The 57671-nt window shown below is 40.5% G+C and carries 54 protein-coding genes and 1 other annotated feature (2 of these 55 running past the window's edge); of the genes, 14 read left to right on the forward strand and 40 right to left on the reverse strand.

Annotation, left to right across the window (positions count from 1 at the left end; genetic code table 11):
* Positions 1-1549, reverse strand: partial view of an acetate--CoA ligase gene (gene acsA, locus NSQ54_14650; GenBank protein ID WYP25550.1) — the 5' portion only. The gene continues 167 nt to the left of window position 1, outside the view; the window shows 1549 of its 1716 coding nt (coding positions 1-1549); its start codon is at positions 1547-1549; its stop codon lies beyond the left edge, outside the window.
* A 182-nt stretch (positions 1550-1731) separates the two neighbouring features.
* Between acsA and NSQ54_14655 the strand changes: the two genes are divergently transcribed.
* From NSQ54_14655 to NSQ54_14665, 3 genes are read left to right on the forward strand one after another with little or no spacing between them, the layout of a single operon-like run.
* A complete protein-coding gene (locus tag NSQ54_14655; protein WYP25551.1) occupies positions 1732-2364 on the forward strand; it encodes a GNAT family N-acetyltransferase in 633 nt (210 codons plus the stop codon).
* Positions 2365-2392: 28 nt separating this feature from the next.
* A complete protein-coding gene (locus tag NSQ54_14660; GenBank protein ID WYP25552.1) occupies positions 2393-3046 on the forward strand; it encodes a CBS and ACT domain-containing protein in 654 nt (217 codons plus the stop codon).
* A complete protein-coding gene (locus NSQ54_14665; protein ID WYP25553.1) occupies positions 3033-4211 on the forward strand; it encodes an acetoin utilization protein AcuC in 1179 nt (392 codons plus the stop codon). Before NSQ54_14660 ends, NSQ54_14665 begins: the two co-directional genes overlap by 14 nt.
* A gap of 56 nt (positions 4212-4267) precedes the next feature.
* Here NSQ54_14665 and NSQ54_14670 read toward each other — a convergent pair whose 3' ends face one another.
* From NSQ54_14670 to NSQ54_14680, 3 genes are all read right to left on the reverse strand, one after another.
* On the reverse strand, positions 4268-4975 hold the full coding sequence (locus NSQ54_14670) for a 5'-methylthioadenosine/adenosylhomocysteine nucleosidase (GenBank protein WYP25554.1): 708 nt from the start codon (positions 4973-4975) through the stop codon (positions 4268-4270).
* A gap of 14 nt (positions 4976-4989) precedes the next feature.
* A complete protein-coding gene (gene ccpA / locus NSQ54_14675) occupies positions 4990-5994 on the reverse strand; it encodes a catabolite control protein A (protein ID WYP25555.1) in 1005 nt (334 codons plus the stop codon).
* Positions 5995-6270: 276 nt separating this feature from the next.
* Positions 6271-7347: a bifunctional 3-deoxy-7-phosphoheptulonate synthase/chorismate mutase gene (locus NSQ54_14680; protein WYP25556.1), complete on the reverse strand. Its 1077-nt coding sequence runs from the start codon at positions 7345-7347 to the stop codon at positions 6271-6273.
* A gap of 198 nt (positions 7348-7545) precedes the next feature.
* Between NSQ54_14680 and NSQ54_14685 the strand changes: the two genes are divergently transcribed.
* Positions 7546-9699, forward strand: coding sequence for a cell division FtsA domain-containing protein (locus NSQ54_14685; protein ID WYP25557.1), 2154 nt, complete (start codon positions 7546-7548; stop codon positions 9697-9699).
* 59 nt (positions 9700-9758) lie between these two features.
* Here the strand turns inward: NSQ54_14685 and NSQ54_14690 are convergent, their stop codons facing one another.
* The 8 genes from NSQ54_14690 to NSQ54_14725 form a co-directional block, all read right to left on the reverse strand.
* On the reverse strand, positions 9759-10208 hold the full coding sequence (locus NSQ54_14690; GenBank protein WYP25558.1) for a YtxH domain-containing protein: 450 nt from the start codon (positions 10206-10208) through the stop codon (positions 9759-9761).
* Positions 10189-10665, reverse strand: coding sequence for a DUF948 domain-containing protein (locus NSQ54_14695; protein WYP25559.1), 477 nt, complete (start codon positions 10663-10665; stop codon positions 10189-10191). Before NSQ54_14695 ends, NSQ54_14690 begins: the two co-directional genes overlap by 20 nt.
* Before the next feature lie 248 nt (positions 10666-10913).
* The gene (murC, locus tag NSQ54_14700; protein ID WYP25560.1) at positions 10914-12215 is read right to left on the reverse strand and encodes a UDP-N-acetylmuramate--L-alanine ligase; all 1302 of its coding nucleotides are present in this window, start codon (positions 12213-12215) and stop codon (positions 10914-10916) included.
* Positions 12216-12430: 215 nt separating this feature from the next.
* A complete protein-coding gene (locus tag NSQ54_14705) occupies positions 12431-15034 on the reverse strand; it encodes a DNA translocase FtsK (protein WYP25561.1) in 2604 nt (867 codons plus the stop codon).
* Positions 15035-15180: 146 nt separating this feature from the next.
* Positions 15181-15786, reverse strand: a complete 606-nt coding sequence (gene ytpR, locus NSQ54_14710; GenBank protein WYP25562.1) for a YtpR family tRNA-binding protein — start codon at positions 15784-15786, stop codon at positions 15181-15183.
* A 51-nt stretch (positions 15787-15837) separates the two neighbouring features.
* The gene (locus NSQ54_14715) at positions 15838-16644 is read right to left on the reverse strand and encodes a DUF1444 domain-containing protein (protein ID WYP25563.1); all 807 of its coding nucleotides are present in this window, start codon (positions 16642-16644) and stop codon (positions 15838-15840) included.
* A gap of 154 nt (positions 16645-16798) precedes the next feature.
* Entirely contained in the window at positions 16799-17125 is a 327-nt protein-coding gene (locus NSQ54_14720) for a thioredoxin family protein (GenBank protein ID WYP25564.1), read from the reverse strand.
* Between the two features lie 11 nt (positions 17126-17136).
* Positions 17137-18159: a PTS sugar transporter subunit IIC gene (locus tag NSQ54_14725; protein WYP25565.1), complete on the reverse strand. Its 1023-nt coding sequence runs from the start codon at positions 18157-18159 to the stop codon at positions 17137-17139.
* Between the two features lie 145 nt (positions 18160-18304).
* On the opposite strand from NSQ54_14725, the gene NSQ54_14730 reads away from it, so the two are divergent.
* Positions 18305-18745 (forward strand): YtoQ family protein, encoded by a 441-nt coding sequence (locus tag NSQ54_14730; GenBank protein WYP25566.1) that lies wholly within the window; start codon positions 18305-18307, stop codon positions 18743-18745.
* Positions 18746-19033: 288 nt separating this feature from the next.
* Here NSQ54_14730 and NSQ54_14735 read toward each other — a convergent pair whose 3' ends face one another.
* On the reverse strand, positions 19034-19576 hold the full coding sequence (locus tag NSQ54_14735; protein ID WYP25567.1) for a DUF84 family protein: 543 nt from the start codon (positions 19574-19576) through the stop codon (positions 19034-19036).
* Entirely contained in the window at positions 19573-20649 is a 1077-nt protein-coding gene (locus NSQ54_14740) for a M42 family metallopeptidase (protein WYP25568.1), read from the reverse strand. The genes NSQ54_14735 and NSQ54_14740 overlap by 4 nt, the downstream gene beginning before the upstream one ends.
* A 233-nt stretch (positions 20650-20882) precedes the next feature.
* Between NSQ54_14740 and NSQ54_14745 the strand changes: the two genes are divergently transcribed.
* Complete coding sequence (locus NSQ54_14745) at positions 20883-21185, forward strand: PepSY domain-containing protein (GenBank protein WYP25569.1); 303 nt, start codon at positions 20883-20885, stop codon at positions 21183-21185.
* Between the two features lie 44 nt (positions 21186-21229).
* Here the strand turns inward: NSQ54_14745 and trmB are convergent, their stop codons facing one another.
* Positions 21230-21871 carry a tRNA (guanosine(46)-N7)-methyltransferase TrmB gene (gene trmB, locus NSQ54_14750; protein WYP25570.1) on the reverse strand — a complete coding sequence of 214 codons (642 nt, stop codon included), beginning with the start codon at positions 21869-21871 and terminating at the stop codon, positions 21230-21232.
* Between the two features lie 79 nt (positions 21872-21950).
* On the opposite strand from trmB, the gene NSQ54_14755 reads away from it, so the two are divergent.
* A complete protein-coding gene (locus NSQ54_14755) occupies positions 21951-22208 on the forward strand; it encodes a YtzH-like family protein (GenBank protein ID WYP25571.1) in 258 nt (85 codons plus the stop codon).
* 70 nt (positions 22209-22278) lie between these two features.
* Here NSQ54_14755 and NSQ54_14760 read toward each other — a convergent pair whose 3' ends face one another.
* Together NSQ54_14760 and pulA are read right to left on the reverse strand one after the other, a co-directional pair.
* A complete protein-coding gene (locus tag NSQ54_14760) occupies positions 22279-23055 on the reverse strand; it encodes a phosphotransferase family protein (protein WYP28569.1) in 777 nt (258 codons plus the stop codon).
* A 145-nt stretch (positions 23056-23200) separates the two neighbouring features.
* On the reverse strand, positions 23201-25153 hold the full coding sequence (gene pulA / locus NSQ54_14765; protein WYP25572.1) for a type I pullulanase: 1953 nt from the start codon (positions 25151-25153) through the stop codon (positions 23201-23203).
* Between the two features lie 347 nt (positions 25154-25500).
* Between pulA and purU the strand changes: the two genes are divergently transcribed.
* Positions 25501-26373: a formyltetrahydrofolate deformylase gene (gene purU, locus NSQ54_14770; GenBank protein WYP25573.1), complete on the forward strand. Its 873-nt coding sequence runs from the start codon at positions 25501-25503 to the stop codon at positions 26371-26373.
* A 38-nt stretch (positions 26374-26411) separates the two neighbouring features.
* Here purU and NSQ54_14775 read toward each other — a convergent pair whose 3' ends face one another.
* The 5 genes from NSQ54_14775 to thpR form a co-directional block, all read right to left on the reverse strand.
* Positions 26412-26729: a type II toxin-antitoxin system HicB family antitoxin gene (locus NSQ54_14775; protein ID WYP25574.1), complete on the reverse strand. Its 318-nt coding sequence runs from the start codon at positions 26727-26729 to the stop codon at positions 26412-26414.
* Positions 26730-26841: 112 nt separating this feature from the next.
* Positions 26842-27762: a nuclease-related domain-containing protein gene (locus NSQ54_14780; protein WYP25575.1), complete on the reverse strand. Its 921-nt coding sequence runs from the start codon at positions 27760-27762 to the stop codon at positions 26842-26844.
* 104 nt (positions 27763-27866) lie between these two features.
* Positions 27867-28547, reverse strand: coding sequence for an LrgB family protein (locus NSQ54_14785; protein WYP25576.1), 681 nt, complete (start codon positions 28545-28547; stop codon positions 27867-27869).
* Complete coding sequence (locus NSQ54_14790; GenBank protein ID WYP25577.1) at positions 28547-28912, reverse strand: CidA/LrgA family protein; 366 nt, start codon at positions 28910-28912, stop codon at positions 28547-28549. The genes NSQ54_14785 and NSQ54_14790 overlap by 1 nt, the downstream gene beginning before the upstream one ends.
* A complete protein-coding gene (gene thpR / locus NSQ54_14795) occupies positions 28909-29463 on the reverse strand; it encodes an RNA 2',3'-cyclic phosphodiesterase (protein WYP25578.1) in 555 nt (184 codons plus the stop codon). The genes NSQ54_14790 and thpR overlap by 4 nt, the downstream gene beginning before the upstream one ends.
* 108 nt (positions 29464-29571) lie before the next feature.
* Between thpR and cysK the strand changes: the two genes are divergently transcribed.
* Both cysK and NSQ54_14805 read left to right on the forward strand, forming a co-directional pair.
* Positions 29572-30504, forward strand: coding sequence for a cysteine synthase A (gene cysK, locus NSQ54_14800; protein ID WYP25579.1), 933 nt, complete (start codon positions 29572-29574; stop codon positions 30502-30504).
* A gap of 402 nt (positions 30505-30906) precedes the next feature.
* Complete coding sequence (locus NSQ54_14805; GenBank protein ID WYP25580.1) at positions 30907-31125, forward strand: DeoR family transcriptional regulator; 219 nt, start codon at positions 30907-30909, stop codon at positions 31123-31125.
* Positions 31126-31182: 57 nt separating this feature from the next.
* Here NSQ54_14805 and NSQ54_14810 read toward each other — a convergent pair whose 3' ends face one another.
* The 15 genes from NSQ54_14810 to NSQ54_14880 all read right to left on the reverse strand — a co-directional run bounded on the left by NSQ54_14810 (position 31183) and on the right by NSQ54_14880 (position 48709).
* Entirely contained in the window at positions 31183-31887 is a 705-nt protein-coding gene (locus NSQ54_14810; protein WYP25581.1) for a pseudouridine synthase, read from the reverse strand.
* A 16-nt stretch (positions 31888-31903) separates the two neighbouring features.
* Positions 31904-33067, reverse strand: a complete 1164-nt coding sequence (locus NSQ54_14815) for an FtsW/RodA/SpoVE family cell cycle protein (GenBank protein WYP25582.1) — start codon at positions 33065-33067, stop codon at positions 31904-31906.
* Positions 33068-33166: 99 nt separating this feature from the next.
* Positions 33167-34345 (reverse strand): rod shape-determining protein RodA, encoded by a 1179-nt coding sequence (gene rodA / locus NSQ54_14820; protein WYP25583.1) that lies wholly within the window; start codon positions 34343-34345, stop codon positions 33167-33169.
* 34 nt (positions 34346-34379) lie between these two features.
* Positions 34380-35537: a putative lipid II flippase FtsW gene (ftsW, locus tag NSQ54_14825; protein ID WYP25584.1), complete on the reverse strand. Its 1158-nt coding sequence runs from the start codon at positions 35535-35537 to the stop codon at positions 34380-34382.
* A 128-nt stretch (positions 35538-35665) separates the two neighbouring features.
* Positions 35666-37273: a polysaccharide biosynthesis protein gene (locus NSQ54_14830; GenBank protein ID WYP25585.1), complete on the reverse strand. Its 1608-nt coding sequence runs from the start codon at positions 37271-37273 to the stop codon at positions 35666-35668.
* A gap of 196 nt (positions 37274-37469) precedes the next feature.
* A complete protein-coding gene (locus NSQ54_14835) occupies positions 37470-38321 on the reverse strand; it encodes an SMP-30/gluconolactonase/LRE family protein (protein WYP25586.1) in 852 nt (283 codons plus the stop codon).
* Positions 38322-38337: 16 nt separating this feature from the next.
* On the reverse strand, positions 38338-38733 hold the full coding sequence (locus NSQ54_14840; protein ID WYP25587.1) for a secondary thiamine-phosphate synthase enzyme YjbQ: 396 nt from the start codon (positions 38731-38733) through the stop codon (positions 38338-38340).
* A gap of 118 nt (positions 38734-38851) precedes the next feature.
* Positions 38852-39700: an arylamine N-acetyltransferase gene (locus tag NSQ54_14845; protein WYP25588.1), complete on the reverse strand. Its 849-nt coding sequence runs from the start codon at positions 39698-39700 to the stop codon at positions 38852-38854.
* Positions 39701-39857: 157 nt separating this feature from the next.
* The gene (locus NSQ54_14850) at positions 39858-40517 is read right to left on the reverse strand and encodes a YesL family protein (protein WYP25589.1); all 660 of its coding nucleotides are present in this window, start codon (positions 40515-40517) and stop codon (positions 39858-39860) included.
* Positions 40518-40565: 48 nt separating this feature from the next.
* Positions 40566-41414: a carbohydrate ABC transporter permease gene (locus tag NSQ54_14855; GenBank protein WYP25590.1), complete on the reverse strand. Its 849-nt coding sequence runs from the start codon at positions 41412-41414 to the stop codon at positions 40566-40568.
* 20 nt (positions 41415-41434) lie between these two features.
* Entirely contained in the window at positions 41435-42391 is a 957-nt protein-coding gene (locus tag NSQ54_14860; GenBank protein ID WYP25591.1) for a sugar ABC transporter permease, read from the reverse strand.
* Positions 42392-42476: 85 nt separating this feature from the next.
* The gene (locus NSQ54_14865; protein ID WYP25592.1) at positions 42477-43790 is read right to left on the reverse strand and encodes an ABC transporter substrate-binding protein; all 1314 of its coding nucleotides are present in this window, start codon (positions 43788-43790) and stop codon (positions 42477-42479) included.
* Between the two features lie 245 nt (positions 43791-44035).
* Positions 44036-45328, reverse strand: a complete 1293-nt coding sequence (locus tag NSQ54_14870; protein ID WYP25593.1) for an ABC transporter substrate-binding protein — start codon at positions 45326-45328, stop codon at positions 44036-44038.
* A 48-nt stretch (positions 45329-45376) separates the two neighbouring features.
* On the reverse strand, positions 45377-46981 hold the full coding sequence (locus NSQ54_14875; protein WYP25594.1) for a response regulator: 1605 nt from the start codon (positions 46979-46981) through the stop codon (positions 45377-45379).
* Positions 46982-46987: 6 nt separating this feature from the next.
* Complete coding sequence (locus NSQ54_14880; GenBank protein WYP25595.1) at positions 46988-48709, reverse strand: sensor histidine kinase; 1722 nt, start codon at positions 48707-48709, stop codon at positions 46988-46990.
* 202 nt (positions 48710-48911) lie between these two features.
* Between NSQ54_14880 and NSQ54_14885 the strand changes: the two genes are divergently transcribed.
* Positions 48912-50168: an NAD(P)/FAD-dependent oxidoreductase gene (locus NSQ54_14885; protein ID WYP25596.1), complete on the forward strand. Its 1257-nt coding sequence runs from the start codon at positions 48912-48914 to the stop codon at positions 50166-50168.
* Between the two features lie 264 nt (positions 50169-50432).
* On the opposite strand, the gene leuS is transcribed toward NSQ54_14885, so the two are convergent.
* Entirely contained in the window at positions 50433-52853 is a 2421-nt protein-coding gene (gene leuS, locus NSQ54_14890; protein ID WYP25597.1) for a leucine--tRNA ligase, read from the reverse strand.
* A gap of 99 nt (positions 52854-52952) precedes the next feature.
* Positions 52953-53184 (reverse strand) — a binding site (T-box leader).
* 65 nt (positions 53185-53249) lie between these two features.
* Complete coding sequence (locus NSQ54_14895; GenBank protein ID WYP25598.1) at positions 53250-54446, reverse strand: MFS transporter; 1197 nt, start codon at positions 54444-54446, stop codon at positions 53250-53252.
* 196 nt (positions 54447-54642) lie between these two features.
* Between NSQ54_14895 and NSQ54_14900 the strand changes: the two genes are divergently transcribed.
* From NSQ54_14900 to NSQ54_14910, 3 genes are read left to right on the forward strand one after another with little or no spacing between them, the layout of a single operon-like run.
* Complete coding sequence (locus NSQ54_14900; protein ID WYP25599.1) at positions 54643-55608, forward strand: TIGR01212 family radical SAM protein; 966 nt, start codon at positions 54643-54645, stop codon at positions 55606-55608.
* Positions 55605-56177 carry a class I SAM-dependent methyltransferase gene (locus NSQ54_14905; GenBank protein ID WYP25600.1) on the forward strand — a complete coding sequence of 191 codons (573 nt, stop codon included), beginning with the start codon at positions 55605-55607 and terminating at the stop codon, positions 56175-56177. The genes NSQ54_14900 and NSQ54_14905 overlap by 4 nt, the downstream gene beginning before the upstream one ends.
* A gap of 25 nt (positions 56178-56202) precedes the next feature.
* Positions 56203-56766, forward strand: coding sequence for a carbonic anhydrase (locus NSQ54_14910; protein ID WYP25601.1), 564 nt, complete (start codon positions 56203-56205; stop codon positions 56764-56766).
* A gap of 168 nt (positions 56767-56934) precedes the next feature.
* Here NSQ54_14910 and NSQ54_14915 read toward each other — a convergent pair whose 3' ends face one another.
* A protein-coding gene (locus NSQ54_14915; GenBank protein ID WYP28570.1) for an alpha/beta hydrolase crosses the window boundary here: on the reverse strand, positions 56935-57671 show its 3' portion. The gene runs 4 nt beyond the window's last position; the window shows 737 of its 741 coding nt (coding positions 5-741); its start codon lies beyond the right edge, outside the window — the gene reads right to left on this strand; it ends in the stop codon at positions 56935-56937.

Genomic DNA, 57671 nt, shown 5'->3' on the forward strand with positions numbered 1-57671 from the left:
CTTCTTTTAATTCATCAGAGATTTCGTATCCCTCTCTTAGTGAAACGAATGCTTTAATGATTTCACCGCGCACAGGGTCTGGTTTACCAATGACTCCCGCTTCTGCAATGGCTGGATGTTCGATTAGTTTACTTTCTACTTCAAATGGTCCCACTCGTTCACCGGAAGTCATAATGACATCATCAATTCGTCCTTGGAACCAGAAGTATCCATCTTCGTCCTGATAAGCTGAATCACCAGATATATACCAGCCTTCAAGCTCAAAGTAGCTGTTATACTTTTGTGGGTTGTTCCAAATTTCTCTCATCATTGACGGCCAGCCTTTGCGAATAGCCAGGTTCCCCATTCGATTAGGTGGAAGTTCTTTTCCACGATCATCAATGATTGCGGCTTGCACCCCAGGAATTGGTTTGCCCATTGAGCCTGGACGGATTTCAACAGATGGATAGTTACAAATAAGCTGAGCACCCGTTTCTGTCATCCACCACGTATCGTGAATGCGTTTGTTGAACACTTTAGAACCCCAACGAATGACTTCAGGATTTAGTGGCTCACCCACACTTAGTACATGACGAAGAGCCGACAAATCATACTTCTTCACTACTTCGTCTCCTGCACTCATCAACATTCTAAATGCAGTCGGTGCACTATACCAAACGGTTACTTTATTCTTCTCAAGCGTCTCATACCAATCCGTTGGACTGAAGCGTCCTCCGCGAATGACATTAGTCACTCCTGCAAGCCATGGGGCAAAGATTCCATAAGATGTACCTGTAACCCAGCCTGGATCCGCTGTGCACCAATAGATGTCATCTTCTTTTAAGTCTAGTACCCATTTAGCTGTTTGATAGTGTTGTAGCATTGCATTGTGTACATGGAGAACGCCTTTGGGTTTTCCAGTTGAGCCAGATGTATAATGCAGAATTAAGCCATCCTCGCGGTCAACCCATTCAATTGAAAGCTTATCAGATGCCTGCTCTAGCTTTGAATTAAAATGAATATAGTTCCCAGATGCCTCATATTCATCAGCAACAATTAATACTTTTTTCAAATCTGGCAAGTCTTCAAATGGAACTCGCTCCATTAAGGCCGGAGTCGTCACCAAAACTTTTGCCCCACTATCCTCAAGACGGTCTCTGACTGCTCCTTCCATAAATGCTTCAAACAAAGGACCTACAATGGCACCTAGCTTAATTGCTCCAAACAGAGCAAAGTACAATTCCGGAGAACGTGGCATAAAGATGAATACTCGATCGCCTTTCTTTACCCCTGCTTCCTTTAACACATTTCCTGCTTTGTTTGAATAAGCTTTCATTTCCTTAAATGTATACGATTCGTCTCGCTTTTGGTCACTATAAAGTAACGCTGCCTTTTCAGCCTTGTCTCCTTCAGCAAAGCGATCGATTGCTTCGTAAGCTAGATTTACTTTCCCAGAGGTATGCCAAGAGAACTCTTTTTCAACCTGACTCCAATCAAACGACTCGTATTCTTTATCATAGTTTTCTAGATTAAAATGCCCGTTTTCAGGTGGAAGCGCTTGCAATTTCATATATCTCTTCCTTTCTGTAATGAATTAACATTAGTATAATATACGTTTTTCAAATACACAAATAGAAAGTAAGGGTTTACAATTTTAATAAAAAAACTGTTCATAATATTCGTTCATTCACTCGATGCATGTTAGAATTGTGTATAATGAACGTATCAGCCTTAAAAGGTGAGTGAACAAACATGAATCATATAAAAACGTATCATTCTAGACTGATTTCGTTTCAAGATAAGAATCTATTAATTGAAGGTCCTATCTCAAAGGATACGCTTGAGTCTTATGGATTTCACGAAGATCTCAACTCGTTTCGACCACCTAAGCAGCAAAAAGAAGCATTGCTTGAAATTGCAGAGTTACCTGAGGGGCGGATTAACGTTGTTGTTGATGATCACACCGTTGTTGGATATGTTACATTCCTTTACCCCGATCCAATGGAACGCTGGTCAGAAGGAAACATGGAGAATCTATTAGAACTTGGAGCCATAGAAATCGCTCCCGCATATCGCGGGGTTTCCGCTGGTAAAAACCTTGTCTCGCTCTCAATGCTCGATTCAGAAATGGAAAATTATATTATCATTACAACCGAGTACTATTGGCATTGGGACTTAAAAGGTAGCGGGTTAGATGTATGGGAATATCGAAAAGTGATGGAAAAAATGATGGGTGCCGGTGACCTTGTCTGGTTTGCTACAGACGATCCTGAGATCAGTTCACATCCTGCCAATTGTCTTATGGCTCGAATTGGTGCGAATGTTGGACAAGAATCTGTTCAACAATTTGACCAACTGCGATTCCACAATCGATTTATGTATTAATTAACTTAGGCAAAGGAGTCTTGTTCACATGAAAGTAAGAGATATTATGAAGCGTGATGTTGTGACTTTATCTGAAACAAACACAATTAAGGAAGCGCTTCATTTACTTGAAAAGAATCGAATCAGACATATCCCTATCGTTAATGAGCAAGGTCACATACAAGGGATTGTATCAGATCGAGATATTCGTGATGCTAGACCTTCTATTTTTGCAAAAGATTCAGATGACCAGGACTTACTTAAACCTGTATCTTCCCTGATGTCGACACATATTATTACGGCAGAACCGGAAGATCTCATTCAAGAAGTTGCGTCTGTGTTTTATTTATATCATATTGGTTGTCTGCCTATTACTGAAGATGAACGGCTTATTGGGATGGTAACCGAAACAGAGCTGCTTCATACTCTAGTTGAGTTTATGGGTGCAGATCAGCCAAGCACTCAGATTGATGTAGAAGTGAACAATAGTCCAGGTCAGTTAGCAGATCTTGCTCACATTTTTAAAGAGCTAGGTATTAACATTCATAGTGTAATGGTTTACCCATCTGAACAAGAACAAACAAAAACACTTCTTTTCCGTGCTCAGACAATTGATGCTAGACAAGTGATCTCAGCGATTGAAAAAGCTGGTTTTACGGTACGTGGTCCACAACTCAATGGAGATTCATATGAAGAAAGCTGATGCTTGCTATGTTTATTCCCACGAGGAGCACGCTTATCACTTTCATGATAAGCATCCATTTAATCCTCGAAGGCTTACATTAACAAAGGAATTACTCGAAGCATCCAGTTGCTTAGATCATACAAGCATCATTGAGCCACGAAAAGCTACAGAAGAGGAGTTAGCCTTGGTTCATGATTCAGCCTATATTGAAGCGGTTAAGCTTGCAGGGATGAATCAGTTAAGTGCTGATAAGGCGCGAAACTATGGGCTAGGAACGGATGATACTCCGCTTTTTGCAGGGATGCATGATGCAGCTTCATACTTAGTAGGTGGTACGCTAGCAGCCGTTGATGCGGTCATGAACGGAGAGTATACCCATGCGTTGCACTTAGGTGGTGGCTTACATCATGGTTTCAAGGGCAAGGCGTCCGGCTTCTGTATCTATAATGATTCTGCGATTGCTATAGAGTACTTAAAGCAAAATTATCAGGCACGAGTGCTTTACGTGGATACGGATGCACACCACGGTGATGGTGTGCAGTGGTCCTTCTATGATGACCCTGACGTATTTACCTTAAGCATCCATGAAACGGGTCGTTACCTTTTTCCAGGTACCGGTAGCATTGCGGAAAAAGGTGCCGGAAATGGCTATGGCTTTAAGCTGAACATCCCTTTGGAAGCCTTTACAGAGGATGACTCGTTTATAGCTAGCTATGAGACTGCTTTTCGTGAAGCCGTTGAATTCTTTAAACCTGACTTAATTCTTACGGTAAATGGAGCAGATTCACATTATCTTGATCCCCTCACTCATTTGCATACATCGCTTAAAAGCTTTCACTTTATTCCTAAGCTTGCGCATGAATTGGCTCATGAGTATTGTGAGGGCCGGTGGGTTGCAGTAGGTGGAGGCGGGTATGATCACTGGCGCGTGGTTCCTCGTGCATGGGGGTCCATCTGGTTAGAGATGACAGATCAAACGCACGTACTGGATCAGCCTATCCCTACAGATTGGATCGACCGATGGAAACGTGAGTCTGACGTTACGCTACCAACAAGCTGGCATGACGAACAATCCATGTTTCCGATGATCCCAAGAAAACCAATTATTACTGCAAGAAATCAGCAGACTGTTGAAAAAGCACTGTTTTCAATACGAAATGAGAAAGCGCGACGTAAATCTTAACACAGAAAAACAGCGAACCTTCCATTAGATGGGAGGTTCGCTGTTTGTATGAGATGCTAGTTGTTACATGAACGTAGCATTTCTGAAACGAGTTTGTAGGACTGTTCACTAGCAAGCTTCGTAAAATCCGTAAAGCTCATGGTTGCTTCTTCGTTCGCCTTATCAGAGATTGCTCGAATAATTACAAAAGGAATATCATTCATACTCGCTACTTGAGCTACAGAAGCTCCTTCCATCTCTACGCAGCTCCCATTAAAGTCTTCCTTCAACTTATTGGAAAGCTCAACATCTGCAATAAACTGATCCCCACTTAAAACGCGTCCTTTTTTGACTTGGCAAGAAAGAACACGCGTGGCTGCTTGATGCGCCAAGTGAACTAAATCCTGGTCCGCTTGGAATAAAGATGGGGTGGATTGCATCGGAATTTGCCCTTTTTCAAACCCTAGCGCGGTTGCATCCATATCATGCTGGATCGCATCCTCAGAAATAACTACGTCACAAACATTAAGCTGTTCTTCTAAAGCCCCAGCAATACCAGTAAAAACAAGATGTGTGACTTGAAAACGATCAGCTAAAAGCTGAGTGGTAACAGCCGCATTCACTTTACCAACACCCGATTGACATAGGACCACAGAACAGCCTTGAATCGTGCCAAGATAAAACGTAATACCTGCATGTACTTCGATCTGCTCTGCTTTCAAATCTGCTCGCAACTGAGCAATTTCCTCCGCCATTGCTCCAATTAACCCTATTCTAGTAGCCAACGTGTTCACCAACCTTAATCGTTCTTTGTTGACTGTCTAAATTCAATACGGTGTGGAAGCTGAACCGTATGATCTGTTACCTCTTCTTTGTTCATAAACTTTGTTAACAGACGCATCGATACGGCACCGATATCATACATCGGTTGGACAACTGTCGTTAATGTCGGACGGACCATAACGGATAGACGAGTGTTATCGAAACCAATGACATCAAAATCACCTGGTACATTAAACCCTTTATCTTGAGCACCATGAATGACACCAAGAGCCATTTCATCAGATGAAGCGAAAATAGCTGTAGGCTTGTCCTGCATACTAGTAAAGGTATCCATCGCTTCAATTCCAGAATCGTATGTATAATCACCTAGTACGATTAGGTTCTCATCAAATTCTAGATTCTTTTTCTCGATTGCGGAACGATAGCCAGCGAATTTTTGGAATCCATTAATCGGGTCATCAAGTGATCCGCTAAGCATACCAATACGAGTGTGCCCTTTTTCAATTAAAGTCGTTACCGCGTCTTCAGCTGCTTGCTTGTAGTCAATGTTTACAGAAGGGAAATCCTTTTCTTGATCAAGCGTTGCTGCAAGTACAATTGGTACAGGTGAACGCTTAAACTGTGCAGCGTGTTCTTCTGTAATTTCCCCACCCATATACACAATTCCATCTACTTGCTTCTCTAAAAGCGTATTAATAAGATGAATTTCTTTTTCTTTGTTTTGGTCTGAGTTACAAAGAATGATATTGTATTTGTACATTGTTGCAATATCTTCAATTCCTCGTGCTAATTCTGAGAAGAAGATACTGGAAATATCAGGGATGATTACTCCAACAGTTGTTGTACGCTTACTTGCTAGACCACGTGCTACTGCATTCGGTCGATATCCAAGCTGTTCAATGGCCTCTAGTACTTTTTTTCTAGTTGTAGGTTTCACGTTGGGGTTTCCGTTTACAACTCGTGATACAGTTGCCATAGATACGCCAGCTTCTCTTGCTACATCATAAATCGTTGTATTCACATTGATCCTCCTCATAAACATGCTTATGTCCTCATTTTGTATTGTTATCATACGCTACAAAACAGGCTTCCGCAATGTCTTTCGCATTTATTCGACACTATCCGATAATTCTTCGTTATTCTTAGTCATCGAACGTTTTCATATAATACTACAGTTATTCCCGTAGGCACTATTTAATATGCTTCCTTTTACCAAAAAAGCTCATCAATCCATTTTAATCTTCAAACATAGGAAAAGCAACCCACTTCAATAGAAGGGGCTGCTTTAATAAATTTATTAATTCTTGTACAAGCCAGATGCTGTCAATTCATCAATAAATGTGTTAAAGGTTGGGATGTCCATTTGTTGTGCAGAGTCAGAAAGCGCAACAGCCGGATCCGGGTGTACTTCTGCCATTACTGCATCAGCACCAATTGCTAGAGCAGCTTTTGCTGTTGGAAGAAGTAGATCTCTTCTACCTGTAGAGTGTGTAACATCTACAAGCACAGGTAAGTGTGTTTCTTGCTTCAGGATTGGTACAGCTGAGATATCTAGCGTGTTACGAGTTGCTTTTTCATACGTACGAATTCCGCGTTCGCAAAGCATGATTTGACTGTTTCCTTTAGAAACAATGTACTCGGCTGCATGGATGAACTCTTCAATTGTTGCAGACAAACCGCGTTTTAATAGAACCGGCTTGTTCACAGAACCTGCTGCTTTAAGAAGCTCAAAGTTCTGCATGTTACGTGCACCAATTTGAATCACATCTACATAATCAAGCGCCATTTCAATGTCAGATGGGCTAACAATCTCACTAATAACAACCATATCTTGCTCTTCGGCTACGCGCTTTAAGATCTGTAGGCCTTCAAGTCCAAGTCCCTGGAAGTCGTATGGAGATGTTCTTGGTTTGAACGCTCCGCCACGAAGAAGCTTTAAGCCACGCTCTTTCATTGCTTTGGCAACAGCTGTTACTTGCTCATAGCTTTCAACTGCACAAGGTCCCATAACAAGACGTTGCTGGCCGTCTCCAATTGTTTCACCTTTAAGATCAACAATTGTGTTTTCCTTTTGTCTCTTTCTTGAAACAAGCAAGGCTTTAGAGTTATCTTCTTCTTGAAGTTCAAGACCAGCTTTGAAGATTTGCTTGAATAAGTGTTGAAGCGTACTTGTTTCAAATGGTCCCTCGTTATGCTCAGCAATATGATCAAGCATTTTACGCTCACGAACTGGATCAAAACGATTCACTCCAGATTCGCGTTTCACTGATCCAATTTTTTGGACTAAGCCAGCGCGCTCATTTATTAAAGACAATAGCTTTAGATTGACGTCATCAAGTTCAGAACGTAATTGTTCTAGTTGTTCATTACTCATACTCTCCACTCCTCACAAAAAATAAGTTCTCTTTAACTTACTTTTATTATAAATGATATATCCTTGAATGTCACGACATTTCTCTTTATTTCTTAGACGCTTTTAAGCACTAAAGCGTTTCTGTGATTTTGATATACCCTTTCCATGTTAATTCTAGTAAAATAGAAACAGCATAACAGAAAGGTAACAGGTGATGAAATGGACGCTTCGCAAACTTTATTTGCTTTGGATATTGGCACTCGCTCAGTAGTTGGTCTTCTCTTACAAAAGCAAGGGGATCAGCATACGTTAATTGATATGGAAATCATTGAGCATCAGGAGCGCTCGATGTTAGATGGACAGATACATAATATTCCTGCTGTTGCAGCAGTCATACAAATGGTCAAAGAACGTTTAGAAGATAGACATGGTCCTCTTAAAAAAGCATGTGTAGCGGCTGCTGGTCGCTCACTCCTCACAAAACGAGCAACTTATTCCGTTTTACTCGATGAACATCCCTTACATACAAAGGAAGAATTAACACAACTTGAGCTCAGTGCGGTTACTCAAGCTCAATATCAATTAGCACTCGAATCAGATCATACCTCTGCCGCTCGATACGATTGCGTTGGGTACTCTGTATTAGAATATAGATTAGATGGAACACCAATAGGAAGCTTGCTACAACAGGCAGGGAAAGAAGCCGAAATTGAAGTAATTGCTACATTCCTACCCAAGGTTGTTGTCGAATCTTTACTTCAAGCTCTTCATGAAGTTGGATTAAGCTTAGAAGCGTTAACACTAGAACCAATCGCCGCCATCGATGTGTTGATTCCTACTTCTATGAGAAGACTTAATGTGGCACTTGTCGATATTGGTGCTGGCACCTCCGATATTGCTTTAACAGCTGATGGTACTGTTCAAGCGTATGGAATGGTTCCTACAGCAGGTGATGAAATTACAGAGGCTCTTAGTGATGAATACTTACTTGACTTCCCTGAAGCAGAATCAACTAAACGAATGTCACTTGAAACGGATAAAATTCAACTGACGGATATATTAGGGTTAACAACTGAATACACAAGTACGGAGTTATTTGAATCGATTAAACCTGCTATTGGGGAGCTGGCTCAAAAAATTGCAGATGAGATTTTGAGATTAAATGGAAAAGCACCTCGGGCAGTGATGTTAGTAGGCGGAGGAAGTCAGACTCCTTTTCTTCCTGAGCTGTTAGCAAACGCCTTAGGCTTGCCCACAGATCGCGTAGCTGTTCGAGGCATTGATGCTATTAAACATTTTGTTTCTTTGGATGAAAAAGCAGCAGGACCAGAATTAGTCACTCCGGTTGGTATTGCCATCGCTGCAAAACGTAATCCCATCCAATATGTACAAGTTCAAGTGAACCAGACAAATTTACGCTTATTTGATGCAAAGAAATTAACCATTGGCGATGCACTTGTCTCTGCCGGAATTGATGTGTTAAAGCATCACGGGAAACCAGGCCTTGCAATGGTGATTAAAGTGAATGGTACTCTTTTCTCGATTCCCGGCGAGCACGGCTTATCGCCAGTAGTTAAACAAAATGGTGTCAAGGTGAATTTGGCTGATCCAATTAAAGAAGGAGATACCATCGTCATTGAAAAAGGAGAAGATGGTTCTCCACCCCATGTAACATTAGGTGAGGTTATTGAGGAATCGTCACAGTTAACTTGCTATGTGAATGGAGAAAAAACAGAGTTTACGTTTGCTTTATTTAAAAATGGTCAGCGATCAGATCGTTCAGCCATTTTACAAGATCGTGATGAAGTCAACATTCAAAACAAAATAACTGTACAAGACGTACTTACTCATATGAAAATCAACCCTGTATTCTTTAAAGTTGTGCAAGTCACAGTCAATCAACAAAGTATGTTTGTACAAAATCAAGAGTCTACCTTACTGTTAAACCATCGTCCTGTTTCTTTTGACCAAAAGTTGTCTGAAGGTGATCACCTTACAATTTCTGTTCCACATGATGCAAAACCTGACGTGACGGTCGCAGACTTAATTCATCAACTTGGAAATGTAGAGCAATCAATTACGGTTACGTTTAATGAAGAAGTGATACAGCTAACAAAAGAAACGGTAGAGCTCTATCAGGAGGGTATGAGAGTGACAACTGATATGACCCTGAACTCTATGGATACGTTTATTACGAAAGAAATAGAGGTCAACCCCTTTATCGTTCAAGATTTATTTGCAGTAACAGATATTACAATTCCTACTTCAAATCATACATTTACACTGCTTTGCAACAATAAGCCCGTAGATTTTACGAGTGGCTTACAGCATGGAGATAAAATTGAGCTTGCATTTACAAAAATAACGAACTGATTGATAGAAAAAAGGCGAATCTCCTCAGTTAAGGAGTTCGCCTTTTTTACGATAGTTCATTAGTTCATTTTGTTCTTTTCTTGTTCTACTTTCTTCTCTAAATCGTCAACCTCAGATTTTACGGTCTCAGATACTTTTTGACCAGAATCTTTTAGTTCACTCGTTAAATCTTCTGTTAGAGAAGCTACTTCGTCTTTTGTTTGATTTGCATCATTTTTGACAGTGCTTGCTACTTCTTTTACCTTATCAGCAACCTGAGTTGATTGATCTGATACTGTTTTTGCAATGTTGGAAGACTTCTCTTTTGCGATTGTCGCCCATTCGTTTCCTTTATCATATGCAGTAGAAGTGAACTCTGATGTTTTAGCTTTTGCCATTTGAGCTTGCTCACCCAAGTCGTTACGAAGCTCTTTACCAGATTTCGGAGCTAAAAATAAAGCTGTTGTTGCCCCTACAATTCCTCCAATTAGTGTTCCAATTAGAAAATCCTTAGTATTCATGTCTCCCATGTTCATTTCCTCCTTGTGTTTTAATTGGTTCGTTGAGATGCTGCTTTCTCAGCTTAAACTTTGTATACAAATCAAGGGCCGTAGTCCCCCAATTAACAGCTTTAGCGATATTTTCTGATTGTTCAACCGTTTGACTAGAAACGGTGTTTGATACTTGTCGGATCGATTGATTAAACTGTGTTACTGATTGACCTAAGTCTTTAACCGATATAAACATCGTGTTTACTGCTTCTGATTTCTGTTGAATATCATCTGCTAATCGGTTAGTCTTGTGAAGCAATTGCTCCGTTTCACTTGTAATTCCATTAATTTGTTTCTCTAAATTGGCAACGGTGTTTGCCGTATGCTCAAGTGTACGATTTGCTGATCGCAGTGTTCGAACAAGAAAAATAACTAATACAGCAAACGCAACAGCTGCTATCAGGGCACTTATGTACAAGAGTATTGCCCAATCCATGATGTATCCCTCCTCCATACCTTAGATTTACCCAAAGCTAAATGTGATTAAACATATGTACGTTAAAACATATTCGACAGCTTTTTTAGATATCCTCTATCATACCTTACTTTTCAACGTAATAAAAAAATTATGAAATGAAAAAAACTGACTATGAGATAAAATTAAAATAGACTGGAAAACAAAAAAGGCCAATGATTCAACTAAAGTAGAATCATTGGCCTCTTCTAAATATGATAGATTTGCTCTTACTGCTTCACTAGGTTCTCATAATTTCTTTGGAATTTCTGAATGTCACCCGCACCCATGAATAGGAGAACACTGTTTGAATGTTTTCCTAAAACAGAAACATCTTGCTCTTTTATAACGGTTGACTGTGGGATAAGCTCTTGCAAATGGCCAATGGTCAAGTTTCCTTTATCTTCTCTGGCTGATCCAAAGATGTCACATAAATACACAAAATCCGATTTTGAAAGTGCCTGCGCAAAGTCATCAAGGAACGTTTTTGTGCGGGTAAACGTATGCGGTTGGAAGATGGCCACGACCTCATGCTCAGGGTATTTCTTTCTTGCTGCTTCAATCGTAACGGCAATTTCAGTAGGATGATGAGCGTAATCATCAATTAATACTTGTGAGCCAATTTCTTTTTCACTAAAGCGACGTTTCACCCCGTCAAACGTTTGAAGATGGGCAGCAAGATCATCAGCAGATACCCCTTCATAATGACAAATGGCAATGACAGCTAATGCATTTAAGACGCTATGGTTTCCAAAACCAGGGATTGTAAAGGTCCCATACAAGCTGTTACGTACAAACACATCAAATGTCGTCCCGTTTTCTCCACTTTGTACGTTATGCGCTTGAAAATCATTATGATCTTTAAAGCCATAATAGACAACAGGTACGTTCGCATGAATTCGTTGCAAGTATTCATCATCACCACAAGCAATAATTGCTTTATTCACTTGCTTCGCCATTTCTTGGAACGCATCGAATACATCTTCAACGTCTTTAAAATAATCCGGATGGTCAAAGTCAATGTTCGTCATCACACAATAATCAGGCTTGTAGTTAAGGAAATGTCTTCTGTATTCACACGCTTCAAACACAAAATACTTTGAGTCCTCTTCTCCTTTACCTGTACCATCACCTATTAAGTAAGACACAGGATAAACAGACCCAAGCATGTGAGAAAGTAACCCAGTAGTGGATGTCTTCCCGTGTGAACCAGTCACAGCCACACTCGTAAATTGGTTGATAAAATGACCAAGAAATGATGGGTATTGTTCCACTTCAATGCCTTTTGCTGCAGCTTCCTGAAGCTCAATATGGTCTTCATTATATGCAGCTGACACGATAATCTTTTGATTTTCTTTAATATTTGCCTTATCAAAAGGTAAAAGTGGAATTCCTTTTCTCTCAAGTGGTTTCTGAGTAAAGATTGTCTTATCTACATCCGAACCTTGCACAGTATAATTCATGTCATGCAGGATTTGAGCAAGGGCACTCATTCCTGACCCTTTAATCCCGACAAAGTGAAAATCGCTCATATGGTAAACCTCCCCGCTAAACCTCATTCTCGATACAGTCGGAAAATAAGAGTAAGCGTTCATTCATTTTTTATTCATTATCTATTCAGTCTCATTAGCTTTTATCTCTTAGTATATGTTTCATGCTTGTAAAACGCGTCTGACAACCTTCATGCACACGTATCTGACGCCCCTCCCTATGATATAGAATAAGAGGTGTTTAGACAAGTGGCTTCTTAGTCAGTGTATCCAAGAACTTTATCGACAGACATTTCATCAATGAGAACCTGTCTTGGTTTACTACCCATTGCTCCTGTGATAACACCCTTAGCTTCAAGCATATCAATTAATCTTGCAGCACGGTTATACCCAATTCGGAACCTTCTTTGCAGATTGGATGCCGAAGCGTTTCCTTGATTAATCACATGATAACACGCTTCTTCAAAGAGCTCATCTTCCTGCTCCGTCTGTTCAACTGTTTTTTGCATTTGCTCCGTATCCAGCAAAAACTCTGGCTTTCTTTGCTTTTTCACATGTGCAATGACATCTTCAATTTCCTCATCCGTTACAAAGGTTCCTTGAACACGAACAGGTTTTGGTGAACCATTTTCGTTAAAAAGCATATCTCCTCGACCAAGTAAGCGCTCGGCTCCATTCATATCAAGAATCGTTCTGGAGTCGGTTTGTGAGGAAACAGAGAAAGCAATTCGCGTTGGTATGTTCGCTTTGATTAAGCCAGTAATGACGTCTACGGAAGGCCGTTGTGTTGCGACCAATAAGTGAATGCCACAAGCACGCGCTTTCTGGGCAATACGACAGATCGAGTCTTCCACATCTTGTGGCGCTACCATCATAAGATCAGCTAACTCATCAATCACAACCAGTATGTAAGGCATAGCCGGTTTGTTTGGGTTCTCTGAATATAACTCATTATATCTGCCTACATCACGTACGCCTTTTTGACTAAATTGTTCATATCTGTGCTCCATCTCACCGACAACCCATTTCAGGGCAATCGTTGCTTGTTTTGCATCCGTAATAACCGGTGCAACGAGATGAGGAACGTCATTATATGGAGCCAGCTCCACCATTTTAGGATCAACAAGAAGAAGTTTTACCTCATCTGGACTCGCTTTATATAAGAGACTGATTAGGATTGAATTAATACAGACACTTTTTCCGGAACCTGTTGCTCCAGCCACTAAACCATGTGGCATTTTGCGGAGATCTGTCACAATTGGCTGACCTGATATGTCTAACCCTAAGGCAACAGTCATTGGAGAATCCGGTTTGATAAATACATCACGTCTAAGAATCTCTCGTAACCAAACGGCTTCAGAGTGAAGGTTTGGAACTTCAATCCCGATCGTGTTCTTACCAGGAATCGGCGCTTCAATTCTAATTTCTTTAGCTGAAAGGGCCATTTTTATGTCATCTGATAGGTTGGTAACCTTGTTAACTTTTACCCCTCTAGCAGGCTGAATTTCATACCTTGTTACGGATGGACCCATCGTTGTGTGCACAACCTTTGCATCAACATGAAAGCTTTGAAGTGTTTCCTCAAGTAACGTCGCTTGTTCTTGGAGCCATTCCGTGTCTGTTGCTCGTTTAGCTTCAGGATAACGCAGTAGCTGGATACCAGGTTTTTGGTATGAATCATTTGAATCTTGTTTCATTTGCTGTGCCGGTTGCACTTGTTTATCCTTAGGCATCATTAACACATTAAAAGGGATTGAGGGTTTTCCTTTGGCTTTTGGCTTCACTTGCTCGTCTTCCGTTTTTATAGCCTTGGTTTCTACTGGCTCAGGCTCCATTATCTCTGCCTCTACTTCAGGTTCAACCTCTTCCGTTTGAGCTGATGTTAATGTGTTCTCGTAAGTAGAGACATTGTCTTCGACGACAGGTTCTTCCACAACGACCTCTACCTCATCTTCTTGGTATTCGTCTTGTTGGTCCCCGGAAGACTCGACTATTTCAACCTCAGGCATAGGCAATACTTCGATCTCATGATTGATTTCAGTGGACGTATCTATCTCGTCCGCTTGATCATTCTGACTGAAGTTATCTTCCTGAGACACCTGGTTTTCAATTAGCTCGAATTCATCTTTTAAATCTGAACTAGACTCCATTGCATCATTCTCTAGTTGAGTTTCAACAGTTGATTCTTGTTCATCTGGAACGGTTTCTATCGGAACCACATGATACCCTTCTTCTTCAACTGGTTCTGGTTGATCAGGCTTATGATTCCATTCAGATAAAGGCGGTACAGGTCTTCGCAGCTTCTCAAATACTGAATCCTCTAGTCGTTTATTATGCTCTTGCCGTTCTCTTAACCACGAGCCTTGAGTTAAGTGAGGTGCGTCTTCAGAATTATGTAAGGTTAACTGTGTTCGCTGGCTGGGAGTCACTTTCCTGAACCCGTGAATAGGAGACGGGATCGAGGTTGGCTTAAAATCAGGGTTATTAAATTTAACCCGCTCTTTCCTCTCCTCCAACTTTTCTACCTGATGAGAGTATTGAATCCGTTCTGATCGCTTTTGTTCGGATGTTTCGGTTCCGAATTTCTTTTCCCACTTTGTCTCATCGACTTTTCGATCGTTCATCATTTCCTTAGCCTGTTCTTCCATCTCTTCTGGAAACCTTATCCCACGAGATTTTGCATATTGATACGTAATCCGAGGGGTATGATCCATTGGTTCTTGATATGAAGAATAACTGGATTTCCGTTCAACTTTGTTAGATGTTGGTTCAATTGTTTCCTTTTTATCTGTCTCTCCATCATGCTCTGATCCAAAGAATGTTTGTTGGATCCATTTTTGAAAACGGTTCAATGGTTCCACGCTTTCATTCACCTGCTTTCTAACCAATAAGCTCCTCGGAACAGAAAAAAGCCGGCAGCAGTAAGATCGCTTTATCACATGCACAACGGCTGCTTTAGGAGACCTATTGCTAAACCAGCCTTTTTCATTTTAGGCTGCTGTTATTTTTATCTTGTAAACGGTTGACCCGCTTCATAAGAGTCGTCAAGGACGAGAATGCCTTTTTCTTCAGGCGCATCTGGAAGGTTAAGCTCTTTGGCTGAACAAATCATTCCATTCGACTCTACGCCACGCAATGATGCTTGTTTGATTTGTAGACCACTTGGCATTACTGCTCCTACTAAGGCAACAACTACCTTCTGGCCTGCTTCTACATTAGGTGCTCCGCAGACGATTTGTAAGGTTTCCTTACCTACATCGACTTGGCAAATTCCTAGCTTATCTGCGTTAGGGTGCTTTTCCTTAGACGTCACATACCCAACAACAAACGTTGGCTGATCTGACCCATCAAATGAAATAGTCATTCCTTCTTTTGAAAACGCACTCGTTATCAATGACTTTGTTGAATCAGTTAATTCAACAACTCCCGAATCATTTATTACCCCATAAGAAGACGCGTTAAACACGTTATATCCAATTGTTTTGTTTGTTTGCGTGTCATAAATTCTCGCAATATTTCCAGTACGTTCATAAGATTGCTCTACTACTTCGTTATTTGAAAGGGAAATGAGCAATGTATCGCCTATCCCTTTAAGATTATAAAATACGTTCATGAAGGTGCTCCTTTATCTCTTTTCTAGTTTCTAGTATACCACAGGTACTTTTTAGTTTGATGGGCCTTTAGGTTTTTTTTGTGCCATAATAAACACAGGTTCAATGCCATTGTCCCCCATCAAAAATGGAAGGGCTGTGACTGGTACTCTGCCTTGTCCAAAAAAGGTCAAAGTCGTTTGTGCCATTACATCGTACCCTGTATCATTTACAAGATCGACGAAAAACAACGCGTCTTGATGTGGAATCGCAATACCTAATTCGCCTTGCACCTTTTTACCCATTTCTTCAATCAGAGAAGGGTCAAGAATTCGGCTCGCTTCATACCCATCCTTTGCATTCATAAAGTAAAAGGTATTTCCAGCTACCTCCTGTTGTTTAAAGGACTGCGGTAGTGATCGCAAATTAAATAAAGCCATCTCCTTTAAGGATTCTGGTGTCATTCCACTTTGTTCTAATAGAGAGTGATCAATCAATGTGTAAGATTGTCCTAAATCAAGCGCATAGTACACTCTAGTTTCAGCCGTATGCTCATGGAAAACAAGCTTTTTACCATCTTTTGATTCCTCAGGAAATGAAGCTGCACGAATCACTGGATAAATGCTGGACTCGTTCCCCTTTAGATTAACTTGTTGACGCATTGATTCAAGTCCAACCTTTACATACCGAACCGCTTCATCTACACCTGCATACTCTTCTCTTTCCCATTTTGCTAGCAACGGACGAAGTGAAAGAGTGACTCCTTTGTTCGTGATCGTATCTTCTATTCTAAGTGTAGCTTCTTTTTGATTGTATTTAATGTTCCATTCTGGATGCTCAAGCTGAGCTTCAATCTTCTTTCTAAATTCCTGCATATTCATATCTCATTCTTCCTTCCTACCATTCGGTAAGCGATCCTTTGTAGTCTTTACCGATTTTACCATGTGTATGGCAACATTCCAACGAAACCGTATCTAACTACGTTCATAAAAAAAATACCTCTTTAGGATTTCACCCAAAGAGGTATTTTGACGATTACACGCTTTTCGCTTCAGCTTCGGTTAAGAATTGTTCAATCTCTTCTTGTGTTTTGCGATCTTTACTTACAAATCGGTGAACTTCTTGTCCGTTTGCATAGGCTAAGAAGCTTGGAATACCAAAAATGCTAAGCTCTCCACATAGATCAATGAATTGATCGCGGTCTACATAATAGAAATTGAATGTTGGAAAGTCAGCTTCTACTCGTGGAAGAAACGGCTCAATCACTCGACAGTCCGGGCACCAATCTGCTGAAAACATAAATACTGCCGTTTCGCTCTCGCTTATTTTTTTAAAATGCTCTAAGTCTTTTACATGTTCCATCTTAAATCTCCTCAGCTTTCTTTAGATAAAGTGTAGATTTTCATATCTCCATCTCTAATATAACCCATTTTCCTCATCAATTCCGAGAAAAGTAAACTAAGAAATGCTGGAGCTATAAAATAAAAGATTAAAACTGCGATTATACTCGAAGAATGAAAGCCCATATCTCGAAACGTCATAATCGGTCCAACTAATCCACTTGTGCCCATCCCGGCTCCCGCAGGAATATTTGTTATCCCAAATACAATGACTCCGATTGGTGCTAAAATGGCGCCGGCTATAAGAGGTGGTATGATAATAATCGGCTTTTGAATGACTTTCGGAAGGAGTAGCATCGAGGTCCCGAGTCCTAATGGAATCAATCCCGAAAAACGGTTATCTCTGAATCCACTGACAGCAAAACCGATCATTTGGGCTGCACAGCCTATTGTTGCAGCTCCAGCAATTGGTCCTTCAAGCTCTAATACCATTCCAAGGGCAGCACTTGAAGTCGGACCTGTTATAACAAGCCCCATGACAGTCGCTACCACAATGCACATAATAAGTGGTTGTTGTTCACCTGCCCACATTATCGCATTTCCTAATGTAGTCATTGTTGTTTGAACACCTGGTCCTGCAAAAAAACCAACCAAATATCCGCTAATTACTGTTACAAAGGGAACAAGAATAATATCCATTTTTGTTTCACCACTAATCAGTTTTCCAAGTTCAACCGCAATAACAGAGGCAACAAAACTCCCAGACACGCCCCCAAACTCCGCTCCTGCCGCTCCTGCCACCACAGCAGAAAGTACAACGAGCCTTGGCGCCTTTAGTCCAAGAGCTATGGCAGCCCCAATGGCCGGCCCCATTAGCGACATTGCTAAATCTCCAATACGTATGAGACTATCTACTCCGAACTGTTCACCTGCTGTACTTAGAATGAGTCCAATAATTAGTGTTGCAAAAAAACCAATAGCCATTTGCCCCATCGCATCTATAAAATAAACTCGCCAATGAAGCCTTACCCCTTTTTTCTTTAAAAAAGCGTTCACGGTTTCTCCTCCTGTCGTCTACCCATCTCATCATACTCTTAACTATTACACCTGACAAGACACTTGTTAAAAAGTGTGATGTTTTGTTTTTGTCAAGTGAAACTCGTATACTTTAACTACCAATCTAATAGAGGAGTGAATAAGTATGGAATTAAACGTATACCTTGCCGGAGAAATTCATAGCTCATGGAGAGAAACCATTAAACAGTTGGCATCCGACCTACCGATTACGTTTTATCATCCAATGGAACATCATGATCGTTCTGATAACATCGGTGAAGAAATTATGGGTGAACAACCAAACGCTGTGTTAAAAGATGAAGCCGCTTCTAGCATAAACAATTTACGAACACAGGTCCTTCTTCAGAAATCTGATGTAGTGGTTGCGCTATTCAGTGAAACCTATCGCCAATGGAATACGGCAATGGATGCTTCTACAGCAGTTGCATTAGGTAAACCACTCATCTTAATCCGCCCAGAAAAGCTTCATCATGCGCTGAAGGAGTTATCGAACAAAGCACAAGTTGTTGTAGAAACACCAGAACAAGCAATCTCTGCTCTTTCGTATATATTTGAAAAAGAATAAAAAAGGCTAAGGCTGGGACAAAATTATAAATCAATTAGAAAAATGGCGAATGATTCTACGATCGAATCATTCGCCATTCGTGTTTTTCGGATTATTTAGTAAGACGAGCGGAGGGAGAACCTGAGACTCCTACGGAACAGAACGCAGTGAAGACACTGTAGCGGCGCTTTTCCGCGAAAGGTGCTGAGGCCGTTCCCGGCGGGTGCGAAGGATTCTCCTGTAGCGGATTTATTGCTATGTTCGTGTTTTACTATCCACATTAATGTTATGTCCCAGCCTCGCCTTTTTTTATTTAGTTTGTTGCTCTACAAGATACTGGCCGTATAGGGCTTTTACAATGTGACTGAACATCTCTTTACGCGTGATCCAGTTTAATGTAAAGGCACCGACTGCTCCTTCTCTTGTATTCGTTCCTTCCTCTTTCGCACGCTCATTCATAATTGTACCGAGCTCTTGACCCTTTAACAGCTCATCACTAACTTCTGTCGGAACAGGAATTTTTAGTCCACTTGCTTCCCATGTCTTCCCTTTTTTATCGACAAGAACTCCCCAATTGCATAACATTAAAGCGCCAGTTTCCGTTTCACTAACTCCACCTTCAAGTCCGATCGCTAAGTCTGCTTCAGCTTCAAGCAGTGCTGCTTTTGCACGATTTAGTGCACCGAGTCTTGTTTCGTCGTCAGAGAAAGGCTGGCAACTCACACCTGAAGGAACCTCTGTTGAAACAAAGGAGAGTGGCTCACTTAATAACGTCTCTTTTACCGCGTGAACCTTTGCTGGATTCTTTGTCCCGATGGCAACAATGAATGGGGTTGTGCCCTCCAAACTCATAAAGAATGACCAATAAGCGATTCGAACATTGATTTGTCCGATGTTTTCACTAATTTAATTAATAGTTCCTTCGCTGCTGCATAGTCATCTACATGAATAATGGAGCCTGATGTATGGATATAACGTGAGCAAATCCCCACTACTGCTGATGGAACCCCTTGATTAACTAAATGAACTCTTCCTGCATCGGTGCCACCTGGAGAAATAAAGTATTGGTATGGAATGTTATTTGATTCAGCCGTATCTAAAATAAACTCACGCATTCCTTTGTGTGTAATCATCGTACGGTCGAAAATACGTAGAAGTGCACCTTTTCCTAAACGACCAAACGCGTCAGCTCCACCTGTAGCATCATTGGCAGGACTTGCATCAAGTGCATAGAACAAATCAGGATTAATCATTTGGGCAGCTGTTTGTGCTCCGCGCAAACCAACTTCCTCTTGAACGGTTGCACCGGAATAAAGAATATTCGGGATCTCTTCTCCCTGAAGCTCTTTCAATAACTCAATGGCGAGCCCTACTCCATAACGATTGTCCCAAGCTTTCGCTAGAATCTTCTTAGGATTTGCAAGTGGCGTAAATTCACTAACAGGTACAATTTGTTGACCTGGCATCACACCAAGCTTGATGGCTTCCTCTTTATCGTCGGCACCTATATCAATGTACATTTGTTTGAGAGGCATTGGCTTATTACGTTGGCTCTCCTCAAGTAAATGAGGTGGCGTTGAGCCAATTACACCGATAATCGGGCCTTGATCGGTCATGATTTGAACGCGTTGCGCGAGCAACACCTGGCTCCACCATCCACCAAGGGTTTGAAACTTTACAAGTCCCTTGTCGTTGATTGATGTGACCATAAATCCAACTTCATCCATATGTCCTGCAACCATTACAGTTGGACCTTCCACGTTTCCTCGTTTCACCCCAAAAATACTACCTAAACGGTCTTGTACAATTTCTTCTGTGTACTTTGATAACTCACCGCGAACAAAATGACGTACTTCATGTTCAAATCCAGATGCTCCTTGGAGTTCTGTTAACGTTTTAAATAAAGATAACGTTTCTTGATTCATACGTTTCTCCTCACTTTCTATGGATAACTGATGTTTGTATGTATTGTTGTACAATACTCTTAGTGTATCGAATCTTATTTCAAATTGCCACTTTCTTACGCAAACAAAAAATCGTTTTATTCTTCCCCGATGGACAAACTTTGCACAGATTTTTAACTACTGTTATGATTAGATCATCCAATCGTACTACACATAAGACATAGACGGATTACTTATGAAAGGAATGATTGACCTTGAAAAAGCTCTCATTTGGTTTAGGTATTGGGTTTGCTTTGGGATATCTTCTTCGTCCTACTATTTCAAAGGAACGAATTTCCCCAGAAAAGGCCTTAAAGAAAGCAAAAGCTACAGCTGCGACACAGCATACGATCAGCGGATCATGGATTCACATGAACCCTGAAACAGTTGAACGTTATGGCCTTCAATACGAGGTATATCGAGGTGGAATGTCAACTTCTACTCCGGACGGAACGGTTCAATTTGAGTTTATTGTTGAAACGAAAAACGGCACACTGTTAGAATTTATTCAGTCCTAACAAAAAGAAATCCAAGAAAGGATCTCCTTTCTCGGATTTCTTTTTTAGTTTCTGAACTTTGCTTCGCACCGATAAATCCGCATTTGTTTTTTAGAGAATTTCTCTTCGTACTCGGTCATCACATTTCCTTCAATTCCGCTCTCATGAAGATTCAAGCTCACTTGATTTAAGATCATTCCATAAAGTGAAAAACTGTGCAAAGAATACTCAAATAAACCCTGATTATCGGTTTTAAAATGAATCTCTCCCTGCTTTATTAAAAGATTCTCATATAAAGCTAAAAACGATTTATACGTCAGTCTTCTTTTTTCATGGCGAGATTTTGGCCAAGGATCCGTGAAATTAATGTAAAATCGATCGACTTCTCCAGGAGCAAAGAATTCTTGTAAATCAGAAACGTCTTGGCTAAGTAGCTTCACGTTCTCAAGCCCAGCTTCTTCCACACGCTCCATTGCCGTATATAAAACACTCTGATATTTTTCTACACCAATATATAAAATATTCGGATGAAGTTCTCCCATCCCTGTTAAGAACTTCCCTTTTCCGGTTCCAACTTCAACATGAATTTCATCATAATCACCAAAGGTTTTTTTCCAATTACCGGCCATTTCCTTTGGATTCTGAATCACAATGTGGTCTCGTTTTTTCAGTTCTTCAGATGCCCACGGCTTATGTCTTAATCTCATTTCTAATCCTCCTGCTTTTGTATAATAACTGCACAAATGGTGACATTAACATCAAACCATTTAAAAAGGAGTCAACAAAATGACCCTCTCAAATTCTCATAAATTACAACTATTGTGCGACCTTCTTCAAAATCAATCAACTGAGCAGTATATGACAGATGGAGAAGCTCACCAAATTGATCGACTTGTTCAATCTTTATCAAGAGATCCAAATTTAGACCCGTCCTTGCTGCAAACAATCCAACAGATCCAAGAGCAACACCAGCTTGATAATCGGCCTTTCACAAATGATGTGTCTGAATGGGTAACTTCACTTTCAATAAACCAAACGACATAATCCTAGTCATTTCTCAGGAAATAACACTCATAACAAAAGCTCATCCAGACTAGTGGATGAGCTTCTTGTATTATAGAAGCGTAGTCAAGTATTCTTCAAACCTTTTGGCCTCTTCAGGTTGTCCTCTTTCATAATGCCATGTAATCAACGTTATAGTTTGAGCAACAACATACCAGTGCATCCGATCTCTAAGGGATTGATCAAGCTGGATACCATAGTTATGTAACCATTCTTCCCAATCTTGTTCTGCGATATAGGAATACAATAATAAGCCGATATCTAACGCTCGGTCAGCCACCATTGCCCCGTCCCAATCAATCAGATACAAATTATTCGTTTCGTCATCTACCATCCAATTATTATGGTTGATATCACAATGGCACACCACACTAGGAAAGTTGACTACTTTTTCAATTTCCCTACTGAGGTAGGTCATTCCTTCTTGAATCGTATCTATGTTCAACCCAGTTAATTCGGTTTGAATACGCAAATTCTCCAACATGACTTCAGGGATGAGAGGTTCATTACCAATCCTCTTAAACATATCAAGTAATTCGCTCGATCCATGAATGGTAGAGAGAAGATTGGCCACCTGGCTATCCTGCATTTGATAGGCCTTAAGTTCTTTTCCTTCAACCCATCTTTGAGCCGTAATGACATCGCCGTTCTCTAAACGTCTTGTCCATAACAGCTTTGGGACTATGCCTTCAGCCGAAAGGACCGCTAGAAAAGGTGATGAATTTCGTTTCAAAAAGACCTGATGGTCACCTCGCCGGGCTACATATGCTTCTCCTGTTGCACCTCCGGCTGGTTGAACCTCCCAGCCATCTCCTAAAAACATTTCCAACCCATTCACCTTCAATTTCCTCTACTTTTCAAATATATCGGTAACATTCTTACAATTATATCGCATTTGAGCTTATGAACCAAGAATGTTTCTAAAAATCAACGAAAATAAAGCAGAGCTGCTTCGTTGTCTAGCTCTACTTAAGCTACTGGATACAAACCAGTGTAGAAAGCGGAGAGACTTTAATCTCTTCTCCACGCAGTGAATACAATGGTACCAAAGAAGCAGCTTTTTCGTCAACGCAAACTTGCCATATCCCTGAAACTTTACATTGCAACGTTTTCTGTTGAAGGCTTCCATTATGAAAAACAAGCATCGTTTGAGCGTAGGCACGCTTGTTTGAAGGATGCTTTAACTGATAGGCTAAAAAATCTGATTCCCCATGAAGCCAGGTCAAATGCGCATCAATTTTTTCAAAAGTGTTTAATTGAAAACCTGCGTACATTTTCCTAATTAAAATTAACCCTTTTACATAGCTGATGTAAGCCTGATGACGAGAACGTTGATGCCAATCCATTTGATTTATCCAATCAGGATGAGCGTAGCTATTCTCAATTCCAAACTTAGTGCGACAAAATTCCTGTCCTGCATGGATAAAAGGGATTCCCTGAGACAGTAAGATCATGCTTGTTAAAAGCTTATGACGTCGCTGAATAGTTGTTTGATTTTCATCTGGATGCAATTTCACCAATCGGTCCCAAAGAGTCTGATTATCATGTACTTCAACATAGTGAATGGCTTGAGTAGGTGAATGAAACCGTTCTGCCCCTCCACTTATTGCTTCTTTTAGTTTTTCTGAGGAGCTTCCTGGATGGCCAAATCCTTTGTCTTGTATAGAAAAAATGGAACCCTTTAATGCATCTCTACATTGATCATCAAAGAAAGAGATATCTGGCAGCTGGTGGGCCTGCTCAATTGTTGCCAGCTGATTAGAGGGATAAGCTGTTTGCATGTTCCAGCCTTCTCCTAAAAGGAAAAAGCCATCTTTATACTCCTTACATACATCAGCAACTTCATTCATCGTCTTGAGATCAAGGATTCCCATTAAGTCAAAACGCAACCCGTCGATATTAAACTCCGTGATAAGGTAGCGAACCGAATCCACTATTAATTTTCGCACCATGGTTCTCTCTGAGGCAAGATCATTTCCTACACCTGTTCCATTGCTGATCTTTCCATTTGAATGATGTCTGAAATAATATCCTGGAACTAATTTTTCAAGATTAGAATTCTCCCAGACATAGACATGGTTGTAAACCACATCAAAGATCACCCTTATCTCTTGCTTATGGAATTCATTGACCGTCTCTCTTAACTCTATGACTCGAGTAAGACCATGATAGGGATCTGTTGAATAGCTACCCTCGACCGCAAATAAATGAGTGGTATCATAACCCCAATTATACGACTTAAATCGATTGCTCTCATCCACTGTTTGAAATTCTTGGACTGGCATCACTTGAACGTGAGTGATCCCTAGTTCCTTTACGTAATACATTCCCGTTTGGAACCCTTCTTGGTTCACCGTATGTTCCTCAACCAATCCTAAGTACGTAGCCTTCCCATTTATGCCACTTGAATGAGCAATCGAGAAATCACGAATGTGCACCTCATAGAGAATGGACTGTTCTTTTGGTAATGCATGAAGAGATCGTATATCGGCTAATGGAACTGTGCTGCCAATCATCGCTTTTTGCCCATTAACAGAAAGATATTTGGCATAGGGATCAACAATGCATGCTGCCTCTTTCCCAGGGTTATATACTCTATACTGGTACCAATACCCACTGTAATCTCCTGAGGTCTCACATCTCCAAATGCCATTTTCTTCTCGTTTGAATGGATATGATTCACATGGTCGCTCATACCAATTTTTGAATAATACGAGCTCCACAAGATAAGCTGTAGGTGTCCAAACAATAAAGGTAGAACCTTCAGCAGAATAGTCCAAACCTAAATCATTGCCACTGCAATCAAATAATTGGTCAAATTCATCTGTCCGAACAACATCTTTTATCTGTAACGGAATGTGTATATCTGGAAATCCTACCAAACAGAGTGAACCAAATGGGAAGGGATGGTGTAAGCGTAAAGTCAAACATGTATATTCCTGACTCTCAATTATAAAAGAAATGAAGTCCTCGCCCTTAGTGATGACGAGCCTCTCTTGCTCTTGCTTAGTGAGCCTTCTACTACAAACAACCCGGACCACCTGCATGTGAATTAATTCGGCCTCTATAAAAAGAGAATTGACAGTAGGGCATGTCGTTTGCTTCAATAAGAAAAGCTCCTTCCCGTATAAGTCGCAATGTAATCTGATCTTACATATTAATGAATGTTAGAGGAATGGTAAGTAAAAAGACTTACTTTAGCAAGCCTATGTAAAAAGAGAATTGATCATGCGCTTATTTTGTAAGGTGCTATTCATATTGTGGAGGGAACATGATGACCCAATCTTTACCTACAAATAGAGGACGTCTGTTGGTTGCATGCCTTGACCAGCCTGGAATCGTCGCATCTATCTCAAGCTTCTTACAAAAGCAAGGAGCAAATATCGTTCAGTCGGACCAATATACAACCGATCCAGAAGGCGGAATGTTCTTCATGCGTGTTGAGTTTGACTGGTCTTCAACAAACGATCATTTCGATCAAATAAAAGAACGTTTTGTAGAAATCGCTTCTGCGTTTGATTTTGACTGGCGAATGGAGCGAGCAACTCGCAAAAAGAAAATGGTCATCTTTGTATCAAAGGAAAACCATTGTTTATTAGAGCTCCTATGGAAATGGAAAGCTGGCGAGCTACACGTAGATATTCCGCTTGTTATTAGTAACCATCCAGATCAAAAAGAAGAAGTAGAAGGATATGGCATTCCATTTGTGCATATTCCCGTTGAAAAAGGACGTAAGCAGGAAGCGGAGAAAAAAGCGATTGATCTAGTTAAGCAATATGACGCTGACTTTGTTGTGTTAGCGCGTTATATGCAAATCCTTTCCCCAACGTTTGTTCAGGAATTTCCGAAGAAGATTATTAATATTCACCATTCGTTTCTCCCTGCTTTTATTGGTGCAAATCCATATGCAAAGGCATTTGAACGTGGTGTGAAATTAATTGGTGCGACAGCTCATTATGTAACAGACGACTTGGACGAGGGACCAATCATCGAACAGGATATTATGCGAGTAAATCATCGCTATTCAAGTGCAGAGCTTAAAGTAGCCGGGCGAAACGTTGAACGAATCGCTTTAGCCCGAGCAGTAAATTGGCATCATGAGGACCGTGTGATCATTCACGGAAACAAAACAATTGTCTTTTCCTAATAAAAAAACTGATTCCGCTACTGGAATCAGTTTTTTTATTAGATCAGCTTTTGTAATTCTTCGTTTATATATTGTACCTCAACATCCGTCATCTCAGGTATGAGGTGAATTAATTGTGCACCCTCATTCCCAGCAGCAGGAAGTGCTTCTTCCCCGTATCGCTTAAGCCAGAGATGAAGTGCTTCATACAACCCTTTTTTCGCTTCTCTGATGGTCTCACCGAAACTTACACAACCATCAATTCCTTCAAGTTCAATCATATATTCTTTACTACCTATCCAATTTGGAACTTGTCGAAGGTACCAAGTGAAGTCCTCAGGACGTACTTGGTTTAGAAGATCGCTTCCCGTCCTCATCTAACCTACTCTCCTCTCGTACTATTGCGTGGACAGTCACTATCTCTCTCACGAGCACTTATTTAACCAGTTCCCTATTATACGATGACTAGCCGTCTCTTTCAATGCTATCTCATGAGAACATTTCAGGTTCGGCTATATTTCGTTCAATAGACTCTCCACTCTCACAATACTGAAGTAGTGTTTCGCATGCTTTTACTTGTTGATGTTTTAACGGAATGTTTGAATGGACAAGCTTTGATTTCCATTCAGAAAATGAACGCTTGTCTAGAAAATCAACTTTCATCCCTACCGTCCTATGATCGATAATCGAGTCCGCTGCAATGACGATACTCCGAATGGGCATCATCCGGTCATGCTGTGAGAGAATGTTCTGAATGACTCGCTCCATTCTCTCCAATGCAGGAATTGGACTTAGCCGCTTCCGTCTCTCTTGATTCACGTATTCAATCCAATAACGATCGGAGTTTACTTCAAAGACACTTAATGCTTCCCCTTTTAAACAGGTTAGACAGATGATTTCAGTAGGGGTGATTAAAAGTGTGTCTAGCTCTATTTCCGCTTTTTTCACATAAAGCACTGGCTTATAAAATATAAAACAATTGTCAGGTAGCTCGATCCCAAGCTGCTTCAACCATAGATCTTGCTTCCAATCAATGATCAAATCCTGGCTTAATAATTCCGCGTCGGGAACTCCAGCCCAAAGAAGTTGCTTTTCGAAGATTTCATCTCGAAACAGTTGCTTTGTTTGTTGAAAGACTTCATACTCTCTTTCCTTTTCGCTCTTTTGTTCAGGTAATCCCATTGTCCAATTTCTAACCTTATTCACGGTTTTTGACCAGACCTCAGCAATCGCAGAGGATTCCGATAAATCTTCATATTCAAGTCGAATGACCTCAGCGAATTCTCTTTTCCAAGATTCCTGCAAGTAATGCCAGCGTTCCTTTTTCATACGAGTGAATTGGCTTGAGTATCGTTGAATATCCGTTTGATAACGTGATGTATAATCAGAAATACGAATAATGTGAGCCACAGCTCCGCCTCCTGTTGACTGCTTGCGACCCAGGCACACTCGCTAGCTTCGTTTTCACTTAGTTTATCATATTACCGATCAGGAGAACCGAAGATTTCAGTGACTTAAAACCAGATCAGAGCGACAACAGGAATAAGAATGGACACCATGATCGCACATAAAGTCATCGCCACAGAGCTAATCGCTCCTTCTTCCTCACTAAATTCCAGTGCTTTTGCCGTGCCGATCGCATGTGATGCACTCCCGACGGCAACTCCTCGACCAACTACGTGATCAATACGGAACCATTTACAGATTAGAGAATAAAGGATTGTTCCGGTCACTCCAGCTACTGTCACAAATATGGCTGCAAGTGAAGACTCGCCACCTGTGGATTCAGCTAGGTCAATTGCGACTGCTGTTGTCACCGATTTTGGTAAGAGGGAAGCAATTGTCCCTTGATCTACACCTAATAAGCTCGTTAATAGAAATGTACTAAACACACCAATTAGAGAACCAACAGATGTCCCAACTAATAACGAAATTCGGTATTTCTTAAGTATAGTTAGTTGTCTATATAATGGATAAGCTAATGCCACAACAGCTACTCCAATAACAGTCTCAAGCCAACCCGCTCCATTAATGTAGCTTTCATATGGGATCTCAAACAAAAATAAGACACATAACAATAGAGCCGTTCCTGTAATAACCGGTAGTAATAACGGATTTGGAAATAGTCGATAGATCCATCTCCCCCCTATATAACAAAGGAGAGTTAAGGTTGTCATAAGTAACAGATTAATCATTATGTATTCCTTTCTTGTTTTCGTGCTAAGGATTGGCTGACGAGTCCAGAAATGATAATAATCATGAGCGTGCTGAACATGGTAACGAGAATCAACATAAGCCCATACCGAGTGAAAAGAAACGGGAAGGCAACAATCCCAGCTATAATAGGAATAAATAATAACGAAAGATGCTTAAGTAAATAAGAAGCTCCTTGATCCACAAACCTCTCTGGAATCATTCCGCTCATTAAGCAGATCAACAGAAGAAGCATACCAAGTAAACTCCCTGGAAAAGGAATCGATAACCAAGCTTGTAAGGCAACTCCCAAAAGATAAAATCCACTCAAAATGAGTAGATGCAATGTCATTCGAGCCATTTTCATATGTCAACACGTCCTAGATGAAATGTATGGATTGGTTTATATTTCGGTTCAAGCTTTGGAAAGGATTGAAACAAATCCACATGAGAGATTGTAATAGGTTTATCAATAAAGGTCACGTGTTTAGCTTGAAAGGCCGCCTCCAGATTCCATTTCCTAGCTACTGTGATATGAGGAGAATAAGGTCGTTTGTCTACTTGAACACCACAAGAAGCCACAATATCTTGAATATCCCTTTGGAGTGTTCTTAGATCATCATCTTCCTGGAGCCCTATCCAATAAATGCGCGGTATTTCCTGCGATCCAAACGTCCCCGTTTTTTCTAGCTTTAACGTTAATGGTGTCCAATGGACGGACTGTTCATGAATTCGATTCACAATGTTATTTCTTTGATCGGTTGAGACAGCTCCTAAAAATACGAGCGTAATGTGGTAGTCTGCTTCATGTACCCACTTCTGAAAGCTGTTTTTGTCCCACGTTTTTCTAAGTTGTTCCTTAAGATGTTGTTTTAATTCCTTCGGTAGTGGTATTGCTATAAAGAAGTGATTATCCAACGATGTACCCTACTTTCATGATGTATTTATTCAAGAGACTCATTCATCATAGAATCTCTAGTCTTATGATAAACTAATATCAGTCGTTGATTCAAAAGGAGTGGAAGCATGAACGTATATAGCAATATAGCAGAATTGATCGGAAATACTCCGCTCATTCGCTTACAACGCGTGGCTGATCAAAGTGGTGCCGACGTTTATTTAAAAATGGAATCTCAAAACCCCAGTGGTTCTGTAAAAGACCGAGCTGCTTTTAATATGATTATTGAGGCAGAGAAAAGCGGATTGTTGAAGCCTGGTTCAACGATCATCGAACCTACCAGCGGAAACACCGGGATTGGAATTGCAATGAATGCAGCTGCGCGAGGATACAAATCGATTCTCGTTATGCCTGACACGATGTCAGAGGAACGAATTAATCTGCTAAAGGCTTATGGAGCAAAGGTTGTCCTTACTGAGGGCGATAAGAAAATGCCAGGGGCCATTGAAAAAGCTCATGAACTCGTAAAGGAAATTCCAGACAGCTTTATGCCGATGCAATTTGAGAATCCTTCAAACCCAGATGCTCACCGAAAAACAACTGCACATGAAATTAAACGATCGTTGGACCAGATTGATCGTAAGCTTTCAGCGTTTGTTGCTGCTTCCGGGACAGGAGGAACTGTAACTGGAACGGGAGAGGAATTAAAAGAATTATATCCAGATGTGTCGATCCACGTGGTTGAACCCGCAGGCTCTCCAGTACTTTCTGGCGGGAAACCCGGACCTCATAAATTAGTTGGGACAAGCCCAGGTTTTGTTCCACCCATTTTAAATACAGAAGTATATAACGAGATTTTAAAAATTAAGGATGAAGATGCATACCGCGTGACACGTGCGCTTGCTCGCGAAGAAGGAATTTTAGTCGGTCCATCTTCTGGAGCTGCTTGCTTTGCAGCCTTAGAAGTAGCAAAACGATTAACGCCAAAAGATACAGTTGTAGCCATTGCATGTGATACCGGAGAGCGTTATCTTTCAACTGACTTATTTACATTTGAGTAAAGGATGCATGGTGAACAATTCTTATCTAAATTTAATCATTGTTCGGTTTTGTTTACATGTGCCTATCTCGACATTTAAGATTAATTAGTAGATTCAGCTACTATTTTAATCATTTGTCTGAAAGCATTGTTCGGCTTTTCGTTAACATTTTTAGTCATCACACGAAAATACACAAACAAAATCCTTGATAAATTAGACGAGCCGTTATAAAATATACGTGTCTAGGGAAGTATACGTTGCATTAGATTAAACAGATAGAAGATAATCTGATTTAACGTCACTTTAGAAAGACAACACGTCCCTGACGCGCACTAATCATTAAAGAACCGTGCATGATGTAGTTTTATTCTGCATACATTTAGCAACAGGATCTAGTCATGATTATGTATAAGGAGTGGTGTTTTGAAAACTTCAACTGATCGCATGCTGACTCGTATTAAGTCCATTTACCTCTATATCAAACAAAGGGGGACCGTCACGACGAATGAATTGGTTGAAGAGTTCGGAATTACTCAACGGACGATCCAACGTGACTTGAACGTACTAGAGTATAACAAACTCGTGACAAGCCCTACACGTGGAAAATGGAGTACAACTAACAAAAAAACAAGGGTTTCGTAGTAGACCTGATACATGAAGAGACCGAGGCATGATATGTGCCTCGGTCTCTTTTGGCTTTTATTCAAAAAGCGCTAGCTCTTCTTCTGTTAGTTCTCTACATTCACCAGGTGAAAGGGACTCATCAAGCTCAAGTTTTCCTATTGCTCGGCGCTTAAGAGTTAAGACGGTTTTTCCTCTTGCCTTAAACATCCGCTTAACTTGATGGAATTTCCCTTCTGTTATCGAAAGCTCAATATGAGAGTGTTCATCTGCTTCCAAAATACGAAGCACAGCAGGCTTTGTTACGTATCCATCATCAAGCTCAACGCCCACTCGAAATGCCTCTGCATCATCTTCTGTCACGACCCCATCGATCTTTGCTTGATACACCTTTGATACGTGACGTCTTGGGGACATCAACCGGTGTGAAAAAGCACCATCGGTTGTAAGCAGTAATAACCCTTCTGTGTCTTTATCTAATCGACCAACAGGGAAAAGTGAATAGGAGCCCCATTTGTCATTAACTAGATCAATGACTGTCTTGTGCATCGAATCCTCCGTTGCAGAGATAACCCCTTTTGGTTTATTTAACATTAAGTAAACCTCAGAATGATATTGTACAACCTCACCTGCCACAATGATTTCCTGGGTGCTTGGATCAACTTGTGTTTTTGGATCTTTATTCACTTCTTGGTTAACCGAAACAACCCCAGATTTAAGGAGCTTTTTCACTTCTTTTCTAGAGCCATAGCCCGTATCAGCTAGAAGCTTGTCTAATCTCATGGTTCTTGCCTCATTTCTACAATTCCTCAGTCTTTTCAAACATATATTCTCTCCGGTTTGCTTTGACACACAGTACTAAACCAAGCGATAAACCGGCGGTCAAAAGTGAACTCCCTCCATAACTAACGAGCGGCAACGAGAATCCCGTAACGGGTAGTAGACCGATATTCATTCCGATGTTTTGGAAGATCTGAAACGCAAATAATCCTGCTACTCCTGCACAGATACATAGATCAAATTGGTTTGTTGATTGGAACCCGATCATGACAATATGATATAACAGAATGAAGTAAATACTTATGAGTATACACGCCACAATGAATCCATGTGTATGTGCAATAATAGCAAAGATAAAGTCGGTATGCGCTTCAGGAATATAGTAATTATTATTTTCTGCTCCGATACCATTTAATCGTCCCGAACCGACAGCTCTCATCGCTAAATTCACCTGAAACGCTTCATCCGTATATTCTGTTGGGTTCAGCCATCCATGAAACCGTCTTACCTGATAATCCTCAAGATGAACGAAAAAGAATTTTTCTAGTAGATCCATCCGTGTAAAGTAGATCATGACAAAGCTAAGTATTGCTGTCACAGGGATGAGAATCATGGAGAGTATCCATTTTAAGCTTACCTTTGAAACGAGCAGGACAGATAAAACAATGGCCGCAATCTGCATGATCGTTCCCATATCAGGCTGTTCAATCAATAACAAAGCAACAGGAAAGCATAGAGCTGCCACTTTTGCGATCAACCAGACATCGCTTTTCCATTTTGAAGACCCTTCTTTATGTTTGCTAATGATACTTGCAAAGGTAATAATCAAAAAGATCTTCGTTAACTCTGCCGGTTGAAATGAACCAATCACTGGCAGGTTATACCAGCGTATGGCTCCATTGTCTTCTCCTCTTACAAGTGAATCCGGTACAATCAGAAGACCTATTAGGATGATGATTCCAAATCCATATAAAAACCAATGGCTCTGCTTAATATAATCAATGTCAATGTATGACATAGCAGTGACTAGTATAAATAATGCGACAAAAAAGATGAATTGCCTGAGCATAAAGTTTGTTGAATATTGTTGAAGTTCTTGTGCTTCATATATGTAAAAACAACTAATGACCATAAAAAGAAACAGAAGAAATAGCATATTATAATCTAGCTTTGATTTTAACATAGTAGCCCCACCTAATTTCCAATTCCCTTCATTATATCGATTCCTCCCTTTTTTGGACAGCTTTTATCCCTTTTATTGCATAAAAAAGAACCAGTCGCCTTATTCAGCAACTGATTCTCTCGCTTCAAACATATAATGCTTTGTTCTCATATTTACATTCAGAATAATTCCCATAGCGAGCATATTCGTGAGTAACGCACTTCCCCCGTAGCTAATAAACGGCAACGCAAGACCTGTAATTGGCATTAAACCGATCGTCATCGCAATGTTTTGAAAGACTTGGAAAACAAGCAAACCAATTACTCCAGCAACTAGATATGAGCCGTACAGATTATTACACGTTAGGGCAATCATAATCATACGGTAAAATAGTAAGAAATAGGTCACTAGAAGGACCATTGCTCCAAAGAACCCGAATTCTTCACCGATGGCCGCAAAGATAAAGTCGGTATGGATTTCAGGGAGAGTATCGCTTTGAGTTTGAACGCCTTGCATAAACCCACTTCCATAAAACTGCCCTGAACCAATCCCTTGTAATGCCAGATTTAATTGATAACCGATCCCCGATGTATCTCCATCAGGATCCAGCCAACCAAGAATTCGGTCAAGCTGGTGAGACTTAATAAAGATACTGAATATATCAAAATGTGCATTATAGAGCCAAACGAGAACCGAAATTCCAAATATGGCTAGTACGGATATGAAAACTAAAATCCGCCACCTAATTCCTGACATTAAGATCATAACACCGATGATACTTGCAATAACTAGCGCAGTCCCTAAATCCGGCTGCTTAAGAACCAGGAAAAATGGTGGGACTCCCAATGCTAATATTTTTAGCAGAATCATTAAATCGCCTTGAATGGACGTGTCTTTTCGATGAGTAGTCACTTTATATAACAAATGTGCAAGAGCAAGAATCAAAAAAATCTTCATAAACTCCGATGGCTGAATCTCTGTTACACCTAAGTTAATCCACCGTTGCGCTCCATTGCGATAGACTCCAAAAAATTCAACAATCAATAAGAGAAGCATACCAAACGCATAGACAGGAACTGTAAGATTTTTAAAGAAATCATAATCAACAAACATCACACCAACTATAATGACGGCACCAACAGCAAACCAGATAAGCTGTCTAATCACAAAATAACTAGGGTCGACACTGTATTGTCCGGACGCACTATAAATGGCCAACAAACTAATACACATTAACACAAACATTAGAAACAGTAACGTATAGTCAAGCTGTTGAAGGCTTGATTTTTTTTCTTGCATGTTGTTCCTCCACTAATAAGGTTAAGCCCTGTTGCTAGGCTGTTTTAACCTGATTATCAAGATCTTCTTTCAAACGACTTTGGCGAATGTTATGACGGGATACGTTCGCTAAAATCGCGATAGATATCATCGTTACAAGTAAAGATGATCCACCGTTACTCACGAGTGGCAATGTGATACCGGTAATGGGAAGTAATCCACTCACCGCCCCCACATTAAAGACCACTTGAAGCGCCAATTGGAATACAATACCGAAAGCCAGTAAGCTACCAAATGGATTCTTACACTTCATTCCGATTAATACTCCTTTAAAAAGGATTACACCGTAACACGCCAAAACAAACAATACACCAAGGATTCCAAGTTCTTCTGATATAATCGCTAAAATAAAATCGGTGTGAGCCTCAGGTAGATATAATAACTTTTGTACACTTCCCCCTAAACCAGTTCCAGTCAATCCCCCATGTGCAAATGCTATGTAGCCCTGAATGAGTTGAAGACCATCATTCATCGGATCGGCAAACGGATCAACAAAGGTTGTTAGTCGTCTAAAACGATAGGGTGCTGCGGTTGCAAGCGTAGCAAACAAAGAAACTCCTATTAATCCTAAACCAATAATATGCGTCCATCTTGCACCAGAAAGAAAGATAATGAAGAACGTAACTGTTAAGATTGCTGCAGCTGTTCCAAAATCCGGTTGGAGCATGATCAGGATAAAAATGAAACCAACTACAATTAGAGGAGGCAGGACTCCTTTAATAAATTTATGAATATACACTTGTTTTTGAGAATAAACTTGAGCAAGGTAAATCACCATGCCTAATTTAACAAATTCAGAAGGCTGTAGTCTAAATGGTCCAACCTGTAACCAACGCTGCGCTCCCCCACCTGAACTTCCCAGTCCAATTAATACAAGACCTAATGATAGAAAGGATAACAATAAAATAAACGGCGTTAGTTTCTTAAACACATGATAATTAAAATGCATAAAAAAGATAAAAAGAATGGTAGCGAGTATAAACCAGACAGCTTGCCGTTTTAAGAAAAAGTACGGATCGCCACTTCCTCCTTCTCCCATGTACATACCTTCCACATAGCTTGAGCTAAAAACCATTAACACGCCAAAGGAAGCCAGCGCAAATACTGTCAGGATTAGCAACCAATCATGATCCTTTATAAATGAATACTTCATTGCCTCCCCCACTTCACCCGAACATAGTCAGTCCCCTTATTATAGCAGAGCCCGCGCCATTGAAAAAGAGGAGGAAGCTGTCATAACTTGTTGAAAATCGTGCGCCAATGACGCAAAATCTCTAAACATTAGTCCGGTCTCCTAAACCGTTCACCTAACACGACCTCTGCTAGCCTAGAGCGATATGTCAGATAGGCATAAACAATCGCTCCAGATAATGCGCCCACTCCAGATAAAATAAAACTGTTTAATCGATTCTCTAAAGGAAAGCTGATACGTAGCCCCATCGTAATAAACCACACAACAGCTGCCATGATGAGTGAAAAAATGAGAAGAACGCCCCCTCTTTGAACAATCTTCTTAAAAGAAAATGACGTATGCTTCCCTATTCCCCACACGGTCACGCCAATAGCTACAATAAATCCAATGTACGTTGCTAAAATCGCTCCATTTGGTCCCATGGTAACAAGGAGCAGATGATTTAATGAGAGTTTAAGAACTAACCCAGCTAAAAGAGCTGTAATGGCAAGCATTTGACGGTTGATTCCTTGAAGGATTGCTGCCGTAACAGAGAAAAGGGAGAACAACAACGTAATTGGACCATAGTACTGCAGCGTTTCTCCTCCGATAGCCAAATCCTCAAGATTGAACAATGCCACAAAGATAGGGTCCGACAGTACAGCTAGTCCAACGGCTGCTGGCAACGTAATAAACAGAATCAGTTGAAAGGTTTGAGTGATAAGCCTCTGAAGCTTGGCTTGATCCCCTTCTGTATAAGCTCTTGTTATTGTTGGTACCAGTGTAATCGACAGCGCTGTTGCTAGCGCCATAGGAATTAACACAATCTTGTGTGCTGATTGTGTTAAAACTCCTACAAAATTCTCAGAGACCTCACCCATCCCGATAGATGCAAGAGCCCCGTTAATGGTCATCGTATCAATTAACTGGAACAACGGAATGGCCAGACCAACGATTGAGAGCGGAACAGCATACCAGATGAGTTCCTTATACATTGCTTTTAAAGGCAACGGCTTTTGAGAATGCTTGCTTTGAGATAGACCAATGATGGTTGTACGACTTTTAAAAAGATACATGAGTAAAACAGCTAGCCCTGCCAAACCTCCGACAAACGCACCAAAGGTAGCAAAACCGACTGCCAGTCCAATTTCACCGTTTCCTACGTTCATGATTAAAAAAGCGGCCGCCAAAATAAAACAGATTCGCACAATTTGTTCGATCACTTGAGACACGGCTGTTGGCATCATTTGCCCGGACCCTTGAAAATACCCTCGAATCATTCCCATGATCGGAACAATGAGTAGAGCAACACTAACCATACGAATCGTAAATGTAATATCCTCATACGAATTAACACCAGACTGTTCATTGGGTAAGACGAGAGGCGTAATGACAGGTGCCATAAAAAATAAGAGCAGAAAGGCTAATAAACCCGTGATGCTCATCACAAGTAAACCAGATTTAAACAAGCGATAGCCCGTTTCATAATCTCCCATTGATTGATATTTTGAAACAAACTTAGAGACTGCGAGTGGAAATCCGAGCGTCGCTAAGCTGAGTAGTATGGTATAAGGCGTGTAGCCATACGAATATAACCCTAACCCTGTTTGACCAACTAAGGCAGAGAAAGGAACGACATAAATAAAGCCTAAAATTTTTGAAGCAAGAGTTGCAGCGGTTAAGACTTTTGTCCCGCGCATCAAATTCGAATCGGCCATGTTTCCCTCCTGTATTTCCCGAAAAAGATCTAAATTGAATTGTAGCATAGATTGATTCTGCATAATCGTGACGAATCATGTAAAAAACAAGCTTAAGTGCAAAAAGAGCGAGTATCCCATCGTTGTGGAATATTCGCCCTTCTTTGCTTATACATGATTGGCCCACTTATCGTAGTGTTAGCAGAAAAAACATTTCTTAGCCTGCAAATTCATCGGGTTTAAAGCCTTTTGACTGTGTATCAACCGCGAACAGAGCGCCACCATGCGGGTCGTTTTCGTCGTCACTTGAGGCCGTTGTGATATAGAGGGTCTGATAGTCTTCTCCTCCAAAAGCACACGAGGTCACGCATTTTGCTCCTACTTCTACAGACTGGATGGTTTCCTTGGTAAAAGGATTTACTTGGATCACCTGCCAGCCATTATACATGGCTACCCATAGCATCCCGTCTTGATCAATCGTCATACCATCTGGTGAGCCTTCAGACTTTGGAAAGGTATAAACCACTTCTTTCCCGTGAATCTCTCCACTTTCCACATCGTAATGATATGAGACAATCTGTTGGGTTGGTGTGTCTATATAATACATGCGACTATGCTTCATATCCCATGCTAGTCCATTTGAAATCTGGACATGATCAATCACTTTATCGCATGTATAGTCCGTATTTAATCTGTAAAGTGCGGCATCCTTTTCTGAGCCTTCCATGACCATCGTGCCTGCCCAGAAGCGCCCAGCGGGATCACATTTTCCGTCGTTGAATCGGTGGTTCGGTACAACTTTTTCTGGAGAAGCTACTTTTTCTAAACGGTCCGCATCAAATAAGTACAGCCCGTCTGTCATAGCCAATATGTATCCGCCTTTTTTTCGTTTAACAACGGCTGTCACCTTTTGACCAAATGAAAGCTGTGTATTTTCTTTTTCATTAGGTGAATAGGTGTTTAACTTACACCCATCAATATCAACCCAATGAAGAACATGTTGCTTCTCATCCCAAAAAGGTCCCTCTCCTAGCTTCGCCTTTGAATTCCAAATGATCTCTGCCTTCACACGATCACTCTCCCAACTAGCTGACTTTTATATAATAGGTTCTAGCTCTTGATCCATCAAACTCACAAAAGTAAATCCCTTGCCATTGTCCAAGAATTAATTCGCCTTCAGAGACAATAACGGTTTGCGAAGAACCAACAGTACTTGCCTTTAGGTGAGCAGCACTATTACCTTCTCCATGTTTATATTTTTGATGCTCCCATGGGTATACTTCATGAAACCTCATGAGCATATCTTCTTTTACATCGGGATCTGCATTTTCATTAATGGTAATGCCCGCTGTTGTATGAGGACAGTAAATGATGACTTGTCCTTCTTTTATATTCGATTCTTTTACTACCGTTTCAACTTCACGTGTAATATCAACCATACTATCTCTATTTTTAGTTGTTAATCTTTTCTTTTTTAACATGGTAATGTCCCCCTTACACGATCTCTCGTTTCCTATTCCCTGTTTTATTTACTTAAAACCCAAATCATACTCAAAACAAGAAAAGAATTGGTACGGAGGTAAAAGGGGGGTTTGCCTCTTAAACTTTTTCAATGGTGTTTTTAACAGACTGCTCTTGTTGAAAAATCTCAACGCCAGATGCCTCTAGAATAGAAATGGCTCGTTTCACTGGCAATTTCCTGAACCCAAACTCATTGTGAATACACTGTTCAATCTCATCAGACGTTTTAAATTCTCGCTTCTCGGTCGTACCATCTGGGTAGTAGATACGTAATTGATTATTCCGTATACGCATGTTGCAATCCTTCTTCCAAAGCTGACACCGAAGCTCTGTCATATAGGTAGCTGTTGGTTGGTGAGAGCGTCTAACCATGTCTTCTATAAATAATGGATCTGTCGGATTTGTTGAGAACGTCCAACAATCCTCTGTCAGCTTCCGTTTAATAAACCTTGCAAATTCATAATTCTGCTTACTAAGGTGACGAATGTGTATCGTCTCTTGATTATATGTGAACTCATACATATGATTTTTTTCAATTCGAACCGGAGTAAAAATAGGTGCTGCTACTCCGCAATCAACAAAGATATGTTCTCCATTCAGACTGACCATAATGGCTAAATGATCCTTGCCCAAATGAATGTTATAGCTTGAAAAACCAAGCTCATTTAATAGTTGATTTAACATGCCATTTAACACATAACAGGTTCCACCAAATTGATATTGATGAAATTGTTCAATAAACTCAGCTAATGTTGGAAGCGAATGTGTGCGAAAGGAATTCTGTTCAAAATTTATCACTTTCCCAATGTTCTCAAACGGAAAACAAAACACATGAGCACGCACAATTTTCTCCAAATAGGTGTAAGAAGGTTGTTCCTCTTTTAATCCTAAAATCGTTAAATACTGCATGACTTCGAGCTTTTGCATGCTAATCCCTCCCACCTTTTTCTCATCAATCAAGTATTCTATGCTTTATACCCAAGAATGAGAGAGATCACACTATTTATGTTAGATAATTTAACATAAAAAACAATAAAAAAGAGAATGTCTTTTTTAAAGAACACTCTCTTTTTCTAAACTAAGTTTATAACGATGCCTGCGCACCAGCTTGCTTTCTTTGGTGTTTCCCGTGCATTTCGTTAATGCGTTCAAACCCTTTGTAGGCGATCCACATGTTGACATGGATGAAGAAGCTAATGCCTACTAAAGGAATCAAACCAGGAAGGAAAATTAAAAAATAGTAGGTTGATAACAGACTAACAAATAGAAACACCATATTGGCCGGGTGCAGAAAACCGATAAAGAGCGCTTTTTTTAATGTTTTCTTAATCGATTCCGCATCGTGAACCATAACAGGGAACACATACATCAACAGCATGCCAAGCGCAAGACCAATCACGATCAAAGCAACGTGCATAACCGAATGGAAGGCTCCCTCCCATTGTCTAACAAACATAAAATCAATGTACCAGATAGCTGAGATAACAAATAAAATGCCTCCAACTCCATTTGAACGTAAGAAGGACTGACGATACTCACGGACAAATGTTCTGAATAAAGGAATATCTTCTTCACCTGCAGCCGTTCGTTTTGCTATCGCAAAAACAGCGGTTGTACTAGGCATAAAGCCTAGTACAATCCCACCTAACAATGTTCCCCCTACCCAAAACAAATTGAGCCAAAAGAAATAGGTGATCCACTTACAGAGATTATAGATTCCAGTAAACAGCCGATTCATTTCCATTGTGATCTCTCCTATCTGATCAATTACACTGAATTTATGTTTTACCCATTAAGATTTTAATCCACTTGTACTAATACCATCTACAATGTAGCGTTGGAAGATGAAGAAGATTAAAAAGACTGGTAAAATACTAACGGTTGTCATCGCAAACATTGCGCCCCAGTTCGTTACAGCACTTGGGTCAGAGAACAACTTAAGAGCAAGTGAGACTGGATACTTCTCAGGCGTCACTAGATATATTAACGGTCCCATAAAGTCATCCCATCTCCAATAAAATGAGAAGATGGCCGCTGTCATCATTGCTGGAACAACGAGTGGGACAATAATCCGGAAGAAAATAGAGAACGTGTTACATCCATCAATCTTCGCTGCTTGATCCAGTTCAGTTGGAATGGTTCGAATAAACTGCATGATCAAAAAGATGAAGAATGGTACCCCAAAGAATGTCGGTAAAATCAGTGGCAGGTACGTATCAATCCATCCAAAACCTGAGAACATGACGTATTGCGGGATCATAACCATCTCATAAGGAAGCATCAGTGTAAGCATCATTAGAACAAACCACATTTTTTTACCTGTAAATTTAATACGAGCAAAACCGTATGCGATAAATGTTGAAGAAATCACACTTCCAATGGTTGAAATAACAGTGATCACAAATGAGTTTTTAAAGAATGTGGTAAAAGTAATCCCACCAAACCCTTGCCAACCCTCAGAAAAGTTTTCAAAAGCCCACACTTTCGGAATAAGTGAATGTGCATCCACAAATACATCTGAGCTTTGTTTAAATGAACTCATAACCATCCAGGCCAAAGGATAAAGCATAATTAAAGTAAAGATGATCATTAAAATGTGTTGAACGATTTTCTTTATACGTTTTTTTCGTTGTGTATCCATATGATTTTCTCCTTCCCTTGTTAATCGTTATAGTGAACCCATTTATCAGAGCTTTTAAAGATTACAGCAGTAAAGATCGCTATGATAATTAACATGACCCATGCCATCGCAGACGCATAACCCATATCAAAGAATTCAAAGGCACGACGGTACATGTACAGTACATAAAGAAGTGTACTGTTCATCGGTCCACCATTTGTGACAATGAAGCTTGGGGTAAATGCCATAAATCCTTGGATAGTCTGCATAATCGTGTTAAAAAGGATCACTGGCGTTAACAAAGGAATGGTGATCTTAAAGAATTGTTGCCAAGGCTTTGCACCATCTACAGCAGATGCTTCATAAAACGTTTTTGGAATGTTTCGAAGCCCTGCAAGGAAGATAAGCATGGATGAACCAAACTGCCACCCATATAATGCGACAAGTGTCCATATCGCAGTACCTGGGTCACCAAGCCAAGAATGTGTTGGTAGCCCAATTGACGCTAATACAGAGTTAAAGGCTCCATCATTACCAAATAACTGTCTCCACATAATAGAAATTCCAATACTTCCCCCAACCACAGAAGGAAGGTATAGCATTGTTCTATAGAGACCCACTGCCTCAACAATTTTATTCAGGGCAACGGCTACCATAAGAGCGAATACTAGACGCAAAGGAACAGCAGTCCCCGCATACAAGAAAGTCACTTTTAATGATTGTCTCCACGTATCATCAGTTGTGAACATCCGTTCATAGTTTGCTAGTCCAATCCATTCATATTCTCCCCCCATTCCATAGTTCGTGAAGGATAAATAAAGAGAATAAACAATGGGATAGAGAGTAAACGCTACTAATCCAATAATAAAAGGCGAAATAAATGCATAGCCTGACAACTCTTCATAGCCTGTACGCAATCGTTTAGGTCGTTTAAACGGCTTTTTAAAGGGCGGTTTAACTGGGACCACGGTTTCTTTACCCGTCTGGTTTTGTGCCATAATCTCCACTCCTTACAGATCATTTTCTTTAGCCAAAGAAAGTGATCCCCTTCATATCGATCATGAAAGGATCACTTCCTCTACATTAATTTCCTAAAATCATTTCAGCTGATTTTCTGAATTCGGCAGCACCTTCTTCAGGTGTAATTTGTCCATACATGACTCGCTCGTCAATTGTATTTAGCTCCGTTAATATCTCAGAAGATTGAGCCGGGAAGTTTGTATCAATTGGTGAACTGTTTTCAGTTACTTTATCGATGTAATCATAGATTTTTGTTTCAATTTCATCTAGGTCTGCTCGCATTTCTTCACGGATTTCGTTGTTGATTGGTACACCGCGGTCAGATCCAATTGTGTCAAATACTTCTTTTGTATTCGTAAAGAAGTTAATGAATTTCACTGCCTCTTCTTTGTGCTCTGAGTTCTCACTTACAGACCAAAGCATAGCTGGCTTTAAGTACATTCCTTGAGAGATGTTATCCCCAGGCAATACATTCAGATCAAATGTATAGTCTGCTGCCATGGACATTGTTTTCATTTGGTTAGACCATCTAAGGTCAAATGGAGCATTTTTGTGTACGATTAATTCATCTTCAATCCCTTGAATCTGCTGAATCACATCGTATCCAGGAGCAACCCCATCATCAACCATTTGTTTAGCTCTTGTAAGATAGTCTGTTAGAATCTGATCATCGTCATATCCTAGAGCAGTACCATCTTCATTAAACAACGCAAACCCTTGCTCTCTTAGATAGTACTCAAAAATATTACCTGCTTCATACGAACGCGTGCCATACGTATCTAACTCATCATGAACCTTGTAGGCAATTTCCTCGAAATCCTCCCATGTCCAATCATCCGTTGGTAGGTCCGCTCCAGCTTCCTCTAGCATTTCTGCATTGTAAACGGCAGTCAGAGCATTTGTACCTGATGGAATGCCTAGTAGCTGATCATCTTTCATACCAGACTGAACAATGGAATCATCAACCTTACTTAAATCAAGATCCCCGCTATCCTTGAATTCATTTAGATCTGCGAGTAACCCTTGACTCGCATAAAGGTTCAGGTACTCACCGAAGTTCTGTTGCATAATATCTGGCAGGTTGTTTCCTGCAGCTTGAGCAGCCATACGCTCGAAGTAACCATCCCATCCGGTGAATTCCGGCTCAATTTTAATATTTGGATTTTCTTTCTCATACATCTCAATAATTTTAAATGTCATATCATGACGTTCCTGAGAACCCCACCAAGACATACGTAATTTAATTTGCTCATCACCACTGCCACCGCCTTCAGAATCGGTCGTTTCCCCACCAGTATCTGAAGCCCCTCCACATGCAGCTAAAGCAAGTGAAGCTGTTAATACAGAAGCCGTTAAGAACATCCATTTCTTTTTCATCAAGCAACCCCCTTTTTATTTTGAAAGCGCTTTCTTAAGCTATTCTTATCGTACACCATCCTTATTTTTCTGGGAATCAAATAATCAGATCTAAAATGTTTAAAAAACAGAGGTATCAAATAGTATGTAAAAAAACCATATAAAATTGTAACTGGTTCACAGGTCTTCCCTACAATCGATTAACATGCAAAAGACTGATGACTCTGAATGAGAGCCACCAGTCTTCATTTTAAATTCAACTTTATTTAATAACCTAAAATCCGTTCCGCTTCAGCTCTAAATTCACTCGCACCCTCTTCGGGAGTAATCTGCCCATACATCACTCGCTCGTCAACTTGTTCTAATGCGTTAAAGATTTCACTGGCTTCAGAAGGGAAATTCGTATCAATGGGAGAGCTATTTTCAGTAAGGTATTCAATGTAGTCAAAAATCTTCGCTTCCACCTCACTTAGATTCGCTCTCATTGTTTCTCTAATTTCGTTATTGATCGGTACCCCACGCTCGGATCCACTAATATTGTACACTTCTTGTTCGTTTACGAAATAATCAATAAATTTCACGGCTTCTTCCTTCTGCGTTGAGTTTTCACTAACGGACCAAAGCATCGACGGTTTTAGATACATACCACGCTCATTAAACTCACCCGGTAAAACATTCAAATCAAATGAGTAATCGGCTGCATTTGAAAGAGCTAGAATTTGATTGGAATGCACAAAGGCGATTGGAGATTTCTTATGGACAATCAATTCATCTTCTAGACCTTGGATTTGATTTGTCACATCCAGTCCTGGAATGACTCCTGCATCTGCTAAATCCTTACTTAACGTGAAATGATCAACTAATAATTGATCATCATTGTACCCAAGAGCTGTACCTTCTTGATTAAAGAGGGTATATCCTCTCTCCCTTAGGTGGTACTCAAATGTATTACCCGTCCCGAGTGCTCCTGATCCATAGATATCGAGTTGGGCGTGAGCCTGCTCTGCAATCTCTTTAAAGTCGTCCCATGTCCAATCATTTGTTGGGAGAGCAATGCCAGCCTCTTCTAATAGCTGCTTATTATAAGCAACGGTTAAGCCATTTGTTCCTGTAGGGATGCCTAACAGCTTGCCATCCTTTTCTCCCGTCTGTAAAATATCATCCTCCACTTGACTAACGTCTAAGGTACCATCCTCAATGAAGGTCGAGAGGTCGGTTAATAACCCTTGACTGGCATACAGATTTAAATATTCACCGAAATTTTGTTGCATGATATCAGGTAGGTTATTCCCCGCTGCTTGTGCGGCCATTCTCTCAAAGTATCCGTCCCATCCCGTAAATTCAGGCTTGATTGTCACATGTGGATTTTGCTCCTCATATTTTTCAATGATCTCCAAGGTCAAATCATTTCTTTGTTGAGATCCCCACCATGACATTCGCAGTGTCACTTCATTCACCCCATCATCTTCAACCTCGCTTGCGGTCTTTTCTTGACACCCAGTAAGAATAAGAGCTAGTGCAACCCCTGAAACCATGAACAAACCGTTTGCTTTTTTCATCTGTTCGCCTCCTAGGTTAGTGTGTAGGATCGTTTATCAGGATGATGATTATTTTTCCGATGCGCTTAAACAATAGGTTTCTTTGTATTCTTTTGGTGTGCAACCCGTTTGCTTTTTAAAGACTTGACTAAAGTAACGTGGGTTGTTTCCAAACCCCACTAATTCCGCGACTTCTGCTATTTTACTGTTTTCTGTTTCACACATTTGTTCAATGGCCTTATTGATTCTAAGCTTCATCAAGTAATGTGAAAACTTCTCACCCATTTCTTTTTTAAACAGCTTCCCTAAGTAGTCCGAATTCATGTAAAATACATCATTTGAAAGCTGCAGTAACGATAATTCCGAATCCCAGTAGGAGGATTCAACATGCTCACAAAGTCTCTGAATGGTTGTGCTTATTTGCTTTTTGGTTGATTTATAATTTTCATGTACAACCTTACTTGTGTGCTGCATCATAAATTCTTCGATTTGTCGAAACGTTTGTAGCCGTTGAAACTGTGCCACCGCAGTAAATAATTCATCCATTAATTCATTTGAAGCCTGGCGTATAATCGACATATATAGCTCTAAACTGTGTGCTTTAACAATGCCTACATCGTATTTCTTTTCCGCAATATAAGAGAAGTAATGAGTAAGATAGTGATCTGTTTCTACTTTGTTACCGCTTCGAATAAAGACCAATAATTCCTCATGATTAAATTGAAGTTCATCAATCCGAAATGGCTCCTGATCAATAAGCCCCGTTGAAATAATCCCTCCCTCCTCTAAATAAAATCGCTCAGCTAATCCTTGTAAGGCTTCACGGTACAATTGCCTAAGGTCCATCAGAGTGCTTTCCCTAGTCACTGCACTAGTGAAGGTTAACTGATAAAAGTGCGTAAAGTGGTGTCCTACATCTTCTAAAATAGAAATAAGCTGATCATCAGAACAACGTTCAAGTAGGATCACCACCTTTTCTCCAACAGTGGTTGAAAGCCAGACAGATTGGGTTTTCTCTAATTCTGAAGATGCCATTTCTTTAAGCGCATAAAAATGCTCAAACTCATCAAACTGAATGGTGGAAGTATTATCATGTATAGGCTTATCAACTGTCAGTACAACAAGCTTCAGGAGCCTGGTCAGTTCATCTGGCTCAAATAAGTGCTTGTAGTAATCCAAATCTTGTGCCCCGAACGTATTTGTTGTTAGAAATTCCTTTAACACCTGCATTTTTGCTTTTGGCAGCATTTCATTAAGCTTTTCCTTCATTCTCCCTACAAATGCAGCGTCTTCTTTTTCTTTCTTTAATCGTTCAACAATTTGAGTGAGGGCTTCTTCGATTTTTGACTCATTAGAAGGCTTTAACAAGTAATGTTTTACTTCGTATTCCATAGCTGTTTGCGCATAATCAAACTCATCATGCCCAGACAATATGATCCACTTAATAGACGGAAACATGGAATGAGCCCGTTTAAGTAACTCAATCCCATTTAAACCAGGCATCTTAATATCTGTAATGACTACATCCGGATTCTTCTCCTGTATTTGCTCTAATGCCTCAATACCGTTACTCGCTTTTCCAACAAGCTCTGTTTCACAACGGTTCCAGTCAACAAGTGCTGCTATTCCTTCCAGGATGTTGATTTCGTCATCTACTAAAAGAACGGAATACACGTTCATTCACTCCTTTGTATTAGGAATCTTTACGGTTACAGCAGTCCCCGCGCCAACCTGACTTTCAATCTGAATCCCATACGGCTCCCCGAACATAATACGAAGCCGCTCCATAATATTTGCTAGACCTATTCCTGAACGCTTAGGCTTTACCGTTCCTGCATAAATGGAATCAATAGTGGTCTGATTCATCCCTACTCCATTGTCTTGAACTGTAATATATAGATGATCTCCTTTTACTTTAAAGAATATATGAATCTGACATTCTCCAATCACTTCTTCTAAGCTGTGTTGAATGGCGTTTTCTACGATCGGTTGAATGGTTAGCTTAGGGATTCGTAGACTGTTTACATTGTCTGGTTGCTCCATTGAGAAGTTCAGCCTGTTCTTGTAGCGATAAGATTGGATCACCATATAGTGATGAACAATGGTTAGCTCTTCTTCTAATGTAATTAAAGGCTCTTTCTTGCTTATTATCGTCCTCATCATATTTCCGAGCGACTCTGCAATGCTAGAGATGTCCTGCTGTTTGTTCATCTTTGCTAACCAATTAATTGAGTCTAGTGTGTTATATAAAAAATGGGGATTGATTTGAGCTTGTAATGCACGATATTCGGTTTCTTTAATAACAAGCTGTTTTGAATAATTCTCAGCAATTAATGTATTCATCCGCCCGATCATGGAAACAAAATTTGTATGAAGCTGCCCAATCTCATCTGATGAATGTGTTGTGTTCTCTTCAATCATTGGCTTTACATTCCCAAGTTCTACTTGCTTCATTTTCGTTGTTAAATCCTCTAGTGGCTTTGAAATGGTCCTAGCGAGCTTTCGACTAATAAATAAAATCACAACTAAGAAAACGATAAAGGAAGCGATCATTAAGTTGTTAAGTAAACTGGTCTTTGAGGAAACGTTATCAAATGGAAGGATATTAACATAAGAGAGATCTGAATGTCTTGATTGTTGATAGGTTAAAAAATACTCGCTCCCATCCCATGGTTTCACTTGGTAGTTTCCTTCGGATAAATCTTCTATTAATGGTTCAGCCCCCTGAGGGAAGTTTTGAGAGAGGATCACCTCTTGATCCTTCATCATGACAAAGCTTTTTTCATCTGAGAGATTAAGTGTATCGGAAATAAATTCTTTCATATCGATAGTAATAAAGACGGACCCAAGAAAGGCTAAGCTTAAATCGTTGGACTTTCTCATTTCTCTTGTAGAAACAAGAATCCCTTGGTCTGATAAAGGCATCCACACATTAGCCCCTTTACCAGCTTTCATTTCTTCTTTCCAATCTTGATCCACTAAATGTCTAATGGGTTCATTCCCCACAACATAAAATTCAGCAAATGTATCCTCTATTTGTATGGATGTAATATATCGTTCTTGAGAGTAATACGCATTTAAGCGTTCCATTAAAAATACTTTTGTACGATAAACGTCGTAACCGATATATTCTGAATTAATTCCTTCCATGTAGTTTTGAATCACTGGGTCCGTTGCAATTTGAAAGGATATTTGTTCAACCTTACGAAGCTCTTCATCAAGTACAGTTGAAGAGATTTTTAGAGTATTGGCAGATTCGTTATACACTTCCTTTTCATACACTGCTGTAAATACTTGAAAACTTATCACACCCATCAAACAAAAAAAGACTAATTGTAAGATGGCGATCATGAAAATCTTTTGTTTAATACTTTGAAGTTGATTGAACCCCCAGTTAATCACGCCACCACCGCTTTCAAAAGTAAAATAAAGCGCTTACATAATTAATTAGTTTAACAGATTTTCACTTTTATGTGTTGAACTTTTGGAGGTTTTTGCCCTATTCAGCAAACTTAATTAAACGTATTCTACGAGTGCTTTATTATTTCTTTACGAATTGTGATAGTATAAGAAAAGCAAATGACCGAAAGATAAGGAGATTTTTATGTTTGATGTAATCGTAATAGGGGGCGGACCTTCTGGCTTGATGGCCTCAGTCGCTGCTGCAGAGCATGGAGCCCGCGTTCTCTTAATAGATAAAGGAAATAAACTAGGCCGTAAGTTAGCCATTTCGGGTGGTGGTCGCTGTAATGTCACAAACCGAATGGAACGTAAGCAGCTAATAGAGCATATTCCTGGTAACGGGAAATTTATGCATAGTCCTTTTGCTACCTTTGATAATGAGAATATCATTGAATTCTTTGAAGGGCTAGGAATCGAGTTAAAAGAGGAAGACCGGGGACGGATGTTTCCGATTAATGACAAGGCGCAAACTGTTGTTGATACGTTGTTGCGTCGGATTCGGAAACTAAATGTAACCATCTGGACAGACTCAGCAGTGAAAACCATTGATTATAAAGATGGTCATGTACATGCTGTAAAGTTATTGGATGGTCAGGTTCTTGAAACACGTTCGATCATCGTTGCAACTGGAGGCAAATCGGTGCCCCATACGGGATCAACAGGAGATGGGTATCCTTGGGCCCAAAAGGCTGGACATACGATTACTGAACTCTATCCAACCGAGGTACCAATCACATCACAAGATCCATTCATAAAGGGTAAAGTCCTTCAGGGTCTCTCTGTTCGTGAAATAGAGCTATCTGTCATTAATCCAAAAGGAAAAATAATTAAAACCCATGAAGGCGATATGATCTTTACTCACTTTGGTGTATCTGGTCCAGCAGCCTTGCGCTGTAGTCAATATGTGGTTAAAGCGTTAAAGAAATTTGACGTGCCATCGATTGAACTGCGTCTTGATTTGTTTCCTGCAAAATCCAGTGAAGACCTTTTTCAAGAACTGTGGAAGCTCGTGAAGGCAGAACCGAAAAAGCAATTAAAGAATGTTCTAAAAGGTGTTACACAGGAACGAATGCTATTGTATTTGTATGAGCTTCATTCCATTAACGCCGAAGCAACATGTGCGAACATCTCTCATGAAGTCTTGCGTCAGCTTGCAAATACGATGAAGCAGTTTTCTATCCAAGCAACCGGTACACTCTCCATCGAAAAAGCTTTTGTAACGGGCGGCGGGGTGTCCGTTAAGGAAATTGAACCAAAAACCATGCACTCTAAAAAAGCAGAAGGACTCTACTTCTGTGGAGAAGTGCTTGATATTCACGGCTACACAGGTGGGTACAACATTACCTGTGCCTTCTCAACAGGCTACACAGCAGGAAAATCAGCTGCAGAACGAGAGTAAAAACAACCTAAAGATAGAGGATAAGATCTGAAAGGGAGATACGATCCACTATTATATGAGTGAATATATCAAGATTCATTCATAATTAAAACTAATAGAAAAAGACAAATGATTTCTTCAAATCATTTGTCTTTCTTTTTTCTATCTAATTAGCGGAAGGAGAACCCGAGACTCCTACGGAACAGAACGCGGTGAAGACACTGTAGCGGATTCATTCCGCTATTCTACTTCCCCACTCCTATTTCCGATTAACGTCTTGGAATGTTACCCTACAACAATATTGACTAACTTCCCTGGTACAGCAATCACTTTTCGAACTTGTTTGTCAGCAATCGCCTGTTCAACGGTCTCATCTGCACGGGCAAGCTCTTCCATTTGCTCACGTGTTGCATCCGCTGGAATAACAAGCTTTGTTTTTAGCTTTCCATTCACTTGAACAACGATTTCGATTTCGTTCTCTACAAGCTTCGACTCATCAAATGTTGGCCATGCTTCATACGTAATCGTATCCGTGTGACCTAGCTTCGACCAAAGCTCCTCGGCTAAGTGAGGCGCAATTGGAGAAAGGATTTTCACAAACCCTTCCATTTGATCTTTAGGTAAGACCTCTTGTTTATAAGCCTCATTAATGTAGACCATCATTTGAGAGATTCCTACGTTAAAGCGAAGCTCCGTAAAGTCCTCTGTAACCTTTTTAATCGTTTGATGATACACACGTGTTAACGTTTCAGATCCTTCGGCTTCGCGAATCACTGGACTTAAGTCTCCAGATACTTCTTCAATGAACAATCTCCAGATCCGTTCAAGGAAACGACGTGAACCATCTAATCCGTTCGTTGACCAAGCAATGGTCCCATCAAGTGGCCCCATAAACATTTCATATAAACGTAATGTGTCCGCTCCATGTGATTTGATAACATCATCCGGATTCACAACATTTCCTTTTGACTTACTCATCTTCTCGTTGTTCTCTCCTAGAATCATCCCTTGGTTATATAAACGCTGAAATGGTTCTTTTGTAGGAACAGCACCGATATCATACAAGAATTTATGCCAGAAGCGCGCATACAATAAGTGAAGAACAGCGTGCTCTTGACCACCAATGTACATATCTACTGGTAACCATTCCTTTAAGATCTCAGGATCAGCTAGTGCTTCTGAGTTATCTGGATCAAGATAACGAAGGTAATACCAGCAGCTACCTGCCCATTGCGGCATCGTATTTGTTTCTCTACGGCCTTTCATGCCAGTATTCGGATCTGTTACTTCTAACCATTCTGTTGCATTCGCAAGTGGTGACTCACCCGCTCCAGACGGCTTAATCTCTTCCATTTCAGGTAGTACGAGTGGAAGCTGATCTTCAGGAACCGTTGTTGAGGTACCATCTTCCCAATGAATAATCGGAATGGGTTCTCCCCAGTAACGTTGACGGCTGAACAGCCAGTCGCGAAGACGATACGTGACCTTTTTAGTCCCTACTTCTTTTTCTTCTAGCCAAGCAATTGCTTTTTGAATCGCTTCTTCTTTTCCTAGTCCATCAAGGAAATCAGAGTTTACATGCTCCCCGTCTCCTGTATACGCTTCTGTATCGATGTTTCCACCGGCAACGACTTCACGAATTGGTAAAGAGAAGGCTGTGGCAAATTCAAAATCACGCTCATCATGAGCAGGTACAGCCATAATCGCACCCGTACCATAGCTTACTAACACATAATCAGCAATCCAGACAGGAATCTTTTCTCCATTGATTGGATTAATCGCATAGGCTCCTGTGAACGCGCCTGATTTCTCTTTAGAAAGCTCTGTACGCTCAAGATCACTTTTCGTTGCGACTTTCTTTTGATACGCTTCAATCTCGTCCTTTTGATCAGCTGTTGTGATCGTTGAAACAAGCTTATGCTCTGGTGCTAAGACCATATAGGTTGCACCGAATAACGTATCAGGACGTGTCGTAAACACAGAAATCACATCATCAAAGCCATCGATTGCAAAGTCAACCTCAGCCCCTTCAGAACGGCCAATCCAGTTACGCTGCATATCTTTTAAGTTTTCAGGCCAATCAAGATCATCTAAGTCTTCAAGTAAGCGGTCCGCATACTTTGTAATACGCAGTACCCACTGTCTCATTGGACGACGCTCTACAGGGTGTCCCCCGCGCTCACTGACTCCATCAACAATCTCTTCATTCGCTAGAACTGTTCCGAGTGCAGGGCACCAATTTACAGCCACTTCATCAACATAAGCTAGACCTTTTTCATACAATTTAATGAAGATCCACTGTGTCCATTTATAGTAATTAGGATCCGTTGTATCAACTTCACGATCCCAATCGTAGGAGAATCCAAGCTCCTTAATTTGTCTACGGAACGTGTTAATGTTTAGTTGAGTAAATGCTGCTGGAGCATTTCCTGTATCAATTGCATATTGCTCTGCTGGAAGTCCAAACGCATCCCAACCCATTGGATGCATCACTTCATAGCCCTGCATCCGTTTCATTCTTGATAAGATATCAGTTGCTGTCATCCCCTCTGGATGACCAACATGAAGCCCCGCACCTGATGGATAAGGGAACATATCTAACGCGTAATATTTTGGCTTATCACTCTTAGTGTTTGTTTTAAATGTTTTATTTTCTTCCCAGTGTGCTTGCCACTTTGGTTCGATCTTATTATGTGAAAAAGACATCGTACTTCCTCCTGTAATGGTTTATGGTCCAGTCCGTTGTAATCATGAGTCCGTTTGCATCAACACAAAAAACTCCCGTCCCTAATAACATGTTGCATTATCAGGGACGAGAGTTAGCATCTATGCTTATCCCGCGGTACCACCCAGATTAACAGAGACTTATCCTCTGTTCACTCTTTACACAAATAACGGTCGTGACCCGTTGAAGGCTACTCCAATTCACCCTCAAGACTCGGAGGCGAGTTCGATGGAACTGTTCAATTGGCTTGCACCTTCCGCCAACTCTCTGTATTCCCAGATATCATCTACTAGTCCTCGTTAACATCAACATCTCATATGAACTTATTAGTATTGTATGAAGTTGTACCCACTCTGTCAAGCGACCGCTCAGAATGTTTACAAATCGGGCGCCTGGCTCGTTTGTTCCATTTGCCTTTTCAGCGGTTTGTCATAGACGATAAGAAATGGAATCGCTACAATCAGCATACCTACTAACACGTAAAATAATACATAAATCGAATACACATCAACGATAAACCCTCCAAAAACAGGGCCTACCATTCGCCCAACCATGCCTACGCTATTCACGAGCCCTTGATAAAAGCCTTCTCTTCCTTTAGGTGCTAACCGACTTGCAACCGTTGGAACAGCTGGCCAAATAAACATTTCGCCGAACGTTAAGATGATCATCGCTACCATGAAGATCGCAAACTGTTCTGCTTGTGTTAAGACGAGGAAAGAAAGGATAAATAAAAGGGCACCAGCAATCATTTGCGCTTTGATTTTTTGAAGCCACTTACGAATAACTAAAGCAAGCAGAGGCTGAGCACAAACAATCATGAGCCCGTTCACTGTCCAAAACAAACTGTATGAACCGAGTGATATGCCAAGATTTCGCGTGTGTACAGAAATGTTTGCCTGCCATTGCGTAAACCCAATCCAACAAATGACAAACGCAATGCTAAGTAAAATAAGTGCATGTATCCGGTAATGTACACGAAACGGAATCTTTTCTCGTGTTTCTTTTACCTGTGCCTTTTCTCTGCGTGCTTCGAGACCTCTGAAGGCGAAAATAACAAAGATAAATAAAACCACGTGCATAACCGCATTTGCCCGAAACACATTCGTTAATTCATTTTGTGCAATGATCCCAATACACGCTGTTCCAATGGCCACTCCAACATTAAGAGAAACATAAATAGCGTTAAACGGACGACGACCGCCCTCTGGCCAAAGTAATCCTGCTAATGCATAAATAGTAGGGATCATCATTCCAGATCCAAACCCTATTCCCATTAATAAAAACATATAATAGTAGAAGCTATGTTGAAACGCCAGTAAACAAGCACTACCTGTAGCAATGCTTAGTGCGATGAGCAACGTGCGATAGGAACCAATCGCATCAAACAATCTCCCGCCAACTAGATTTCCACATGCCCCTGCTGCAGAGTTTAATAGTAAGATAAAACCAGCAACCGTCAGTGATTTTCCTAACTCCTCATGAATAATTATGGCATTTAAAGGCCACAAAAAAGAAGAACCCGTGATACTCATGGTCATCGTAATTAATAAAATCCAAATTGATCTTGGCAACCTACTCTACTCCCCTTACCGGTAACTCCCACTTCAATCGTAATCCTATGGCAAGTAGATAAGAAAAGCAATTCATTTTTCATTAAAATTGATTGCTACTTTTTTATTCATTGGCTCTTACGAATTTCACGTGATAAAATGGAGGATAAAAATAAGCATATTTTATATCAACTTGTTTTACAGGAAGGTAGATTTGATGAATTCAGCAACTGATTCGATTCCTAGTCACTTTATAGATAAACGATATTATACATGGAGTGCTCATCTCCGTGACCACTTTGGAACGAAAGTGTTTAAAGTTCCACTTGATGCAGGGTTTGACTGTCCGAACCGCGATGGACAGGTTGCTCATGGTGGATGTACATTTTGTAGTGTACGAGGATCTGGAGATTTTGCGGGGGACCGTAGTGATGACCTAGTCACCCAGTTCCACACAATTAAAGAGCGGATGCACAAGAAGTGGAAAACAGGTAAATATATTGGCTACTTTCAAGCCTACACAAATACATATGCACCTGTTGAAACGTTAAGAAATTACTACGAGGTTATTCTAAAACAAGAAGGTGTTGTCGGGCTCTCAATCGCAACGAGACCAGATTGCCTGCCTGATGATGTTGTAGAATATCTTGCCGAACTAAATCAACGTACGTACTTGTGGGTAGAGCTAGGGCTTCAGACCGTTCACGAGCGTACAGCAAATATTATTAACCGAGCTCATGATTACGAATGCTACAAAGAAGGCGTAGCAAAGCTTCGCAAACACGGCATTCGAGTCTGCTCACACATCATCAACGGATTACCTTTAGAAACACCTGAGATGATGCTTGAAACAGCAAAAGAAGTAGCTAAGCTAGATGTTCAAGGTATTAAAATCCACCTGCTCCATTTATTAAAGAAAACAGGCATGGTTAAGCAGTATGAAAAAGGGCTTGTTGATCTAATGGATATCGATGAGTATGTGAAGTTAGTGGCCGACCAACTAGAAGTGATTCCTGAAGATATGATTGTTCACCGATTAACTGGTGACGGTCCTCCCGAACTTCTAATCGGCCCAATGTGGAGTATGAACAAGTGGGATGTACTCAACAGTATTGAAAAAGAATTAAAGGATCGTGGAACCTGGCAAGGATCTCACTACCAGGCGGAGGCTTCTACTAAATGAAACTAAAAGGGATTCTCCCCTTCGCCAGAATTTTATTGGAACAAGCACTAGAACCTGGAGATACAGCTGTAGACGCAACAGCCGGTAATGGTCACGATAGCTGCTATTTAGCTGGACTTGTTGGGGAAACCGGTCAGGTGTATAGCTTTGATGTTCAAGAACAAGCCATTCAAGCAACTCGGGAACGACTAAGTAAGCAAGGCCTTCTCGAACGCGTTTATCTGCATCACACCGGCCATGAACAGGCTGTTGAACACATCGAGACCGAACATTTGTCATCCTTAAAAGCAGCCATTTTCAACTTAGGCTATCTTCCTGGTGGTGACAAACAAATTACCACCCTAGCCAACACAACGATCGAAGCTATCACTCGATTGTTTGAGGCTATGCAAGCTGGTGGAATCATTGTACTTGTAATTTATCATGGTCATCCTGAGGGTGCGATTGAAAAAGATCAGGTTTTGGAATTTGTGGAACAATTCCCACAAGACAAAGCACATGTTTTGCGGTATGGTTTTATTAATCAAAAAAATGCTCCACCCTTTATTATAGCAATAGAAAAACGCTAACTATATTGAAAGGCAGTGAAGAAACGTGTCCATTTTAGATAACATTCTTGAATTTAACAAGCAATTCGTCGAAGAAAAAGAGTATGAAAACTATCAAACTACGAAGTTCCCAAACAAAAAAATAGTGATCCTTACTTGTATGGATGCACGTCTCGCTGAGCTACTTCCTCGTTCCATGAACGTTGGACAGGGTGACGCAAAAATTATCCGTAATGCAGGAGCCGTTATTTCTCATCCATTTGGAAGTATTATGAGAAGTATTTTACTTGCAGTGTACGAGCTTCAAGCTGAAGAAGTAATGATTATTGGTCACCACATGTGCGGGATGGCCGGTCTTGAATCTGAAAGCTTCCTTAAAAAGGCAGAAGAACGCGGCGTTGATCTAAAAACAATCGACACGCTTGATTATGCAGGTGTTGATATTAAACAATTCTTAACTGGATTTGGCAATGTTGAAGAAAGTGTCAATCATAGCGTAGGAATCGTTGAAAATCACCCTCTTATGCCAAAAGAAGTACCTGTTCACGGACTTGTTATCCATCCTGAAACAGGAAAGCTTGAGTTGCTTAAACGTGGCGAAGCTAGATAAATGATGAACCCCCTCAACCTGTTGGTGAAGGGGGGTTTTTCATTTCTTATTCAATATGTTGGTCCTCCTTCTATCATTTCAATTATGCTCTCTAACGTTTCACTTCTCCTCCTATCGTTTCACTTCACTTCTTTTCGAAAAAAAAGCAGACATAACAATGTCTGCTCATTAAGGAAACATTAAATTCACAAAGCTCACAGCATGACGGAACACTTCGTCTCGCTCTGGCTCGTTAAAAATTTCGTGATAGAGTCCATCCCATTCTTTATAGCTTTTGTGGGTAAGAACCAGGTGGTTAAACCATTCTTGTGTTGCCTGTTTATCAACAAGAAAATCCTCTCCTGCCTGAAGTACAAGTAAGGGGATGTTCGGGAATTTTTCGGGATATCTTCTTGTGAGTCGCATCGTTTTTTCAAGTTCCTGGTACCACCTTGCTGACACCTTACTCACCTTTAAGGGGTCGGTTAAATACGCTTCAACAACCTCTTGATTTCGGGTTGCTCGATCAGAGCGGATCCCTGAATTTACACTAAAGGTTGGCGCCACATGCTGCAATACTTTTGAGGCAGCCTTTTTTACTTTTGGTAGTGGATGACTCAAGTCCAAGCACGGAGAGGAAAGAATCACACCATAGATTAGTGAGTTATCTCGTTCCATTACGGTGCGGATGGAGATTAATCCTCCCATACTATGCCCTAAAAGAAGGATTGGAAGTTTTTTTTCCCTTGCTGCATCAAGCCATTCCTCAACAGCATCTAAGTATTGCCCGAAGGACTGAATATGACCGCGTCGGCCTCTTGTCTTCCCTTGTCCAGGCAGATCACCCATAATGACATCAAAGCCATGCTCGTTCCACTTTTTCGCTAACCATTCATAACGTCCATGATGTTCACCTGCGCCATGAA

Source organism: Alkalihalobacillus sp. FSL W8-0930 (genome assembly GCA_037965595.1).
GTDB lineage: Bacteria > Bacillota > Bacilli > Bacillales > Bacillaceae_D > Alkalicoccobacillus.

Bases quoted from the DNA above. Each gene is read 5' to 3' on its own strand.
- NSQ54_14775 (WYP25574.1), bottom strand. From the start codon at position 26,729: ATGAGGACGGGAAGCGATCTTCTAAACCAAGTACGTCCTGAGGACTTC.
- NSQ54_14810 (WYP25581.1), bottom strand. From the start codon at position 31,887: ATGAGATTAGACAAGCTTCTAGCTGATACGGGCTATGGCTCTAGAAAA.
- NSQ54_14850 (WYP25589.1), bottom strand. From the start codon at position 40,517: ATGGAAATGAATCGGCTGTTTACTGGAATCTATAATCTCTGTAAGTGG.
- NSQ54_14680 (WYP25556.1), bottom strand. From the start codon at position 7,347: ATGAGTAATGAACAACTAGAACAATTACGTTCTGAACTTGATGACGTC.
- NSQ54_14815 (WYP25582.1), bottom strand. From the start codon at position 33,067: ATGTTAAAATCAAAGCTAGATTATAATATGCTATTTCTTCTGTTTCTT.
- NSQ54_14900 (WYP25599.1), top strand. From the start codon at position 54,643: ATGAATTCAGCAACTGATTCGATTCCTAGTCACTTTATAGATAAACGA.
- murC (WYP25560.1), bottom strand. From the start codon at position 12,215: ATGAGCGATTTTCACTTTGTCGGGATTAAAGGGTCAGGAATGAGTGCC.
- NSQ54_14905 (WYP25600.1), top strand. From the start codon at position 55,605: ATGAAACTAAAAGGGATTCTCCCCTTCGCCAGAATTTTATTGGAACAA.
- NSQ54_14855 (WYP25590.1), bottom strand. From the start codon at position 41,414: ATGGATACACAACGAAAAAAACGTATAAAGAAAATCGTTCAACACATT.
- NSQ54_14885 (WYP25596.1), top strand. From the start codon at position 48,912: ATGTTTGATGTAATCGTAATAGGGGGCGGACCTTCTGGCTTGATGGCC.
- NSQ54_14685 (WYP25557.1), top strand. From the start codon at position 7,546: ATGGACGCTTCGCAAACTTTATTTGCTTTGGATATTGGCACTCGCTCA.
- leuS (WYP25597.1), bottom strand. From the start codon at position 52,853: ATGTCTTTTTCACATAATAAGATCGAACCAAAGTGGCAAGCACACTGG.
- purU (WYP25573.1), top strand. From the start codon at position 25,501: ATGACCCAATCTTTACCTACAAATAGAGGACGTCTGTTGGTTGCATGC.
- NSQ54_14860 (WYP25591.1), bottom strand. From the start codon at position 42,391: ATGGCACAAAACCAGACGGGTAAAGAAACCGTGGTCCCAGTTAAACCG.
- NSQ54_14845 (WYP25588.1), bottom strand. From the start codon at position 39,700: ATGCAAAAGCTCGAAGTCATGCAGTATTTAACGATTTTAGGATTAAAA.
- rodA (WYP25583.1), bottom strand. From the start codon at position 34,345: ATGCAAGAAAAAAAATCAAGCCTTCAACAGCTTGACTATACGTTACTG.
- NSQ54_14690 (WYP25558.1), bottom strand. From the start codon at position 10,208: ATGGGAGACATGAATACTAAGGATTTTCTAATTGGAACACTAATTGGA.
- NSQ54_14865 (WYP25592.1), bottom strand. From the start codon at position 43,790: ATGAAAAAGAAATGGATGTTCTTAACGGCTTCTGTATTAACAGCTTCA.
- NSQ54_14660 (WYP25552.1), top strand. From the start codon at position 2,393: ATGAAAGTAAGAGATATTATGAAGCGTGATGTTGTGACTTTATCTGAA.
- NSQ54_14720 (WYP25564.1), bottom strand. From the start codon at position 17,125: ATGGAACATGTAAAAGACTTAGAGCATTTTAAAAAAATAAGCGAGAGC.
- NSQ54_14695 (WYP25559.1), bottom strand. From the start codon at position 10,665: ATGGATTGGGCAATACTCTTGTACATAAGTGCCCTGATAGCAGCTGTT.
- NSQ54_14665 (WYP25553.1), top strand. From the start codon at position 3,033: ATGAAGAAAGCTGATGCTTGCTATGTTTATTCCCACGAGGAGCACGCT.
- NSQ54_14655 (WYP25551.1), top strand. From the start codon at position 1,732: ATGAATCATATAAAAACGTATCATTCTAGACTGATTTCGTTTCAAGAT.
- NSQ54_14715 (WYP25563.1), bottom strand. From the start codon at position 16,644: ATGAATATGCAGGAATTTAGAAAGAAGATTGAAGCTCAGCTTGAGCAT.
- NSQ54_14730 (WYP25566.1), top strand. From the start codon at position 18,305: ATGGAATTAAACGTATACCTTGCCGGAGAAATTCATAGCTCATGGAGA.
- NSQ54_14740 (WYP25568.1), bottom strand. From the start codon at position 20,649: ATGAATCAAGAAACGTTATCTTTATTTAAAACGTTAACAGAACTCCAA.
- NSQ54_14830 (WYP25585.1), bottom strand. From the start codon at position 37,273: ATGGCCGATTCGAATTTGATGCGCGGGACAAAAGTCTTAACCGCTGCA.
- cysK (WYP25579.1), top strand. From the start codon at position 29,572: ATGAACGTATATAGCAATATAGCAGAATTGATCGGAAATACTCCGCTC.
- NSQ54_14840 (WYP25587.1), bottom strand. From the start codon at position 38,733: ATGTTAAAAAAGAAAAGATTAACAACTAAAAATAGAGATAGTATGGTT.
- NSQ54_14755 (WYP25571.1), top strand. From the start codon at position 21,951: ATGACCCTCTCAAATTCTCATAAATTACAACTATTGTGCGACCTTCTT.
- NSQ54_14870 (WYP25593.1), bottom strand. From the start codon at position 45,328: ATGAAAAAAGCAAACGGTTTGTTCATGGTTTCAGGGGTTGCACTAGCT.
- ytpR (WYP25562.1), bottom strand. From the start codon at position 15,786: ATGAACGTATTTTATAATCTTAAAGGGATAGGCGATACATTGCTCATT.
- trmB (WYP25570.1), bottom strand. From the start codon at position 21,871: ATGAGATTAAGACATAAGCCGTGGGCATCTGAAGAACTGAAAAAACGA.
- NSQ54_14735 (WYP25567.1), bottom strand. From the start codon at position 19,576: ATGAGTTTGGAGGGCACAACCCCATTCATTGTTGCCATCGGGACAAAG.
- ftsW (WYP25584.1), bottom strand. From the start codon at position 35,537: ATGAAGTATTCATTTATAAAGGATCATGATTGGTTGCTAATCCTGACA.
- NSQ54_14790 (WYP25577.1), bottom strand. From the start codon at position 28,912: ATGAAAATGGCTCGAATGACATTGCATCTACTCATTTTGAGTGGATTT.
- NSQ54_14785 (WYP25576.1), bottom strand. From the start codon at position 28,547: ATGATTAATCTGTTACTTATGACAACCTTAACTCTCCTTTGTTATATA.